52 protein-coding genes and 3 tRNA genes (1 of these 55 running past the window's edge) are annotated in these 57,342 nt (G+C 68.9%); 24 read left to right on the forward strand and 31 right to left on the reverse strand.

Going from position 1 to position 57,342, the window contains the following annotated elements; translation table 11 throughout:
- Positions 1-133, reverse strand: the 5' portion of a protein-coding gene (locus tag AB0K11_RS04945) for a deoxyribonuclease IV (protein ID WP_364972843.1). The gene continues 620 nt to the left of window position 1, outside the view; only the first 133 of its 753 coding nucleotides appear in the window; its start codon is at positions 131-133; the stop codon falls past the left edge of the window.
- Positions 134-212: 79 nt separating this feature from the next.
- Here AB0K11_RS04945 and AB0K11_RS04950 point away from each other — a divergent pair, with 79 nt between their 5' ends.
- Both AB0K11_RS04950 and AB0K11_RS04955 read left to right on the forward strand, forming a co-directional pair.
- On the forward strand, positions 213-599 hold the full coding sequence (locus tag AB0K11_RS04950) for a carboxymuconolactone decarboxylase family protein (protein ID WP_364972846.1): 387 nt from the start codon (positions 213-215) through the stop codon (positions 597-599).
- 6 nt (positions 600-605) lie between these two features.
- Positions 606-1,493, forward strand: a complete 888-nt coding sequence (locus AB0K11_RS04955; protein WP_364972849.1) for an NAD(P)-dependent oxidoreductase — start codon at positions 606-608, stop codon at positions 1,491-1,493.
- Here AB0K11_RS04955 and AB0K11_RS04960 read toward each other — a convergent pair.
- The 12 genes from AB0K11_RS04960 to AB0K11_RS05015 all read right to left on the reverse strand — a co-directional run bounded on the left by AB0K11_RS04960 (position 1,490) and on the right by AB0K11_RS05015 (position 22,118).
- Complete coding sequence (locus AB0K11_RS04960) at positions 1,490-2,239, reverse strand: alpha/beta hydrolase (protein WP_364972852.1); 750 nt, start codon at positions 2,237-2,239, stop codon at positions 1,490-1,492. The two genes, AB0K11_RS04955 and AB0K11_RS04960, sit on opposite strands and share 4 nt — an antisense overlap.
- 103 nt (positions 2,240-2,342) lie before the next feature.
- Positions 2,343-6,293: a DNA-directed RNA polymerase subunit beta' gene (locus tag AB0K11_RS04965; protein ID WP_364972854.1), complete on the reverse strand. Its 3,951-nt coding sequence runs from the start codon at positions 6,291-6,293 to the stop codon at positions 2,343-2,345.
- A gap of 44 nt (positions 6,294-6,337) precedes the next feature.
- A complete protein-coding gene (locus tag AB0K11_RS04970) occupies positions 6,338-9,871 on the reverse strand; it encodes a DNA-directed RNA polymerase subunit beta (protein ID WP_364972856.1) in 3,534 nt (1,177 codons plus the stop codon).
- A 403-nt stretch (positions 9,872-10,274) separates the two neighbouring features.
- Positions 10,275-11,954, reverse strand: a complete 1,680-nt coding sequence (locus tag AB0K11_RS04975; protein WP_364972859.1) for a hypothetical protein — start codon at positions 11,952-11,954, stop codon at positions 10,275-10,277.
- Between the two features lie 123 nt (positions 11,955-12,077).
- Entirely contained in the window at positions 12,078-13,160 is a 1,083-nt protein-coding gene (locus tag AB0K11_RS04980) for an ATP-binding cassette domain-containing protein (RefSeq protein ID WP_364972862.1), read from the reverse strand.
- Between the two features lie 228 nt (positions 13,161-13,388).
- Positions 13,389-13,775: a 50S ribosomal protein L7/L12 gene (rplL, locus tag AB0K11_RS04985; protein WP_264011666.1), complete on the reverse strand. Its 387-nt coding sequence runs from the start codon at positions 13,773-13,775 to the stop codon at positions 13,389-13,391.
- Between the two features lie 44 nt (positions 13,776-13,819).
- A complete protein-coding gene (gene rplJ, locus AB0K11_RS04990; protein ID WP_264011667.1) occupies positions 13,820-14,350 on the reverse strand; it encodes a 50S ribosomal protein L10 in 531 nt (176 codons plus the stop codon).
- A gap of 305 nt (positions 14,351-14,655) precedes the next feature.
- A complete protein-coding gene (locus AB0K11_RS04995) occupies positions 14,656-15,522 on the reverse strand; it encodes an LLM class F420-dependent oxidoreductase (RefSeq protein WP_364972866.1) in 867 nt (288 codons plus the stop codon).
- A gap of 77 nt (positions 15,523-15,599) precedes the next feature.
- Positions 15,600-16,541, reverse strand: a complete 942-nt coding sequence (locus tag AB0K11_RS05000) for an ROK family protein (RefSeq protein ID WP_364972869.1) — start codon at positions 16,539-16,541, stop codon at positions 15,600-15,602.
- Complete coding sequence (locus AB0K11_RS05005) at positions 16,541-17,149, reverse strand: malonyl CoA-ACP transacylase (RefSeq protein WP_364972871.1); 609 nt, start codon at positions 17,147-17,149, stop codon at positions 16,541-16,543. The genes AB0K11_RS05000 and AB0K11_RS05005 overlap by 1 nt, the downstream gene beginning before the upstream one ends.
- Positions 17,146-21,333, reverse strand: coding sequence for an NEW3 domain-containing protein (locus tag AB0K11_RS05010; protein WP_364972874.1), 4,188 nt, complete (start codon positions 21,331-21,333; stop codon positions 17,146-17,148). The genes AB0K11_RS05005 and AB0K11_RS05010 overlap by 4 nt, the downstream gene beginning before the upstream one ends.
- Positions 21,334-21,350: 17 nt before the next feature.
- A complete protein-coding gene (locus tag AB0K11_RS05015; protein ID WP_364972877.1) occupies positions 21,351-22,118 on the reverse strand; it encodes an endonuclease/exonuclease/phosphatase family protein in 768 nt (255 codons plus the stop codon).
- A gap of 51 nt (positions 22,119-22,169) precedes the next feature.
- Here AB0K11_RS05015 and AB0K11_RS05020 point away from each other — a divergent pair, with 51 nt between their 5' ends.
- Entirely contained in the window at positions 22,170-22,718 is a 549-nt protein-coding gene (locus tag AB0K11_RS05020) for a hypothetical protein (protein ID WP_364972880.1), read from the forward strand.
- On the opposite strand, the gene AB0K11_RS05025 is transcribed toward AB0K11_RS05020, so the two are convergent.
- Entirely contained in the window at positions 22,711-23,673 is a 963-nt protein-coding gene (locus AB0K11_RS05025) for a YafY family protein (RefSeq protein WP_364972882.1), read from the reverse strand. The two genes, AB0K11_RS05020 and AB0K11_RS05025, sit on opposite strands and share 8 nt — an antisense overlap.
- 62 nt (positions 23,674-23,735) lie before the next feature.
- Here AB0K11_RS05025 and AB0K11_RS05030 point away from each other — a divergent pair, with 62 nt between their 5' ends.
- The gene (locus tag AB0K11_RS05030; RefSeq protein WP_364972884.1) at positions 23,736-24,275 is read left to right on the forward strand and encodes a DinB family protein; all 540 of its coding nucleotides are present in this window, start codon (positions 23,736-23,738) and stop codon (positions 24,273-24,275) included.
- Positions 24,276-24,279: 4 nt separating this feature from the next.
- Entirely contained in the window at positions 24,280-24,882 is a 603-nt protein-coding gene (locus tag AB0K11_RS05035) for a DinB family protein (RefSeq protein ID WP_364972886.1), read from the forward strand.
- Positions 24,883-24,885: 3 nt separating this feature from the next.
- Here AB0K11_RS05035 and AB0K11_RS05040 read toward each other — a convergent pair whose 3' ends face one another.
- A complete protein-coding gene (locus AB0K11_RS05040; RefSeq protein WP_364972888.1) occupies positions 24,886-25,485 on the reverse strand; it encodes a TetR/AcrR family transcriptional regulator in 600 nt (199 codons plus the stop codon).
- Between the two features lie 93 nt (positions 25,486-25,578).
- Here AB0K11_RS05040 and AB0K11_RS05045 point away from each other — a divergent pair, with 93 nt between their 5' ends.
- From AB0K11_RS05045 to AB0K11_RS05080, 8 genes are all read left to right on the forward strand, one after another.
- Positions 25,579-26,580 carry an oxygenase MpaB family protein gene (locus AB0K11_RS05045; RefSeq protein ID WP_364972891.1) on the forward strand — a complete coding sequence of 334 codons (1,002 nt, stop codon included), beginning with the start codon at positions 25,579-25,581 and terminating at the stop codon, positions 26,578-26,580.
- A 158-nt stretch (positions 26,581-26,738) separates the two neighbouring features.
- Entirely contained in the window at positions 26,739-28,136 is a 1,398-nt protein-coding gene (locus tag AB0K11_RS05050; protein ID WP_364972894.1) for an AarF/ABC1/UbiB kinase family protein, read from the forward strand.
- 92 nt (positions 28,137-28,228) lie between these two features.
- Positions 28,229-29,077: an alpha/beta hydrolase gene (locus tag AB0K11_RS05055; RefSeq protein ID WP_364973742.1), complete on the forward strand. Its 849-nt coding sequence runs from the start codon at positions 28,229-28,231 to the stop codon at positions 29,075-29,077.
- A 129-nt stretch (positions 29,078-29,206) separates the two neighbouring features.
- A complete protein-coding gene (locus tag AB0K11_RS05060; RefSeq protein WP_364973744.1) occupies positions 29,207-30,076 on the forward strand; it encodes a cyclopropane mycolic acid synthase family methyltransferase in 870 nt (289 codons plus the stop codon).
- Positions 30,077-30,263: 187 nt separating this feature from the next.
- The gene (locus AB0K11_RS05065) at positions 30,264-31,160 is read left to right on the forward strand and encodes a cyclopropane mycolic acid synthase family methyltransferase (protein ID WP_364972897.1); all 897 of its coding nucleotides are present in this window, start codon (positions 30,264-30,266) and stop codon (positions 31,158-31,160) included.
- A gap of 141 nt (positions 31,161-31,301) precedes the next feature.
- Positions 31,302-32,003: a YciI family protein gene (locus AB0K11_RS05070; protein WP_364972899.1), complete on the forward strand. Its 702-nt coding sequence runs from the start codon at positions 31,302-31,304 to the stop codon at positions 32,001-32,003.
- Between the two features lie 9 nt (positions 32,004-32,012).
- Positions 32,013-33,227, forward strand: coding sequence for a sigma-70 family RNA polymerase sigma factor (locus tag AB0K11_RS05075; RefSeq protein WP_364972902.1), 1,215 nt, complete (start codon positions 32,013-32,015; stop codon positions 33,225-33,227).
- A gap of 69 nt (positions 33,228-33,296) precedes the next feature.
- Positions 33,297-34,184: a UTP--glucose-1-phosphate uridylyltransferase gene (locus tag AB0K11_RS05080; protein WP_364972904.1), complete on the forward strand. Its 888-nt coding sequence runs from the start codon at positions 33,297-33,299 to the stop codon at positions 34,182-34,184.
- An 87-nt stretch (positions 34,185-34,271) separates the two neighbouring features.
- On the opposite strand, the gene rplA is transcribed toward AB0K11_RS05080, so the two are convergent.
- From rplA to AB0K11_RS05135, 11 genes are all read right to left on the reverse strand, one after another.
- A complete protein-coding gene (gene rplA, locus AB0K11_RS05085) occupies positions 34,272-34,979 on the reverse strand; it encodes a 50S ribosomal protein L1 (protein ID WP_364972906.1) in 708 nt (235 codons plus the stop codon).
- Positions 34,980-35,052: 73 nt separating this feature from the next.
- Positions 35,053-35,481, reverse strand: a complete 429-nt coding sequence (gene rplK / locus AB0K11_RS05090) for a 50S ribosomal protein L11 (RefSeq protein ID WP_264011688.1) — start codon at positions 35,479-35,481, stop codon at positions 35,053-35,055.
- 37 nt (positions 35,482-35,518) lie between these two features.
- On the reverse strand, positions 35,519-36,337 hold the full coding sequence (gene nusG, locus AB0K11_RS05095; RefSeq protein WP_364973746.1) for a transcription termination/antitermination protein NusG: 819 nt from the start codon (positions 36,335-36,337) through the stop codon (positions 35,519-35,521).
- Between the two features lie 52 nt (positions 36,338-36,389).
- Positions 36,390-36,851 (reverse strand): preprotein translocase subunit SecE, encoded by a 462-nt coding sequence (gene secE, locus AB0K11_RS05100; protein WP_364972908.1) that lies wholly within the window; start codon positions 36,849-36,851, stop codon positions 36,390-36,392.
- A gap of 76 nt (positions 36,852-36,927) precedes the next feature.
- Positions 36,928-37,000: transfer RNA gene (locus tag AB0K11_RS05105), tRNA-Trp, on the reverse strand.
- A gap of 157 nt (positions 37,001-37,157) precedes the next feature.
- Positions 37,158-37,688, reverse strand: coding sequence for a (3R)-hydroxyacyl-ACP dehydratase subunit HadC (gene hadC, locus AB0K11_RS05110; RefSeq protein WP_364972910.1), 531 nt, complete (start codon positions 37,686-37,688; stop codon positions 37,158-37,160).
- Positions 37,689-37,697: 9 nt separating this feature from the next.
- Positions 37,698-38,126 (reverse strand): (3R)-hydroxyacyl-ACP dehydratase subunit HadB, encoded by a 429-nt coding sequence (gene hadB, locus AB0K11_RS05115; RefSeq protein WP_364972912.1) that lies wholly within the window; start codon positions 38,124-38,126, stop codon positions 37,698-37,700.
- Positions 38,113-38,592, reverse strand: coding sequence for a (3R)-hydroxyacyl-ACP dehydratase subunit HadA (gene hadA / locus AB0K11_RS05120; protein ID WP_364972914.1), 480 nt, complete (start codon positions 38,590-38,592; stop codon positions 38,113-38,115). Before hadA ends, hadB begins: the two co-directional genes overlap by 14 nt.
- 51 nt (positions 38,593-38,643) lie before the next feature.
- A complete protein-coding gene (rpmG, locus tag AB0K11_RS05125; RefSeq protein ID WP_163733413.1) occupies positions 38,644-38,811 on the reverse strand; it encodes a 50S ribosomal protein L33 in 168 nt (55 codons plus the stop codon).
- Positions 38,812-38,844: 33 nt separating this feature from the next.
- Positions 38,845-38,918, reverse strand: a tRNA-Met gene (locus AB0K11_RS05130).
- Between the two features lie 44 nt (positions 38,919-38,962).
- Positions 38,963-39,035: transfer RNA gene (locus tag AB0K11_RS05135), tRNA-Thr, on the reverse strand.
- Between the two features lie 128 nt (positions 39,036-39,163).
- Here AB0K11_RS05135 and AB0K11_RS05140 point away from each other — a divergent pair.
- From AB0K11_RS05140 to AB0K11_RS05150, 3 genes are all read left to right on the forward strand, one after another.
- A complete protein-coding gene (locus tag AB0K11_RS05140) occupies positions 39,164-39,877 on the forward strand; it encodes an MBL fold metallo-hydrolase (protein ID WP_364972918.1) in 714 nt (237 codons plus the stop codon).
- 281 nt (positions 39,878-40,158) lie between these two features.
- Positions 40,159-41,211 (forward strand): DUF2235 domain-containing protein, encoded by a 1,053-nt coding sequence (locus AB0K11_RS05145; protein WP_364972920.1) that lies wholly within the window; start codon positions 40,159-40,161, stop codon positions 41,209-41,211.
- A gap of 170 nt (positions 41,212-41,381) precedes the next feature.
- Positions 41,382-42,287: a hypothetical protein gene (locus AB0K11_RS05150; RefSeq protein ID WP_364972922.1), complete on the forward strand. Its 906-nt coding sequence runs from the start codon at positions 41,382-41,384 to the stop codon at positions 42,285-42,287.
- A 5-nt stretch (positions 42,288-42,292) separates the two neighbouring features.
- On the opposite strand, the gene AB0K11_RS05155 is transcribed toward AB0K11_RS05150, so the two are convergent.
- Positions 42,293-42,427 (reverse strand): hypothetical protein, encoded by a 135-nt coding sequence (locus AB0K11_RS05155; protein WP_364972924.1) that lies wholly within the window; start codon positions 42,425-42,427, stop codon positions 42,293-42,295.
- A gap of 108 nt (positions 42,428-42,535) precedes the next feature.
- Here AB0K11_RS05155 and AB0K11_RS05160 point away from each other — a divergent pair, with 108 nt between their 5' ends.
- On the forward strand, positions 42,536-43,231 hold the full coding sequence (locus AB0K11_RS05160) for a crotonase/enoyl-CoA hydratase family protein (RefSeq protein ID WP_364972927.1): 696 nt from the start codon (positions 42,536-42,538) through the stop codon (positions 43,229-43,231).
- Positions 43,232-43,234: 3 nt separating this feature from the next.
- The gene (locus tag AB0K11_RS05165) at positions 43,235-43,822 is read left to right on the forward strand and encodes a TetR/AcrR family transcriptional regulator (protein ID WP_364972930.1); all 588 of its coding nucleotides are present in this window, start codon (positions 43,235-43,237) and stop codon (positions 43,820-43,822) included.
- Positions 43,823-43,830: 8 nt separating this feature from the next.
- Here the strand turns inward: AB0K11_RS05165 and AB0K11_RS05170 are convergent, their stop codons facing one another.
- Positions 43,831-44,226 (reverse strand): PPOX class F420-dependent oxidoreductase, encoded by a 396-nt coding sequence (locus tag AB0K11_RS05170; RefSeq protein ID WP_364972933.1) that lies wholly within the window; start codon positions 44,224-44,226, stop codon positions 43,831-43,833.
- Positions 44,227-44,331: 105 nt separating this feature from the next.
- Positions 44,332-44,640, reverse strand: a complete 309-nt coding sequence (gene usfY / locus AB0K11_RS05175) for a protein UsfY (protein WP_364972935.1) — start codon at positions 44,638-44,640, stop codon at positions 44,332-44,334.
- 103 nt (positions 44,641-44,743) lie between these two features.
- Here usfY and AB0K11_RS05180 point away from each other — a divergent pair, with 103 nt between their 5' ends.
- Complete coding sequence (locus AB0K11_RS05180; protein ID WP_364972937.1) at positions 44,744-45,730, forward strand: magnesium transporter CorA family protein; 987 nt, start codon at positions 44,744-44,746, stop codon at positions 45,728-45,730.
- Between the two features lie 4 nt (positions 45,731-45,734).
- Here AB0K11_RS05180 and AB0K11_RS05185 read toward each other — a convergent pair whose 3' ends face one another.
- On the reverse strand, positions 45,735-46,883 hold the full coding sequence (locus tag AB0K11_RS05185) for an FAD/NAD(P)-binding oxidoreductase (protein WP_364972940.1): 1,149 nt from the start codon (positions 46,881-46,883) through the stop codon (positions 45,735-45,737).
- A gap of 133 nt (positions 46,884-47,016) precedes the next feature.
- On the opposite strand from AB0K11_RS05185, the gene AB0K11_RS05190 reads away from it, so the two are divergent.
- The 3 genes from AB0K11_RS05190 to AB0K11_RS05200 are packed head-to-tail and all read left to right on the forward strand — an operon-like array spanning position 47,017 to position 49,706.
- Positions 47,017-47,937, forward strand: coding sequence for a TIGR03619 family F420-dependent LLM class oxidoreductase (locus tag AB0K11_RS05190; RefSeq protein WP_364972943.1), 921 nt, complete (start codon positions 47,017-47,019; stop codon positions 47,935-47,937).
- 39 nt (positions 47,938-47,976) lie between these two features.
- On the forward strand, positions 47,977-48,456 hold the full coding sequence (locus AB0K11_RS05195; protein WP_364972945.1) for a MarR family winged helix-turn-helix transcriptional regulator: 480 nt from the start codon (positions 47,977-47,979) through the stop codon (positions 48,454-48,456).
- Positions 48,453-49,706, forward strand: a complete 1,254-nt coding sequence (locus AB0K11_RS05200; RefSeq protein WP_364972947.1) for an MFS transporter — start codon at positions 48,453-48,455, stop codon at positions 49,704-49,706. The genes AB0K11_RS05195 and AB0K11_RS05200 overlap by 4 nt, the downstream gene beginning before the upstream one ends.
- A gap of 2 nt (positions 49,707-49,708) precedes the next feature.
- On the opposite strand, the gene AB0K11_RS05205 is transcribed toward AB0K11_RS05200, so the two are convergent.
- The gene (locus AB0K11_RS05205; RefSeq protein WP_364972950.1) at positions 49,709-50,320 is read right to left on the reverse strand and encodes an HD domain-containing protein; all 612 of its coding nucleotides are present in this window, start codon (positions 50,318-50,320) and stop codon (positions 49,709-49,711) included.
- Positions 50,321-50,429: 109 nt separating this feature from the next.
- Between AB0K11_RS05205 and recC the strand changes: the two genes are divergently transcribed.
- Complete coding sequence (gene recC, locus AB0K11_RS05210) at positions 50,430-53,717, forward strand: exodeoxyribonuclease V subunit gamma (protein WP_364972952.1); 3,288 nt, start codon at positions 50,430-50,432, stop codon at positions 53,715-53,717.
- Positions 53,714-57,064, forward strand: coding sequence for an exodeoxyribonuclease V subunit beta (recB, locus tag AB0K11_RS05215; protein ID WP_364972955.1), 3,351 nt, complete (start codon positions 53,714-53,716; stop codon positions 57,062-57,064). The genes recC and recB overlap by 4 nt, the downstream gene beginning before the upstream one ends.
- Positions 57,065-57,342 lie beyond the last annotated feature (278 nt).

The following is a 57,342-nucleotide window of genomic DNA, read 5'->3' on the forward strand; positions in this document are numbered from 1 at the left end:
CGTCGGCGTCCTCGCGCGGCTTCGGCTTCTTCCAGCTCTGCGGGTTGCCGAGAAAGAACTGCACCGCGTCGGCGCCGTCGGCCTGAGCGTCTGCGAGGGGATCGTCACCGTGGACATGGGAACCGATAAGCACGGTGGCCAGTCTAGGCGCGGGGTCCGACGCCGCCGCGGCGCCGGGATACCGTCCGATGAGGCGACGCGATGGAGGAGACATGGACCAGCAGACCTATGACCGTGGACTGGAGATCCGCACGGCCGTGCTCGGTGAGGCCTACGTGCAGAAAGCCACGGCCGGCGCCGACGAATTCAGCAAGCCCATGCAAGATCTCGTCACCGAGTACTGCTGGGGCGCGGTATGGGGTCGCGACGGTCTGTCGCCCAAGACGCGCAGCATGCTGAACATCGCGATGATCTCCGTGCTCAACCGGCCTCAGGAGTTGCGCACCCACGTGAAGGGCGCGCTCACCAACGGCGTCACCCGCGAAGAGATCCGCGAGGTGCTCATGCAGGTGGGCATCTACGCGGGCGTCCCGGCCGCGATGGACAGCTTCCGGATCGCCCGTGAGGCGTTCGCCGAACTCGACGCCGAAAGCGCATAGCCGACCGTGGACGTCGGATTCGTCGGCTTGGGCAACATGGGCTTTCCGATCTGTGCCCGCATCCTCGGCGCGGGCCACCGGGTGATCGCTTACGACACACGAGTCGACGCCGTCGACCGGGCGGTCGCCATCGGTGCCGTCGCGGCCACGTCGGTCACCGATGTCGCCGATCGCGCCGAAACGATGCTGGCCAGCCTGCCGACCCCGGCCGTCTCCCGGGAAGTGGCGGCTCGCGTGGTCGACGGCGCACGGGTCCGCCGCTTCGTGGACCTGTCGACCGTCGGAAGCGAGGTCGCCGAGGTCAACCACGACCTGCTCGCGCAGAAGAACATCGCTGCTCTCGACGGTCCGGTCAGTGGTGGTGTGGCCGGTGCCGAGAGAGGAGCGCTGGCCGTCATGGTGTCGGGGCCGCGCGACCAGTTCGACATCGTGGCTCCGGTGTTGGAATCGTTCGGCCGGCCCATCTTCGTCGGAGCCACGCCCGGCGCAGCTCAGACCATGAAGCTGGTCAACAACCTCATGGCGGCGACGACGCTGGCCGCCACTGCGGAGGTGATGGTGATGGGGGTGAAGGCCGGGCTGGATCCCCACGTGATGATCGACGTGTTGAACGCCGGCTCCGGCGGCACCCATGCCAGCCGCGACAAGTTCCCGCGCGCGGTACTGCCCCGGACCTTCGACTACGGGTTCGCGACGGGGCTCATGGTCAAGGACATCCGGCTGTACCTCGACGAGGCCGAGGCGCTCAGCATTGCGACACCCATCGCCGGCGCCGTGCGCGCGGTGTGGGAAACGGTGCTGTCACAGCAAGGACCGGATTCCGATTTCACCACCGTGGTCAAGCCGTACGAGGAGGAGGCCGGCGTCGCCGTCGACGGCCGCCCCGCGCCCTAGCCGAGCCGTGCCGTCACCGCCGACAGCACCTGCTCCGCCGCGCCGTAGAACGCGCTCAGGTGCGTCTGCCCCGGGATCTCGTCGAGCGTCGCGCCCAGCGCGTCGACGTCGGCGCGCACGTTCGGCACGATCCAATCCCGCGACCCTACGTAATAGATCGCCGGACAGGTGACCGACGCAGGGTCGACGTAGCGGGTAGGCGCCATCGATCCCGTGACCGCCGCCGCGACCGCCTGCGGGTCGTTGTCCGCCTCCATCATCGCCGCGAAGGCGGTGTCGGACACCCCGAAGGCCTGCCACACCGCGGCCCAGTCGCCCACGCGCAGGTTCTGCGCCAGCGGGGTCAGCGTGCGGGCGACCTCGTCCCGGTAGGCGTGCATCGCGAATCCGCCGACCACCAGCTGCTCCACCCGTTGGGGATGGCGGCTCGCCATGCTGCAGGCCAGCCAGCCGCCGCGCGAATACCCCCAGACCGTGGCCCGCTCGATGCCTTCGGCGTCCAGCACCGCGACCAGATCCGCCGTCACGCCGTCCGCTCGGTAGGCGTCAGGATCGTGTGGCCGGTCGCTGCCGCCGTGTCCGAGCGGGTCGACGTTGATCACCCGCCGGCTGCCTGCCACCGCGTCCACGTAACCGGTGTCCGCCCAGTGCCGGGCCGCCATCATCGTCCCCGCCACGAGCATCATCGGCGGCCCGTCGCCGGTCACCGTGTAGTGGATCCCGAATCCGCGCGACGTGGTCCGCATACCGTCGAGTGTCACCGCGTCGCCGCCGATCCGGGGCCGGACACGCACACGAAAAAGCCCCCGCCGATGGCGGGGGCTTCTCCGTGTGGAACTAGCGGTAGTCCTACCGGTAGTCGCTGTATCCGTAATCGTCCAGCGGCACCGCGGCGCCGGTGGCCTGGCCGAAGTCCGGGCTGTAGTACTGATCCTCGTAGGACGGGATCGTGTACGCGGCAGCCCGCGCCTCCTCGGTCGGCTGAACCTGGATGTTGCGGTACCGGTTGATGCCGGTACCCGCCGGGATCAGCTTGCCGATGATCACGTTCTCCTTCAGACCCTGCAGCTTGTCGCTGCGGCAGTTGATCGCCGCATCGGTCAGCACGCGGGTGGTCTCCTGGAACGACGCCGCCGACAGCCACGAGTCCGTGGCCAGCGATGCCTTCGTGATACCCATCAGCACCGGACGGCCCGCCGCGGGCTCAGCGCCCTCGGCCACCACCCGACGGTTCGCCGACTCGAACTCGGCACGCTCGGTGAGCGAACCGGGCAGGAACTCCGTGGCTCCCGAGTCGATGATGGTCACGCGACGCAGCATCTGGCGCACGATCACCTCGATGTGCTTGTCGTGGATCGACACACCCTGTGCGCGGTACACCTCCTGCACCTCGTTGACGAGGTGGACCTGCACCGCACGCGGGCCTTCGACACGAAGCACCTCGTGCGGATCGGCCGAACCCTCCATCAGCTGCTGGCCGACCTCGACGTGGTCGCCGTCGGACAGCGGACGCTCGGAGCCGTCCTCGTGCTTGAACACCCGCAGGCGCTGGCGACGCGGCAACTTCTCGTAGACCACTTCCTCGCTGCCGTCGTCCGGCACGACCGTGATCTTGTAGAACTTGTCGGTCTCCTCGAGCTGCACCCGGCCGGTGACGTCCGCGATCGGCGCCTTGTTGCGCGGCACGCGGGCCTCGAACAGCTCCTGGACACGCGGCAGACCACCGGTGATGTCGCCACCGACACCACCCTGGTGGAACGTGCGCATCGTCAGCTGCGTGCCGGGCTCACCGATGGATTGCGCGGCCACGATGCCGACGGCCTCGCCGATGTCCACCAGCTTGCCGGTGGCCATGGAGCGGCCGTAGCAGGTCGCACACACACCGGTGCCGGTGCCACAGGTCAGCACGGAGCGGACCTTGACGTCGGTGATGCCCGCCGCGAGCAGCGCGTCGATCGCCGGATCGCCCAGATCGTGCCCACGCTCGACGACCACGTTGCCGTTCTCGTCGACCGCGTCGGTCGCCAGCGTCCGTGCGAAGGCACTGGTCTCGACGTGCGCGTCGCGCACCAGCGAGCCGTCGGCCAGCCGCTCGGCGATCGTGACGTTGATGCCACGCTCCGTGCCGCAGTCCTCCTCACGCACGATGACGTCCTGGCTCACGTCCACCAGACGACGGGTCAGGTAACCCGAGTCAGCGGTACGAAGAGCGGTGTCCGCCAGACCCTTACGGGCGCCGTGGGTGTTGATGAAGTACTCCAGCACCGTCAGGCCCTCGCGGAACGAGGACTTGATCGGACGCGGGATGAACTCACCCTTCGGGTTGGTCACCAGACCCTTCATGCCGGCCAGGTTGCGCACCTGCGTCATGTTGCCGGTGGCACCCGACTTGGGCAGCAGCGTGATGGGGTTGTCGTCTGGATAGTGCTCCTCCAGCGCCTTACCCACCTCATCGGTGGCCTCCTGCCAGATGCGCACCAGCGATTCGCGCCGCTCCTCGGGGTTGAGCGCGCCGCGCTGGTACTTCTTCTCGATCCCGTCGGCTTCCTTCTCGTACCGGTCGAGGATCTCGGCCTTCTGCGGCGGGACCAGCACGTCGGCCATCGACACGGTGACACCCGAACGGGTGGCCCAGTAGAAGCCGGCGTCCTTGAGCTTGTCGACGGTCTGCGCGACCACGATCATCGGGTAGCGCTCGGCCAGATCGTTGACGATGCGGGCCTGGACCTTCTTGTGCATCTGCTCGTTGACGAACGGATAGCCAAGCGGCAGCAGCTCGTTGAACAGCACCCGGCCCAGCGTGGTCTCGGCCGTCCAGGCGTCACCGGGCTTCCACCCGGCGTCGCCGAACAGCTCGGCCTCGACCTCGGCCGCCGGACGCTGCTGCGTCAGCCGGACGCGGATCTTGGCCCGCACGCTCAGCGCACCACGGTCGAGCGCCATGATGGCCTCGGCCGGCGAGCTGTACACACCGAACTCCGGCTGATCCTTGGCGGCCGCGACGTATTCGCCGGTGTCGCCGGGGATCTCGGTGGTCAGGAAGTACAGACCGGTCACCATGTCCAGACGCGGCATGGCCAGCGGCCGTCCCGACGCAGGCGACAGGATGTTGTTCGAGGACAGCATCAGGATGCGGGCCTCGGCCTGCGCCTCCGCCGACAGCGGAAGGTGCACGGCCATCTGGTCGCCGTCGAAGTCGGCGTTGAACGCCTCACAGACCAGCGGGTGCAGCTGGATGGCCTTGCCCTCCACCAGCTGCGGCTCGAAGGCCTGGATACCGAGGCGGTGCAGCGTCGGTGCGCGGTTCAGCAGCACCGGGTGCTCTCCGATGACCTCTTCGAGGACATCCCACACCTGGGGACGCTGACGCTCGACCATGCGCTTGGCGCTCTTGATGTTCTGCGCGTGGTTCAGGTCGACCAGACGCTTCATCACGAACGGCTTGAACAGCTCGAGTGCCATCAGCTTCGGCAGACCGCACTGGTGCAGCTTGAGCTGCGGGCCGACCACGATGACCGAACGGCCCGAGTAGTCGACGCGCTTGCCGAGCAGGTTCTGACGGAACCGGCCCTGCTTGCCCTTGAGCAGATCGGACAGCGACTTGAGCGGACGGTTGCCCGGCCCGGTGACCGGACGGCCACGCCGACCGTTGTCGAACAGCGCGTCCACCGACTCCTGGAGCATCCGCTTCTCGTTGTTGACGATGATCTCGGGGGCGCCGAGGTCGATCAGTCGCTTCAACCGGTTGTTGCGGTTGATCACGCGGCGGTACAGGTCGTTGAGGTCCGAGGTGGCGAAGCGGCCACCGTCGAGCTGCACCATCGGGCGCAGCTCCGGCGGGATCACCGGGACGGCGTCGAGCACCATGCCCAGCGGCGAGTTCCGGTTGGACTGGAACGCCGCCACCACCTTGAGCCGCTTGAGGGCGCGGAGCTTCTTCTGCCCCTTGCCGTTCTTGATGGTGTCGCGCAGCGAGTCGGCCTCGGCGTCGATGTCGAAGTTCTCGATGAGCTTCTTGATCGACTCCGCACCCATGGCGCCCTGGAAGTACTCGCCGTAGCGGTCGACGATCTCGCGGTAGAGGTTCTCGTCGACGATCAGCTGCTTGGGCGCCAGCTTGGTGAAGGTGGTCCAGATCTCGTCGAGCCGGTCCAGCTCACGCTGGGCCCGGTCGCGCAGCTGACGCATCTCGCGCTCGCCGCCGTCGCGCACCTTGCGGCGCACGTCGGACTTGGCACCTTCCTTCTCCAGCTCGGCCAGGTCGGCTTCGAGCTTCTGCGCCCGGGCCTCCAGGTCGGCGTCACGCTGATCCTCGACGGACTTCTTCTCGACGACCATCTCGGCCTCGAGCGTCGAGAGCTCGTTGTGGCGCATCTCGGTGTCCACCGCGGTGATGACGTAGGCCGCGAAGTAGATGATCTTCTCGAGATCCTTCGGGGCCAGGTCCAGCAGGTAGCCCAAGCGCGACGGAACGCCCTTGAAGTACCAGATGTGCGTGACCGGTGCGGCCAGCTCGATGTGGCCCATCCGCTCACGGCGCACCTTGGCACGGGTCACCTCGACACCGCACCGCTCACAGATGATGCCCTTGAAGCGGACGCGCTTGTACTTACCGCAGTAGCACTCCCAGTCGCGAGTAGGTCCGAAGATCTTCTCGCAGAACAGGCCGTCCTTCTCAGGCTTCAGCGTGCGGTAGTTGATGGTCTCCGGCTTCTTGACCTCGCCGTAGGACCACTGACGGATGTCGTCGGCGGTGGCAAGGCCGATGCGGAGCTCATCGAAGAAGTTGACGTCTAGCACGTAACTCCCTTTCCCCTTTCGGGACTAGAAAAAATGACCAGCTGTTAAGCGAGATCCTCGACGGAGGCGGATTCGTTGCGCGACAGGTTGATTCCCAGATTCGCCGCAGCGCGTTCCAGATCCTCGTCGTCGCTGTCGCGCATCTCGATCGCAGTGCCCTCGCTGGAGAGCACCTCGACGTTGAGGCACAGCGACTGCAGTTCCTTGAGAAGCACCTTGAACGACTCCGGAATGCCCGGCTCGGGGATGTTCTCGCCCTTGACGATCGCCTCGTAGACCTTGACCCGGCCGACGGTGTCGTCGGACTTGATGGTCAAGAGCTCCTGCAGCGTGTACGCCGCGCCGTAGGCCTGCATGGCCCAGCACTCCATCTCGCCGAACCGCTGCCCACCGAACTGCGCCTTACCACCCAGCGGCTGCTGGGTGATCATCGAGTACGGACCGGTGGAACGTGCGTGGATCTTGTCGTCCACGAGGTGGTGCAGCTTGAGGATGTACATGTAGCCGACCGTGACCGGATACGGGAACGGCTCGCCGCTGCGGCCGTCGTACAGCACGGCCTTGCCCTGTCCGTCGACCATCACGTCGCCGTCCCGGTTGGGCAGCGTCGAGGCCAGCAGACCCTCGAGCTCGTTCTCGCGGGCACCGTCGAACACCGGGGTGGCGACGATGCTGTCCGCGGGAGCCGAGTGCAGCTCCTCGGGCAACTTGCTCGCCCAGTCCGGCACCGTGCCGCCGGAGCCGTCGGCGACCTGGATGTTCCAGCCCGCCTTGGCGACCCAGCCAAGGTGCGTCTCGAGGATCTGGCCGATGTTCATCCGTCGCGGCACACCGTGCGTGTTCAGGATGATGTCGACCGGCGTGCCGTCCGGGAGGAACGGCATGTCCTCGATCGGCAGGATCTTGCCGATGACGCCCTTGTTGCCGTGGCGTCCGGCGAGCTTGTCGCCGTCGGAGATCTTGCGCTTCTGGGCCACGTAGACGCGGACCAGCTCGTTGACGCCGGCGGGCAGCTCGTCATCGTCCTCGCGCGAGAACACGCGGATACCGATGACCTTGCCGGACTCGCCGTGCGGCACCTTGAGCGACGTGTCGCGGACCTCGCGCGCCTTCTCACCGAAGATCGCGCGGAGCAGCCGCTCCTCCGGGGTCAGCTCGGTCTCGCCCTTCGGCGTGACCTTGCCGACCAGGATGTCGCCGTCACGGACCTCGGCGCCGATGCGGACGATGCCGCGCTCGTCGAGATCGGCCAGCACCTCGTCGGAGACGTTCGGGATGTCCCGGGTGATCTCCTCGGCGCCCAGCTTGGTGTCGCGGGCGTCGATCTCGTGCTCTTCGATGTGAATCGAGGTGAGCACGTCCTCTTCGACCAGACGGTTCGAGAGGATGATCGCGTCCTCGTAGTTGTGGCCCTCCCACGGCATGACGGCGACGAGCAGGTTCTTGCCCAGCGCCATCTCACCGTTCTGGGTGCAGGGACCGTCGGCGACCACCTGGCCGGACTCGACCCGCTGCCCGGCGTCCACGATCGGACGCTGGTTGGCGCACGTGCCGTGGTTGGACCGCGCGAACTTGCGCATCCGGTAGGTCTTGCGGCTGCCGTCGTCCGCCATCACGGTGATGTAGTCGGCCGACACCTCCTCGACCACGCCCGCCTTCTCGCTGACGACCACGTCGCCGGCATCGATGGCGGCACGCAACTCCATACCGGTGCCCACCAGCGGTGCCTCGCTGCGCACCAGCGGAACCGCCTGGCGCTGCATGTTGGCACCCATCAGGGCACGGTTGGCGTCGTCGTGCTCGAGGAACGGGATCATGGCCGTGGCCACCGACACCATCTGGCGCGGCGAGACGTCCATGTAGTCGACCTCGGTCGCCGAGACGAACTCGACCTCGCCGCCCTTACGGCGGACCAGGACGCGCTCCTCGGTGAAGCGGCCGCCGTCGTCGGTCGGCGAGTTGGCCTGCGCCACGACGTGGCGGTCCTCCTCGTCGGCGGTCAGGTAGTCGATCTGGTCGGTGACCACACCGTCGGAGACCTTGCGGTACGGCGTCTCGATGAAGCCGAACGGGTTGACCCGCGCGTACACCGACAGCGAACCGATCAGGCCGATGTTCGGACCCTCAGGAGTCTCGATCGGGCACATCCGGCCGTAGTGGCTGGAGTGCACGTCGCGGACCTCGAGGCCGGCGCGCTCACGGGACAGACCACCCGGGCCCAGCGCCGAGAGGCGGCGCTTGTGGGTCAGACCCGACAGCGGGTTGTTCTGGTCCATGAACTGCGACAGCTGCGACGTTCCGAAGAACTCCTTGATCGCCGCCACGACCGGGCGGATGTTGATCAGGGTCTGCGGCGTGATCGCCTCGACGTCCTGCGTGGTCATCCGCTCGCGGACGACACGCTCCATGCGGGACAGGCCGACCCGGATCTGGTTCTGGATCAGCTCGCCCACGGTGCGCAGCCTGCGGTTGCCGAAGTGGTCGATGTCGTCGACCTCGACGGGCACCTCGACGCCACCGGGCACCGTCATCGTGGTCTGGCCCTCGTGCAGCCGGACCAGGTACTCGATGGTGGCGACGACGTCTTCTTCGGTCAGCGTCGTCGACGACGGCGCACTCGGATTCGCCGTGATCCCGAGCTTCTTGTTGACCTTGTAGCGGCCGACGCGGGCCAGGTCGTAGCGCTTCTCCTTGAAGAACAGGTTCTCCAGCAGGGTCTGCGCGGACTCCTTGGTGGGCGGCTCGCCCGGGCGCAGCTTCCGGTAGATGTCGAGCAGCGCCTCGTCGGTGCCTGCGGTGTTGTCCTTCTCCAGCGTGCTCATCATGATCTCGCTGAAGCCGAACCGCTCGGTGATCTGCTCGTTGGTCCAGCCCAGTGCCTTGAGCAGCACGGTGACGGGCTGACGGCGCTTGCGGTCGATGCGGACGCCGACGGTGTCGCGCTTGTCGACGTCGAACTCCAGCCACGCGCCGCGGCCGGGGATCACCTTGACGCTGTGCAGCGTCTTCTCGGTGGACTTGTCGATGGTGTCGTCGAAGTAGACACCCGGCGAGCGGACCAGCTGGCTCACCACGACACGCTCGGTGCCGTTGATGATGAAGGTGCCCTTCTCCGTCATCATCGGGAAGTCACCCATGAACACCGTCTGGCTCTTGATCTCGCCGGTGTTGTTGTTGATGAACTCGGCCGTGACGAACAGCGGGGCCGCGTACGTCATGTCCTTGTCTTTGCACTCGTCGACCGGCGCCTTGACCTCGTCGAAGCGCGGGTCGGAGAACGACAGCGACATGGAGCCGGAGAAGTCCTCGATCGGTGAGAGTTCGGTCAGCACCTCTTCGAGGCCGCCGGACGGATTGGCGTCGCCACGCGCCTTGGCGGTCTCCCGCCACCGGTCGGACCCGATAAGCCATTCGAAGGAGTCCGTCTGCACGTCGAGCAGCCCCGGAACCTCGAGAGGCTCGCGGAGCTTGGCGAAGGAAATGCGGTTTGGGGCTCCGGGAACGGAGTTATTGGTGATAGCTTCTGCTGACTTGCTCTGGCTAGAGACTGCCAAGATGCATTCCTTCCAGCACCTCATGCGACGCCCGAGAGCCGGTGTGCCGGTTCTGTTGGCCGCGATATCTGCGTTGGTCCGGCTGACTTCAGCCTGTCCGTGCCCCTGAAGGGCACTCTCCGACGCAGGGCACGCGACTAGATCACTGAGCTAAACGGGGCTCAGGCCAGGCGGGTGTCAGGTGCAGGTGAGGTGGGCAGGATGCAGCCAGCGCAACGTCCAACAATAGCGCAGGACGGCGCATTCCTCAACAGGCCCATATCCGTCGCACGCTGGGGCTGGCTGGGCGCTGGCTGGCGTCCTCGACCCGTACAACATGCTGCCCAACACATTGGCCCGTCGGGGCCGTTCCGTCAAGGGTTCACACGCCGTTTCCTGCGACGAATCCGGTGGTGAGCAGCGAACCGGCGGCCGACGACCCGGCGGGTCAGGCCTCGACCGCCGCGCCTGACCCGAGCACGACGACCCTGGCACCGCCGACGGGGCCGGACACCCCGACGACCGGAGCGGGCCCGTAGAGCGTGTTCGCCCATTCGGCGGCGATGACCTGCACCGCCCGCACGTTCTCGGGGCGCGGGACGCCGATCAGCAGCCGTGCGAGCAGGTCGGAACTGCGGCCCTCGGCGTCGATGTGCGATCCGCCGGCGATGCGGACCCCGACGAACTCACCGGGCCGGGCGGCTACCAGGTCCGCGGTACTGGCGCCGAAGTTGTTCCACACTCCGTCGGGCGAGGCGATCTGGAGCACCTGGACGTCGGTGCCCGCCAGGGCGGCCAGTGCGCGGGTCATGTCGTCGCCCGCCGAGACGCCGTCGAACAGGATGACGCCGGCGAGGTTCTCGTCATCTCTGGCGTAGCCCGCCGCCGCGACAGCGAGGCCGCCGCCCGCCGAATGCCCGGCCAGGATGTACTGCTCGGGCAGCGCGCCGACCCAGCCCGCCGCCTGGGCGCTGGCGGTCAGCGCGGTGCGGTCGGCGAACAGGTCGGCGACCGCGTGCTGCATCGGTTCCCCGTTGATCCAGCAGCCGTCACCGGCGAAGAAGTTGGAGGTGATCGTGGGCGTCACCACCACACTGTTGGTCTGCTCGGCGAGCGCGATCGCGAGCGCGGACACCGCCCGGTCGTTGCGGAAGAAGCCGTGCTGCAGATAGATGACGCCACGGGGTGGCTCGGCGCCCGGTTCAGGATTCTCGGGGTCGTGCGGGAAGTACCACGTCGCGTCGACGGTCTGACCGCAGCCGCACGGCATCTCCAGCGTCGAGCGACCCATAGTGACGCTGCTTCCTGCCGGGATGGACGGCGCCGGGATCAGGGCCTGGCCGACGAAGGCGACCAGGTTGAAGAGGAACGTCCCGATCGCCTCGATCGGCGAGATCATCCTGTGCGTCGACGGCGCGGCGGTGACGGCGACGGCCAGCTCGGCGGTCCCGACGGCCGGAGCGTCCTCGACGACCGGCACCTCGTCGACGACAGCCGGCGCCACGGCGTCGTCGATCGTCGACGGCGCGACGAGGGCCGCCGTGATGACCGGTGCGGTGCCGACCGCCGTCTGCGCCTCGAGGGGCGGGGCGACGCCGCGGACCGCACTGATGCGGGTGGGCGGCGGGCCGGCGTCCCCGACCGCCGTGGCACCGGCCGCATCGCGTCGGGTGTGTCCGGTCAGGCCCGCAGGTGTCTGCTCGACGACGGGCTGCTCGTCGGCGGGCTGCTTGTCGGGCTCGTCGGGCGGCGGCGTCGCTTCGTCCGATGGGTCCGGCGACGCCTCCCCATCGACACCCCCGTCGGCCTCGTCGTCACGCGCCGGACGGTCGGCGTCGTCGTCGTCACGCGCCGGACGGTCGGCGTCGTCGTCGCGGGCGGTGCCTGCGGCGGTTTCCGATACCTTCGCCCTAGGGATGCCACGCCGCCGGTCCCGTACGCCGGCTGTCTTCTTTTTCTTGTCCGCGCTGGGTGTCGAATCCGCTTCTGCCTCAGACGACTTCGATGACTCCGAGGACGTCGTCGAGCCGGATCCCGGGTTCGCGGCGGCCACGGCGGTGGTGCCCAGCAGGAGTCCCACGCTCAGCGCTCCGGCGCCCAGCCAGGCCGCGCAGCGATCGAGCCTCATCGGCTCCCCCTCTCCCGGGCGAACGCGGCAACGGTATCCGAGCGCGGGGTCCGGCGACGGGGTTCACACAATGCAATCGCCGCGCGGTCCGACGGACCGCGCGGCGACTGCGTGAAACAGGTTCTAGCGCTCCCGGGCGACCGGGATGGAGGCGGTCGGGGCGTCGTCCTCGTGGCTGCGATGATGGCGCGACGTCGGTTCGTCGCCGAACTCGCTCCGGCCCTGGTTCGTGCCCTCGAGATCCTCGCGGATGGCCTCCTGCGCGGCCTCGGGCAGCGACCCCATGATCTCGCGCACCCGTGCCTGACGCCGGCCGACGGCCTTGCGCTCGGGCATACCCGGAGTCGCGGACACCTGCGGCGGGACGCCGACGATCTCCTCGACACCACCGTCGTGGTGACCGGCATCGACCATGGCCTGCTCCTCGGCCATCGTCGACTCGTCCTTCTCCTCCGACATGCCGATCGGGCCGAGGCGACGACCGTTGAGGAACTGCCGCACCACCGGCTCGTCACTGGTCAGCAGCACCTCACGCGGGCCGAACATGACCAGCTTGCGGCGGAACAGCATGCCGATGTTGTCGGGCACCGTGCGGGCGATGTTGATGTTGTGCGTCACGATCAGGATCGTGCAGTCGATCTGGGCGTTGATGTCGATCAGCAACTGGCTCAGGTAGGCCGTACGCACCGGGTCCAGACCGGAGTCCGGCTCGTCGCACAGGATGATCTGCGGGTCGAGCACCAGCGAGCGGGCCAGCCCGGCGCGCTTGCGCATACCACCGGAGATCTCGCCGGGGAACTTGGTCTCGTCACCGGCCAGACCGACCAGCTCCAGCTTCTCCATGACGATGTTGCGGATCTCGCTCTCCTTCTTCTTCGTGTGCTCACGAAGCGGGAAAGCGGTGTTGTCGTAGAGGCTCATCGAGCCGAAGAGCGCGCCGTCCTGGAACATCACGCCGAACAGCGTGCGGATCTCGTAGAGCTCCTTGGAGGTGCACTCGATGATGTTCGTGCCGTCGACGATGATCCTGCCGCGCTCGGGCCGCAGCAGCCCGATCAGCGACTTCAGGAACACCGACTTACCGGTACCCGACGGGCCGAGCAGCACGCTCACCTCACCGGGCGGGAGGTCGAACGTGACGTCCTCCCAGATTCGCTGGGGCCCGAAGGACTTCGTCAGTCCCTCAACCTGAATGCCAATGCCCACCTGCGATCCTTCCGCCAGACCTAGTCATCGCCACGCGCTCCCCGCCTGTGGCTTGAGTCACTGTAGCGCACGCCGGAGCAGCCTACCGCGTTTGTATCCGCACAGTTACCGGCACCGACAACGCCCTCCCAGCGACATTCGCGGAGTTCGCACCGGCGGGTCGACCGGCCGTGGAAACGACTGCGGGGCCGCCCCGAAAATCGGGACGGCCCCACAGACGAAACGGTCTTACTTGACGGTGACCGAAGCGCCGGCGGCCTCGAGCTTGCCCTTGGCTTCCTCGGCGGCCTCCTTGGTGACCTTCTCGAGCAGCGGCTTGGGAGCGCTGTCGACCAGATCCTTGGCCTCCTTGAGGCCAAGGCCGGACACGATCTCGCGGACGACCTTGATGACGCCGATCTTCTTCTCGCCGGCACCCTCGAGGATGACGTCGAACTCCGACTGCTCCTCGGCGGCCTCGGCCGGCGCGGCAGCGCCACCCGCGGCGGCGACGGCGACCGGGGCGGCCGCGGTGACCTCGAAGGTCTCTTCGAACTGCTTGACGAACTCCGAGAGCTCCAGCAGCGTCATTTCCTTGAACGCGTCGAGCAACTCGTCGGTGGAGAGCTTGGCCATGGTGGTTCCTTCCTGATTTCTTTACTGGCTGGTGGGGTTGGTGGTCAGGCGGCGGACTCTTCGGCCGCTTTCTTCTCTTGTAGTGCTGCGGCGAGCCGGGCGACCTGCGATGCGGGCGCATTGAACAGGCCGGCGGCCTTGGCGAGGTTGCCCTTCATCGCGCCGGCCAGCTTGGCCAGCAGCACCTCGCGCGACTCGAGGTCCGCGATGCGGTTGACCTCGTCGACGGAAAGCGCGCGGCCTTCCATGTAGCCGCCCTTGATGACCAACGCCTTGTGATCCTTGGCGAAGTTCTTGATCGCCTTGGCGGCATCGACCGGTTCGCCCTTGACGAACGCGATCGCCGTCGGCCCGGCGAACAGCTCGTCGAGACCGGCGACACCGGCTTCGCTCGCGGCGCGCTTGACCAGGGTGTTCTTCGCGACGGTGTAGGTGGCGGACTCCCCGAGCGAGCGACGCAGCTCGGCGAGGTGGGCCACCGTGAGGCCGCGGTACTCGGTGACGACGGTGGCCGTCGCCTCCTTGAACTGCTCGGCGATGTCGGCAACCGCCGTGGCCTTCTCAGCCTTGGCCATGCATGCCTCCTTGTGGTGGGTGTCGGGTGTTCACCCGCATACCGCCGGAGGGCCGGAAACGACGAACGCCCCGACGCAGACAGGTCGGGGCGCAGAAAGTACTGGTGCCTCGTCCTCCTGCGTGGGCCGCCGGGGGTCTGATGAACCGCTTGCGCGAGGCCAACAGATCCCTCCGGACCTTCAACCGATTGCTCGGTGACCGACGGTCTTCGGTGGAACGCCGCCAAGAATAGCGCGCCGCCCGCCGATCAGCCAAAACGCCGTCTCCGCTCCCCGGCGAGGGCCCCGGACGAGTGGCGCGTGCCTCAGGCCGGGGCGTGCAGCGTCGCGAACTCGGCCAGCACCGCCAGGTGGTCGTCGACGGTGCGCAGACCGGCGCCCATGGTGTTCACCGACAGATGGCTGGCGCCCGCCTCGGCCCATGCCGCCAACTGCGCGCCGGCCCGGTCGGCGTCGCCGGTCCAGTTGACCCGTCCCTCCATCCCGATCGTCGAGGGGTCGCGGCCTGCCGCGATGGCGGCGTCGACGACGATGCCGCGCGCCTCGTCGAGCCGCGGCCCCGGCGCGACCATCGGGAACCAGCCGTCGGCGATGCGGCCGGCCCGTTCGTAGCCGCGCTCGGACGCCGTTCCGATCCACACCGGGATCGGTTGCTGCACCGGCAGCGGCGCCAGCCCGGCGCCCGTCACCCGGTGGTGTCGGCCGTCGAAGGTGACGCTGCGTTCGGTCCACAGCCGGCGCATCAGCTCGATCTGCTCCTCGGAACGCTTGCCGCGGTTGCCGAAGTCCTCGCCGAGGGCCTCGTACTCGACGGCGTTCCAGCCGATGCCGACGCCGAGCCGGAACTTCCCCTGCGTCAGGAGGTCGACCTCGGCGGCCTGCTTGGCGACGAGCGCGGTCTGTCGCTGCGGAACGATGATCACGCCGGTGACGAGTTCCAGAGCGGGCGCGACGCCGGCCAGGAACCCGAACATCACGAAGGGTTCGTGGAACGTGGTGTCGATGTCGTACGGGCCGTTCCAGTCGGTGTGCACGGCGGGATCGGCGCCGACCACGTGGTCGTACACCAGTAGGTGTCTGTACCCGAGTTCCTCGACCGCCTGCCCGTAGGCGCGCACCGCGCCGACGTCCCCGCCCAGTTCCGTCTGGGGAAACACCACTCCGACACGCATGTGAGCCCTTTCGCCGCCGCCTCTATGACACCCGCGGGCGCGGCACTATTCCGTGCGAGGCCGGGGTGGCAGGCATTTCAGGCGTCCCGCAACAGTGCGGCCGCGCCGACCAGCCCCGCGTCGCCGCCCAGCTGCGCGGGCAGCACGCGGACTGCGCGCAGGAAGTCCAGGCCGGCGTAGTGGGTCAGCGCCTCGCGGACCGGGTCGAAGAGCAGCGGACCAGACTTGGCGACGCCGCCGCCGATGACGACGAGGTCGAGATCGCACACCGCGGCCACCGACGCGATCATCGCCGCGACGGCGGTCGCGCCGCGTCGGAAGGCCCGTTGGGCCACGGGATCGCCCGCGACGACGGCGTCGGCGAGTTCCTTCGCGTCGGCTTCGGCCGGCGCATCCCAGCCGTGTTCGCGGGCCCACCTGGCCATCCGCGGACCGGCGGCGACGGTCTCCACGCAGCCGTGTCCCCCGCACGAGCACAGCGCGCCCTCAGGGTCGACGACCACGTGTCCGACGTGCCCGGCGTTGCCGCTGCGACCGTCGTAGGGCGCCCCGTCCAGTACGAGCCCGCCGCCCACCCCGGTCGACACCACCATGCCGAGCAGGAATTGTGCGCCCTGGCCCGCGCCGCGCCACCGTTCCCCCATCGCCATGCAGAGGCCGTCCCCTCCGAGACGCACCGGGGCGCCGGTGACGGCGGCGACCCGCTCGACGATCGGAAAGCGTTGCCACAGAGTGATGTTGATGGGGCTGACGGTGCCGGCAGGCAGGTCGATGGGACCGGCCGAGGCGACGCCCACGCCGCGGACACCGCCGCCCGCCGCGGCGAGTGCGCCGTCGATCAGTTCGTCCACCACGTTCCAGATCGCCTCGGCGTCGGTGCGTGGCGTCGGCAGCTTCGCCTGGTGCACCAGCGTCCCCTCGTCGTCGACCAGGCCCGCGGCGATTTTCGTGCCGCCGATGTCGAGCGCCATCGTGAGCCGGCGGGCAGGAGCGACGCGACCGGGGGATGTCGAAGCCATCAGTGGCGGTGGGTGTTGTCGGGTTGGCGGGGATCACCGGGGTGCTCGTATCCCGGTGCGAGCCGGACGAGTTCGGCGCGCCGGGCGTCGAGCCAGTGCCGGAACGCCCTGCGCCGGGCGGCGGCCAGCAGATGGGCCTCGATCGCCGGCCTGACCGCGGACAGCGCCGGCGCCGCCGCGGGACGGGAACGCCAGCCGGGCCCGCCTGCGGAGTCCGCGAAGCGCATCGGGTTGCGCGCGTGGTACTCAGCCACCTCCGCGGGCGAGACGACGATTGCGGCGGTGACGTCGGCGAACACCGCCCGCGCCAGCGGGTCGGCAAGCACGGCCGCGGCCACGCTACCGATGTCGAGGCGAGCCGCGTTGTCCGGCAACACATCCGCCTCACCGGGGGCACGGTCTGCGGTCAGCCCGCGCGCCTGCGCCTCGGCCGCCACCACCCGCTCGGTCACCAGCAGCTGGGTGAGCCAGCGGCGCAGCTGGCGGCCTTCACTCGTGCCGGGCCTCGGCAGGGCCGACGCGGGCGTGCGGCCGCGCAGCAGAGATTCGCGCTCGTCGATCTCCTCGGTGCGCACGGTGCTGCCACCGACGGTCGCGGCGACGCTCATCGGACCACCACCTTCACCGCGGGTGTGTAGAGCAGCCGGCCTGCACCCGCGACGCGGATCAGTGCCCACCACTCGCCCGGGTCGACCCAGACCGGAGGTTGCACGTCGAAGGACAGCTCCGCCGAGCCCGACGCCGGCACGTCGGCGCCCAGCGCGGCGGGCCCCATCCACTCCCACGTCCCCCACGGACTGATCAGGTGCGCCTCGACGGACAGCCCGGCGAGCGCATTCGACGCCACGGTCGCCGACAACGTCGCCGACTCCCCCGCGACGATGTCGACCGGCGAGGGTTCGACGACCAGCCGCAGCAGACCGGTGTCCGAGGCCGGGCCGATTTCGATGATGCAGACGTCTTCGACTGTCTGGCGCCATGATTCGGGGATGTGACCGACGTCCGCACCGGTGACGGCCAGCTCGGCGCGCACCGGGTACAGACCGGGCCCGGCATCGGTGGGCACACGCACGACGACGTCGGCGGCCAGGTGCTCGCCCGGCGGGAGCACGAACGGCAGCTCGGCGGGTTCGGCCGTCCAGCCGGTGGGCATGACGAGCCGGACGTGGCCGTGCAGAGCTGCGTCGGTGCAGTCGCTGGCGGCGGTGAGCCGTAGCCGCACCGCGGCGCCCGGTTCGCCGGTGGCGCGGTCGGGGTGCAGGTGGGCGACGGCGGGCAGCCCGCCGAGCGGGGCGGGCCCGCGGTTGTGCAACCAGTACCTGGCGAACAGCGGCTGGGCGGCCTCGGCTTCCGACACCAGCGCCGTCGGCTCGCCGTCCAGCACCCGCGGCAGGTTGAGCCGCGTCGAGACCGTCGCGATCTCGAATCCGTGCAGCCGCAGCCGGTCGCTGTCGGTCGACGGGCCGAGGGGCTCTTCGAGCAGGTCGACGCGGGCGGGGTCCGACACCGTGCGCAGCCCGGAGTGCAACACCACATCTGCGGTGCCGCCGCGTGTTTCGACGAGCCGGAGCACCACACCCGTCGACGGGTCGGCCGGCCGCACGCTGCCTGCGGCAAGCGGGTTGCCCGCCGCCTTGACCGCCCCGAGCGTCACCGAGGCTGCGGGTTCGACCGTCAGCAGCGACCCCCAAGGCGGCAGTCCGCCGTCGGGCTCGCCGTGACCGGCGACGGCGAGCAGCGGGTGCGAGAACGCGGCGCTGCGCGCGGGTATGCCGGCATCACGCCAGTCGCCGGGTCCGGATACAAAGGCGTAGTCGAATGTGTGCGTCCAGTGCTGCAGTTGGAAGTTCGAGCCGTCGGGCGCGGTGCGCCGCGGCGGGTCGATCCAGGTGCCCGACGGCCAGCCGGTGCACGACCGCATCAGTGAGGTGTGCAGGGTGCCGTCGGGGTCGACGGCGAAGCCGGGAACACCGCGATTGAGCACCGCCACGGTGTGCGACTCGAAGGGCGCCGCGGTGACGGCGGCCTGTTGGTCGACGGTGATCTCGGCGTCGAACAGGTCGTCGACCAGTGCGGCGACGGCGCCCGGGCCTGCGACGACCAGCACCGGTAGCGCCTGCACGGCGCGCAGGTCGGCGCCGGGCACCCAGGCGGTCGTCAGCGGTTCGGCGGCGGGCACCCACACGCGCGCCGCGCCCGTCGCCCGCAGCTGTCGCTCGAACTCCTCGCTGTAGGAGGGGTCGGCGGCGTTGAGAACCGTTGCAGTGAAGGCATTGTCGTCCGGGCCACCGAGTGCGATCCGGGTGTCGGGCAGATTCGAGTCGACGGCGAGGTCGCCGTAGCGGGGTTTGTCGGCGCTGCTGCAGGTCGCGGTCACACCGGCGCGGGCGAGCGCGACGATCAGGTCGCGGGCGGTCCGGCCGCTGACGGACTCGGCCGGGGTGACCACTTCTGCGACCCCGACCGGGCACACCTGTGCACCGATCCGCACCCTTACCGCCGACGACAGGCCGAACCAGCCGTATGCCGGGTTGTCCAGCGTCCACGGATGCTGTGCGGAGTCGACGGCGGTGTCGGCACCGCGGTCGTGCATCAGTCCGAAGCCGCGCCCGATCACCGCGTCGGCCACCTCGCTGACCGGCAGCGCTCCGGGCACCGGGCACGGCCAGCGCAACCGCAGCAGCTTGTCGGCACCGGTGAACTCGTCGATCGTCGTGCGGCAGTCCAGCCGGTCGACACCGCGCCACAGGGTCAGCGTCTGGGTGTAGCGGAGAATACCGGCCACGTTGCCGCGCACCACGATCCGCTCACCCAGGGCGCTGCGCAGCGCTGTCACCTCGGCGGCCGCCGCCGACGACCCGGCCACCGCTCCACTGGGCAGCAGATGCCACGGTCCCTCACCCGACTTCGGATGCGCGGGATACTCGTCGTAGACGGCGAGTTCGTTGCCGACCGCGCCCGCCGCGATCAGTTCCCGCCCCGATTCCGCCTCGACGAGGGAGTTCACCCCTCCGCCGCGCGCGGGGTCGACCCGCAACCGGTAGTGCTCGTTGCTGATGATGTTGCCCAGCAGCCGTTCCCACGCCGCGGTGTGTGCCGCATCCGCCAGCCGGTAGGACCGCCATCCCAGTGACGGCATGTCCCGGGCGAGCCAGCTGACGGTGTGGCCGCCGTCCTCGACGAGTGCCTGCACGTCGGCGCCGTCGGTGTCCAGCACGCGCACACCCGCACCGACCGGCTCCGCAAGTCGCACCGTGACCACGTCATCCCGGTTGTGGGTCAACGTGTTCCACACCACGACCGACCGGCCGTCCGGTCCGGTGTGGTCGCTCACGGCTCGCGAGAGCAGCATCAGCGCGTTGTCACGCACAGTGGTACCGAGTTGCCACGCATCGCGCCAGCCCGTCAGCAGGTCGAGGTAGACCTGGTCGGATTCCGAGCCGGTGATGGCGTCGTGGTGGGCGCCGTACGCCAGCTGCACCCAGGCCTTGGCCAGCGCCGCCTCGGGATAGGTGGCGCCGCCCACCAGGCCGGCGAACACCGCGAAGCGTTCGGCGTCGAGCACGGCGTCCTCGGCGGCGCGGTTGGCCTGCTTCGTGTCGATGTACGACACGTCCTTGCCGGTGTAGATCGGATTCATGTCGCGGGTCTGCGGCGACGGTTCGACCCCGCGATCGCTCAGTTCGGCACGGACGGCGGCGAAGAACTCGCTGGGCAGGGCGCAGACGAACCGCGGCCAGCAGTAGCGGGCCGCCCAGTCGCGGTGGATCTGGGTGACCCACTTGTTGGGTGGGGTGTAGTCGGTGCCGACGGGCAGTAACACGTTGCGGGTCAACGCGACCCGTTTCAGCTTCGTGAACAGGTCGAGGGTGGCGGCCTCCGCCTCGGCCAGCGACGGAGCGGAGTCCATCCACCAGCCCGCCGCGTAGTGGGCCGGCATGTAGTGCGTGAGGAGTCCCCGCCCGGACGGCGCGATCCATTCGAACTCACTGCTGAACTGCATGCGTTCGGGATCGCCGTCGTCGGCCATCGGACCCCACTGGTGGTGCGGGCCGCGCGCCCAGGAACTCGACGTCAGGCCGGCGTCGGCGGCCATGCCGGGGAACTGCGGGTCATGGCCGAACGCGTCGAGCTGCCATGCGGTCGCGGGGCCGGCACCGACCACATCGCGCTGGAAACCGTTACCGCACACGAAGTTACGGATTGTCGTCTCGGCGCTGGTGAGATTGGTGTTCGGCTCGTTGTACGTGCCGCCCATCACCTCGACGCGGCCGTCGGCGATCATGGCGCGAAGGTCGGCGCGGTCCTCGGGGTGGGTGTCCCAGTACGGCTTGAGGTAGTCGACCTCCGCGAGCACGAACTTGTACTCCGGTTCACGACGCGCCACCTCCAGGTGGGCGGCCACCAGATCGAAACTGTGCGTCTGCCTGCATCGCCCCGGCGGGTCCTCGGTCCACTGACTGGTGTAGGCGGCCTGGGTGTTCCACCACACCGGGTCGTAGTGGAAGTGGCTGATCATGTACATCGTCCAGCCGGGTTCGGCGACGGTGAAGACGAATTCGGTGTCCCCCGCCTTCGCGGCACGCTGCTCGCCGGGCACCGGATCCTCGACCGCGACCGGTACCTCGGCGGTGCCGTCGGTGGACGCGACGTGCACCTCGCCGGCCAACCGGTCGCCCTCGACGGCGATCAGTCCGGCGCCGCCGCCGGTGTAGCTCACACGGACGATCTGCAGCGGCGCGCCGGGCGGCCCGACGAACAGCTCCGTCGACTCCGCGGAGGTGACGTGCACCACCGCACCCTACGGCGTCACCCTCGGGAAATGTCGACGACGAGCGCGCGGTGGTCCGATATCGGCAGTGCGACATCGAAGGCGCGGTCGACGCGCAGTGTGTGGTCGTCGGTCAGGATGTGGTCGAGCTGGCGGTCGGGCTGGTCCACCGGGAATGTCAGCGCCGAGCCGAGCGGCCGGAATCCCGACCAGCGGCTCGGCGTGGGCGGGGTCATGTTGAGGTCGCCCATCAGCACCCGCGGCCCGTCGAACCCGCGCAGGTCGCGCACCAGCCGCCGCATCTGCGCCCGGTTCCAGCCCGGCACGAACGACAGGTGGGTGTTGGCGACGGTGAGCGGTCCGAGCGGCGTGTCGAGCCTGCCGATCATCGCCGCGCGCGGTTCCTCGTTGACGATCTGCACGCGGTTGGGGCCGGGCAGGTACATCGGGAACCGCACCGGGATCCGCGGCAGCCGGACCACCTGCCACGTCTCGGCCGGAAACCGGGACAGCAGCGCGATGCCGTAGGCGGCCGTGCCGGGCTGTTCGCGGCCGGTGGCCGCCATCCAGGTCGCGCCGGGGGTACCGGCGATGGCGGCGACGAACCGGTGGCTGACCGCACGCATCGCCTCGGCGGCGACGGCGGTCAGGTCGGCCTTGCCCGACCGCGGCTGGTCGAAATCCACCTCCTGCAGCGCGAGGATGTCGGGGTCGAGTTCCCGCACGGCATCGGCCAGCCGTCCAAGGTCGACGTCGCCGTGACGCAAACTGCGTCCGTGCAGAATGTTGAAGGTGGCCATCCGCATGGGTACTTGTTACCCGCACCGGCCTGACCGCAGACACCCGAAAGTAGATCCTTGGCTGCACGAAACGACGACCTACGCGACGCGCTCCGGCGCGCCGCGTCCGCGCTGCGGGCGGACGGACCCGACTTCGCGCTGGCAGGCAGCTATGCGCTCTGGGCGTACGGCGGGCCCGAACCCGTCCACGATGTGGACTTCGTGGTCGCCGAACCGGACACCGAGGCCGCGGCGTCCACACTGGAGAAGGCCGGATTCCGGATCGAACGCACGCCCGAGGACTGGTTGTTCAAGGCCTGCGTCGGCAGCGACTTCGTCATCGACGTGTTGCACGCGCTCAACGGCGTCCCGATCAAGCACCACACCGTCGAGGCCGGAGAGGAACTCGACGTGCTCGCGATCAGGATGCGCGTGCTGCCACCCACGCATGTGCTGACCGAGAAACTCAACTCGCTCAACGAACACCGCTGCGACTTCGCGGCGTTGCTGCCCGCGGTGCGTGCGGTCCGCGAACAGGTCGACTGGGACCGCGTGCGCGCCGACACCGCCGACAGCCCGTTCGCCGCCTCGTTCCTGTATCTGATCGAGCGGCTGGACCTCATCTGACTCCTCCGGCGGCGCGGCGCAACCGGTCGGCGACCACCGCCGCCGCCTCGGCCACCTCCGGCGGATCCAGCACCTCGAAGTCGACGCCCACCATCGCGAAGTACACCGCCATGCGCGCGGGGTCGTCGGCGCCGGCCGTGACGATGCAGGCGTCCGGCCCGTCGGCCTCGACGACCGCTGATACATCCGAGAAGTGTTGCCGCAGAGTTGCTTCGGATGCCGCGAAGCGGATCCGGGCGACGTAGCGGTAGGGCGATGAGCTGATCGCCCGTCGCACGTAGTCGGCGGCGTCGGGCGCATCACGCGCAGCGAACGTGCTGCCGAGCGCGCGGACGTCGGCCATCCGGTCCAGCCGCAGGCTGCGCCAGTCCTGCCGGTCGCGGTCGAAGGCGAGCAGGTACCAGCGCCGCCCGGTGGTGACCAGTTGGTACGGCTCGAGCCTGCGGGAGGTGGCGGTGCCCGCCCGGTCGACGTAGCCGGCGGTGACGTGCTCGCGGTCCCGGCAGGCCCGCGCGAGCGTCATCAGCACGTCGGGTTCGACCGGGGTGTCCGAGGTTCCCGACGTCAGCGTCACCGTCGTCTCGTGCACCGCCGACACCTGTGAGCGCAGCCGCGCCGGCATCACCTGATCCAGCTTGCTCAGCGCGCGCAGCGCCGACTCGCCGACACCGGCGACACTGCCGCCCGCGGCCAATCGCAGGCAGACCGCCATCGCGACGGCTTCTTCGGGATCGAGCAGCAGCGGCGGCAACGCCGCCCCGGCGCCCAGTTGGTATCCGCCGCCGTGGCCCTTGCTGGCGTGCACCGGGTAGCCGAGCTCACGCAGCCGGTCGATGTCGCGGCGCACGCACCGGGCGGTCACCCCCAGCCGGTCGGCGAGCTCGTCGCCGGTCCACACCCGCCGGCCCTGCAGCAGGCCCAGGAGTTGGAGCACACGGCTCGTCGTTTCCGCCATGTTCACCATCGTGCCGCACTCTTAGGACCGAAACAGTCCTATAACGCTGCGAGGCTGATGCCATGGATACCCGAACCAGCCTGAACTCGGTCCTGACCGATCAGCTCGAATACCACTGGACCACTGCACTGCGCCCGCGCCTGGACGGACTCACCGACGACGAGTACTTCTGGGAGCCGGTACCCGGCTGCTGGACGGTGCACCGCGACGGCGGCATCGACTTCAGCTATCCGCCCCCGCAGCCGGAGCCGTTCACCACGATCGCCTGGCGGCTGGCCCACGTCATCGTCGGTGTGTTCGCCGTGCGCAACCACAATCACTTCGGCGGTCCGCCCGCCGACTACGCATCGTGGACCTACGCCACAGATGCCGCCACGGCGCTGCGGCAACTCGACGAGGCCTACCGGAATTGGATCGACGGGGTGCGCACACTCGGCGAAGATGGCCTCGACCGGCCGTGCGGTCCCGCCGAAGGGCCCTACGCTGAACGCTCGATGGCGGAATTGGTGTTGCACATCAACCGGGAGGTTATCCACCACGGCGCCGAAATCGCCTGCATCCGCGACCTTTACGCACACTCCACCCACACGAAAGAGGCCTGACCCGATGCCCGGAATGCCACCGCCCGTTGCCGACGAACGTCAGGCTCTGATCGAATTCCTTGCGTTCCAGCAGAACGCCTTCCTGTCCGCGGCGTACGGCCTGACCGACGAGCAGGCCCGCGCCACGCCGTCGGTCAGTGCGCTGTCGATCGGCGGGCTGGTCAAACACGCCGCCGGGGTGCAGAAGGGCTGGACCGAGCGCGCCACCCATGCTCCCGATTTCCCGCCGCCCGACCCGCGGCCGATGGAGGAGCAGATGGCCGATTACCAGGATCAGTACGTGATGCGTGAGGACGAGACACTGGAGGAACTTCTCGAGGAGTTGAAGGCGCAGAACGCCGAGATCCTGCGGGTGTTCGGGGAGATGGACCTCGACGCCCTCGTGCCCGTACCGCGCAATGTCCCGTGGTTCCCGCAGGACATCGATCACTGGTCGGTGCGCTGGGTGGCGATGCACCTCATCGAGGAACTCGCCCGGCACGCGGGCCACGCCGACATCATCCGTGAATCTGTAGACGGCGCAACGATGTACGAGTTGATGGCCGCTCGCGAAGAGTGGCCGGAGACCGACTGGGCGCCGCGGTGGCGCCCGCCGACGGTGGCCTGACCCCTACCGGTCGAGGACCAGGCGCAACGCCTGGTCCACCACGGCGTCGAGGTCGTCGCCGAGGCGGCCGGTCAGCCACTGCTGGGCGAGCTCGGCCATCGCCCCGGTGTACATCGCCGCACCGACGCGCGCGGCCACCGGGTCGGTGCCGGGCTGCAGCCGCCAACCCTCGGTCAGCACGAGTTCGAGGAGCAGGTCGACGGCCGCCTCCCGTCGGGCGGCCAGTACCGGATTGGCCCGCGCATCGGTGAACAGCACCCGGCCCCGGCGCGGGTCGGCCGAACCGAAACCCAGCACCGCGGCGATGCCGGCGCGGGTGCGGTCGCGCAGCGAGTCACCGGCGCGCGCCATCGCGGCTTCGACGTCAGCGGTGAGCTGTTCACTCACCTTGTCGTAGACGGCACCGAGCAGGTCGTCGACGTCGGCGAAGCTCTCGTAGAAGTAGCGGGTGTTCAGCCCGCACTCCCGGCACACCGACCGCACCGACACAGCCGTTTCACCGCCGTCGCCGAACAGCCGGAACGCCGCGTCGACCAGCAGGCCGCGGCGCTCGACGCGCCGGTCGGTGAGCGGCACACCGGCCCAGCGGGTGGGGCTCGACATCGGACCAGCCTACGGCCGATCGGGCAAATCTGGTCACAACCGTGCCCAGACGTTAATCTGGTCACACACGTAACCAGACCCGGAGGGCCGACCATGGACCTGCTGCCCCAACAGATCGTCGAGAACCGGCTCAAGCGCCAGTTCAACCAGGATGTCCGCAGGCACTTCTTCCGCGGGATGGAATTCGCGGGGCCTGCGGGCGATCCCGGCTGGTTCGGGCCCGGCAGCGCCGTGTGGCACGTGCACTCCCACCTCGAGGCGATGATCTTCGGTCTGCAGTGCGCGGCCTACATGGAGCGGCTCGACCCGTCGATCTACTGGATGGGGATGCACCATTCCCGTCTGGTGAAGCGCGACGCCGACGGGGTGGCGCGGCCCGAGATCGACCCGAAGGGCGCCTCGGTGCGGCTCGGCCACTCGGTGGCCTTCTTCATCGGCACCGCCTACGGCTCCACCGACACCGCAGAACGGCTGGCCACCACGGTGCGGTCCATGCACCACACCATCAAAGGCGTGCGGCCCGACGGTCTCCGCTACGACGCCGACGACCCCGACTGGCTGCGCTGGAACTACGCGACGGTGGTCTGGGGCATCGCCACCGCACACCAGCTCTACCATCCGAACCCGTTGCGCGGCACAGAGATCGACCGCTACTACGGCGAGTTCGTCCGCGTCGGGCACGCACTCGGCGGCACCGACCTGCCGTCGACGAAGGCCGACACACTCGAGTGCCTGAAGTCCTATCTGCCCCGGCTCGCGGTCACCCACGGCGCGGCACTGGCCACCGGCCCGAACCTGCCGATGCCGCAGAGCGCGCTGAACTGGGCGGTGCGCGACACCATGCCGCGCTGGGGGAAAGAGCTGATCCAGCACCGCAACCCCCACCCCGTCGAACGGGCCGCGCGGCGCGCGATGGTGTGGACGGCGATCAACGGCCTGCACACCGCCGCCGGTCCGGCGCCGGAATTCGAGCAGGCCAAGGCGCGGGTCGCCGGCGGCGTTGACCCCTCGCTGGCGCCGCACACCGAGCCGGCCTACGTGCCGGGCAGCGACCCGCAGCGCAGCCGAGCCGAGGTCGAGCGCACCTTCGCCTGAGCTCCCCGAGTTCCGCCGGAACTGCATTCCCGGCGCTCAAGGTCGACCCTTGAGCGCCGGGAATGCAGTTCCGCGCACGAGGGGCGGCTACTTGTCAGCCCTGTGACCCGCTGCACACGCTTTTTCGCCTGCTCGCCGATTTTGAGACACTGGCGGTTATGAGTGTCACGCGAAAGACCCAGCACCGCGAGGTCGCCAAGCTGGACCGGGTGCCGCTGCCCATGGAGGCCGCCCGCGTCGGCGTCACCGGTTGGCAGATCACCCGCACCGGGGCACGCGTCGTCAGCAAGCTGGCGGGCCGCGGATCCCTGCAGGAGAAGGTCGTCAAGCAGATCCCCCAGACGTTCGCCGACCTCGGGCCCACCTACGTCAAGTTCGGCCAGATCATCGCGTCGAGCCCCGGCGCCTTCGGCGAACCGCTGTCGCGGGAGTTCCGCAGCCTGCTCGACCGGGTGCCTCCGGCGAACGCCGACGAGGTGGCCAAGCTGCTGCGCGAGGAACTCGGCGGCGATCCGGCCACGCTGTTCAAGTCCTTCGACACCACGCCCTTCGCCTCCGCATCGATCGCTCAGGTGCACTACGCGACGCTGCACACCGGCGAGGAGGTCGTGGTGAAGGTGCAGCGGCCCGGAATCCGCCGCCGCGTCGCCGCCGATCTGCAGATCCTCAAGCGCGGCGCCCGCCTGGTCGAGTTCGCCAAGCTCGGCCAACGACTCAGCGCCCAGGACGTGGTCGCCGACTTCGCCGACAACCTCGCCGAGGAGCTCGACTTCCGGCTCGAGGCGCAGTCGATGGACGCGTGGGTGTCGCACATGCACACCTCCCCGCTCGGCGAGAACATCCGGGTGCCGCAGGTGTACTGGGACCTGACCAGCGAGCGGGTGCTCACCATGGAGCGCGTGACGGGCGTGCGCATCGACGACGCCGCCGCGATCCGCAAGCAGGGCTTCGACGGCACGGAGCTGGTCAAGGCCCTGCTGTTCAGCGTCTTCGAGGGCGGCCTCAAGCACGGGCTGTTCCACGGCGACCTGCACGCAGGCAATCTCTTCGTCGACGACGACGGCAAGATCGTGTTCCTCGACTTCGGCATCATGGGCCGCATCGACCCGCGGACCCGCTGGCTGCTGCGCGAGCTCGTCTACGCGCTGCTGGTCACGAAGGACCACGCCGCGGCGGGCAAGATCGTCGTGCTGATGGGCGCCGTCGGCACCATGAAGCCGGAGGCCGAGGCCGCCAAGGACCTGGAGAAGTTCGCCACGCCGCTGACGATGAAGTCACTCGGCGACATGAGCTATGCCGAGATCGGCAAGCAGCTCTCCACCCTCGCCGACGCCTACGACGTCAAGCTGCCCCGTGAGCTGGTGCTGATCGGCAAGCAGTTCCTCTACGTCGAGCGCTACATGAAGCTGCTCGCACCGAAGTGGCAGATGATGAGCGATCCGCAGCTGACCGGGTATTTCGCCAACTTCATGGTGGACATCAGCCGTGAGCACAAAGAGAAGACGGCCGTTGAGCGCTCGCGCGAGGAGCAGACAACAGAAGAGGTCGAGGCGTGATGGAGATCCGATCCGGTAAAGCTGCGGTCGGCGGGCAGGAACGCAGTGACTCGGGAATCAGCCCAGGTGAGGTCGAGATCTTCTACGAGGACATGGGCGACCCGAACGATCCGGCAGTCCTGCTGGTCATGGGCCTGGGCGCGCAGCTGACCTTCTGGCGCGAGGGTTTCTGCCAGAAGCTCGTCGACCAGGGCCTCCGGGTGATCCGGTTCGACAACCGCGACGTCGGGCTGTCCACCCACCTCGACGGCCGGCGGACCAAGGGTTCGCAGGTCGGCAACCTGGTGCGGTCCTTCCTGGGGCTCCGCAGCCCGTCGGTCTACACGCTCGAGGACATGGCCGATGACGCCGCCGCGCTTTTGGACCACCTGGGCATCGACCGGGCACACATCGTGGGCGCCTCGATGGGCGGCATGATCGCGCAGATCTTCGCCGCCCGCCACGCGGAGCGCACCAAGACGTTGGCCGTCATCTTCTCCAGCAACAACCAAGCGTGCCTGCCGCCACCGGGTCCGCGGCAGCTGCTCGCGGTGATCACGGGCCCGTCGCCGAACTCTCCGCGCGACGTCATCATCGAGAACTCGATCCGGGTGAGCAAGATCATAGGCAGCCCCGGCTACCGCTCCTCCGACGAGGATCTGCGCGCCGACGCCGTCGCGTTCTACGATCGCGCGTTCTATCCGCAGGGCATCGCCCGGCAGTTCAATGCGATCACCGGAAGCGGCAGCCTGCGCCACTACGACCGGCAGATCACCGCGCCGACAGTGGTCATGCACGGTAAGGCCGACAAATTGATGCGCCCCTCCGGCGGACGGATCATCGCGCGGACCATTCCGGGGGCGCGTCTGGTGCTGTTCGACGGAATGGGACACGAGCTCCCCAAAGAACTCTGGGACGACGTGGTCGGCGAGTTGAAGACCACCTTCGCCGAGCGTGCCTGAGCAGCGGCGGCACTTCTCGATTCGGCCCGCGACGGGCGAATCGGATACGATCCGCTGTCGAGCGCAGGGGCTTGCTGCAGCGTCATCGAAGACGCCGGCGAAGCCCAGAACGGCCAGAAAGGCATGACCATGGCCCCTTCGGGCAAACTGAAGCCGCACTTCGAGGACGTCCAGGCACACTACGACCTGTCCGACGACTTCTTCCGGCTTTTCCTCGACCCGTCGCAGACCTACAGCTGCGCGTACTTCGAGCGTGACGACATGACGCTCGAGGAGGCCCAGCGGGCCAAAGTCGATCTGGCACTGGGCAAGCTGGGCCTGCAGCCCGGGATGACGCTGCTCGACGTCGGCTGCGGCTGGGGCGCGACGATGATGCGCGCGGTCGAGAAGTACGACGTCAACGTCATCGGCCTCACCCTGAGCAAGAACCAGCACGCACACGTCGAGCGGGTGTTCGCCGAGTCCGACAGCTCACGGTCGAAAACCGTGCTGCTGCAGGGCTGGGAGGAGTTCGACCAGCCGGTGGACCGCATCGTGTCGATCGGCGCGTTCGAGCACTTCGGCAAGGACCGCTGGAACGACTTCTTCACCATGGCTTACCGGGCGCTGCCCGACGACGGCGTGCTGCTGCTGCACACGATCACCGCGCTGACCATTCCGCAGATGGTGGAACGCAAGATCCCGCTGACGTTCTCGGTCGCGCGGTTCATCAAGTTCATCATCACCGAGATCTTCCCGGGCGGTTACCTGCCGACCATCGAACTCGTCGGCGAGCACGGCGCGAAGGCCGGCTTCAACCTCACCCGCACCCAGTCGTTGCAGCCGCACTACGCCAAGACGCTGGACTGCTGGGCCGACGCGCTCGAGGCCCGCCGGGACGAGGCGATCGCCATCCAGTCCGAAGAGGTCTACGACCGCTACATGCACTATCTGACCGGCTGCGCGGACGCGTTCCGGAAGGGTTACGTCGACGTTTGCCAGTTCACGCTGGAGAAGTGATCTTCAACAACCAGCAAACTCCCGATTACTAGCTGGTCGACGACTCAAGACACCGGGTCGTCGCCGGGTGTGCGACACGCTGTAGGTTCGCAGGTCGACGCCCAGAAACGGGGGTAGCGTGCGGTCACAACACGACCGACGCGGGAGCACTGCAGACGACCTGTCGCGAGGAAGGCCACCCACGAACATGCCTGAGAAAACGAATACCGAAACCGAGTTGCGGCCGCACTTCGAGGACATCCAGGCCCACTACGACCTGTCCGACGACTTCTTCGGCGTCTTCCAGGACCCCACACGCAAGTACAGCTGTGCGTACTTCACGGGTCCTGAGGTGTCGCTGTCCGAGGCGCAGATCGCCAACGTCGACCAGCACCTGGACCGGCTGGACCTCAAGCCGGGGATGACCCTGCTCGAGGTGGGCTGCGGCTGGGGCCTGACGCTGCAGCGGGCGATGGAGAAGTACGACGTCAACGTCATCGGCCTGACGCTGAGCAAGAACCAGCAGGTCTACTGCGACCAGCTGCTGAGCAAGCTCGACACCAGCCGCACCTACGACGTCCGCCTGCAGGGCTGGGAGCAGTTCCACAGCCCCGTCGACCGCATCGTGTCGATCGAGGCCTTCGAGCACTTCGGCTTCGAGCGCTATGACGACTTCTTCAAGACGTGTTTCGACATCCTGCCCGACGACGGCCGGATGACGATCCAGAGCAGCGTCGGGTACCACCCCGACGACCTGCAGGCGCGCGGCAAGAAGCTGACGTTCGAGTTGGCCCGGTACGTGAAGTTCATCCTCACCGAGATCTTCCCGGGCGGCCGGCTCCCCAGCACCCCGATGATGGTCGAGCGCGGCGAGAAGGCCGGCTTCGTCGTGCCCGAGACGTTGTCGCTGCGCAACCACTACATCAAGACGCTCGGCATCTGGGCCGCCAAGCTGGAGCAGCACAAGGACGAGGCGATCGCCGCGACCGACGAAGAGAACTACCACCGTTACATGAAGTACCTGCGCGGCGCGCAGTACTACTTCGTCGACGAGAGCATCGACGTCAGCCTGGTCACCTACCTCAAGCCCGGCGCCGCGGCCTAGTCAGGCCCGTCACCGCGAAATCCCCCGACGAGAGTCGGGGGATTTCTGCGTCTTGTGTCGGATCCCGGCGCCGGCGTTCGTCGACACAGTAGAGAGTGGAACCAGAAGGGGTTGCACTCGCTACCGGGAAGGTCGTCACCGATGCATTACTTCGCCCTGCTGCTGGGACCAGAGGCCACCGAGGAACCCGACGCCGAGACCCAGGCCGCCATCATGACCGCGTACACGGAGTTCCACACGAGCGCCGGCGCGGCGATCAGGGCGGGCGACGCGCTCGCCGGGTCGGCCACCGCGGTCGGCATCACCGGCGGCCCCGACCACCCGGTGATCACCGACGGCCCGTTCGCCGAGGGCGCCGAGGTCGCCGGCGGCTACTACGTGTTCGAGGCCGACAACCTCGACGACGCGCTGGGCATCGCCCGCCGGATACCGGCCTGCCAGGAAGGAGCCGTCGAGGTGTGGCCGATGGTCGGGTGGGAGGCGCCCACCGAGCAGATCGGCGACGACTGGTTCGCCCTGCTGCTCGAACCCGCCGACCAGCCGTGCACGCCCGGCACCGACGAATGGGAGAGCGGCGAATGCAAGCACGCGGAGTTCGGCCGGGCCGCCGGTGAGCACATCCTCGGCGGAGCGCCGCTGCACCCGCCGAGCACGGCGACCACGGTGCGCGTGCGCAACGGCGAGGTGTTGCTCACCGATGGCCCGTTCGCCGAGGGCGCCGAGGTGGCCAGCGGGTTCTACCTGCTGCGGGCCACCGACCGCGACGAGGCCGTCAAGATCGCCTCGATGATCCCCGCCACCACCGTCCATCTGCACCGCCTGGTCGGCGTCTCCGGCCTCTGACCACGCTGCATGACCGAACTGGACGGCGTCTTCCGGCGGGAATGGGGTCCGGCCGTCGCCGCACTCGCGCGGTGGTCGGGCGACCTCGGCATCGCCGAGGACGCCGTCCAGGAGGCGTGCGCCGAGGCACTGCGCACGTGGCCGCGCGACGGCGCGCCCGACAACGCCGGGGCGTGGCTGACGACCGTGGCCCGCAACCGGGTGCTCGACCGGCTCCGCCGCGAATCGGCCCGTTCCGGGAAGGAGTTCGCCGCGGTGGTCGACGAGATGAACGCCCGGACGGACGCGCTCCCGCACCGGGTGCGCGACGACGAACTGCGGATGATGTTCACCTGCGCGCATCCGGCGCTGGACCGGCTGTCACAACTGGCGCTGACGCTGCGGCTCATCTCGGGCCTCACGGTCGCCGAGATCGCGCGTGCGCTGCTGCAGTCCGAGGCCGCCGTCGGTCAGCGAATCACGCGCGCCAAGAACAAGATTCGCAGTGCGAACATCCCGCTGCGGGTGCCGCCGGCCGAACTGCTGGCCGAGCGCACGCCCCACGTGCTGAGCTGCATCTACTCGGTGTTCACCGAGGGCTACTGGTCCACGGCGGGGCCGTCGGCGATCAGGGACGAACTGTGCAATGAGGGGGTCCGCCTGGCCATTGAGCTGTGCGACCTGATGCCCGCCGAGCGCGAGGCCCAGGCGCTCGCCGCGCTGACACTGCTGCACGATTCGCGCCGCCGCACCCGGGTGGACGCCGCGGGCGCGGTGGTGCCGCTCGAGGAGCAGGATCGCAGCCGATGGGACCGCGGCCAGATCGCGGCGGGTCTGGAGCGGCTGCGCCGGGCGGCGGGTTCGGATGGGCAGTATCTGCCGCAGGCGGTGATCGCGGGCCTGCACGCGACGGCGCCGACATGGGAGCAGACCGACTGGGTGACGATCTGCGCCGCGTACGACCGGTTGCTGTCGATCGGCGACTCGCCGGTGGTGCGGGCCAACCGTGCGCTGGCCGTCGGCTTCCGCGACGGCTTCGCCGCGGGCCTCGCCGAGCTCGACGCGGTGGCCGCCGATCCCCGGTGGGCCCGGTCGAACACCCACGCCGTGATCCGCGCCGACCTGCTGCGCCGGTGCGGGCGGACCGACGAGGCGCTGCACTGGTATCGCGCCGCACTCGCCGCGAACGGCTCCGAGCCGGCGCGGGCATTCCTGCGCCGCCGGGTCGCCGAGTGCGGCGGCTGACACGCTCGGCTTGACCAGCACGCCGGGGTGACGGACGGTATGAGGGCGTACTCGTCGAGAAGGAGACACATGGGCAGCACCATCCGCAAGGCGGTGATCCCCGCCGCCGGGCTCGGATCCCGGCTGCTTCCGCTGACCAAGGCGATCCCCAAGGAGATGCTGCCGGTCGGCGACAAGCCGGTCATCGAGCACACGGTCCGCGAGCTCGTCAGTTCCGGCATCACCGACATCACGATCGTGGTGTCAGGTGGAAAGTCGTTGATCCAGGACCACTTCCGGCCCAACCCGGCGCTGGTGGAGCAGTTGCGCAACGACGGAAAGACGGCCTACGCCGACGCGGTCGAAGAGGTCGGCCAGCTGTCCGCCGCAGGCCACATCACCTACCTCGACCAGCACGGGCCCTACGGCAACGGCACCCCGGTGCTCAACGCCGCGCGTGCGTTCGGCGACGAGCCGATCCTGGTGCTGTGGCCCGACGACGTGTTCGTCGCCGAGGTGCCGCGCGCCCAGCAGCTCATGCGGGCCTACGCCCAGACGTCGTGTCCGGTGCTAGCGTTGCTGCCGATGGCCGCCGAGGATTCCCAGCGCTACGGCGTCCCGATCGTCAAGGAGGACCTCGACGACGGTCTGCTGCGGATCACCGGCCTGGTCGAGAAGCCCAAGCCCGAGGATGCGCCGTCGGAGTACGCGGCCATCGGCGGGTACGTCATCACCCCCGGCGTCATCGACGAACTGCGCCAGCAGACCAAACGCTGGTACGAGCACCGCACCGGCGAGGTGTACCTGACCGACGCGATCAACGCCTACGCCAAGGACCGCGCGGTCTACGGGCAGGTCATCCAGGGCAGCTGGTATGACACCGGCAATCCGGGTGACTATCTGGTGGCCCAGTTCGCCTCCGCGCTCGCGCACCCGACCTACGGGCCGCTGCTGCGCGGGCTCGCCGAGCGCGACTGATCAGTTCTCCGCCGAACAGACGCAAATTGCCCCGACACGCCGTGCGTGCGGGGCAATTTGCGTCTTGTCGCGAGCTAGGGGTTGTGCCTACGCCTCCGCGAAATTGCGGGTGACGCCCGGGTCGACCAGGATGCCGGGTCCGGTCGTCGTCGAGACGACGATCTTCTTCAGGTAGCGGCCCTTGGACGCCGACGGCTTGGCGCGCAGGATCTCGTCGAGCGCGGCGCCGTAGTTCTCGGCCAGCGACTTCTCGTCGAAGGACGCCTTGCCGATGACGAAGTGCAGGTTGGCCTGCTTGTCGACGCGGAAGTTGATCTTGCCGCCCTTGATGTCCTGCACGGCCTTGGTGACGTCGGGGGTCACGGTGCCGGTCTTGGGGTTGGGCATCAGACCACGCGGGCCGAGCACGCGGGCGATGCGGCCGACCTTGGCCATCTGGTCGGGGGTGGCGATCGCCGCGTCGAAGTCGAGGAAGCCGCCCTGGATCTTCTCGATCAGGTCGTCACTGCCCACCACGTCGGCGCCGGCGGCGATGGCCTGCTCGGCCTTCTCGCCGACCGCGAACACCGCGACGCGGGCGGTCTTGCCGGTGCCGTGCGGCAGGTTGACGGTGCCGCGCACCATCTGGTCGGCCTTACGCGGGTCGACGCCCAAGCGGATGGCCACCTCGACGGTGGCGTCCTGCTTCTTCGACGACGTCTCCTTGGCCAGCTTCGCGGCCTCGATCGGCGAATACAGCTTGTCGCGGTCGATCTTCTCGGCGGCTTCGCGGTATGCCTTGCTGTTCTTGCTCATTGGGGTCTCCTTGTATCAGAGGTCGTGGTTCACGAGCCGATGCCAGCTCTCCCACGGTGTTGCACAACGTCGATTATTCGACGGTGATTCCCATCGACCGGGCGGTGCCGGCGATGATCTTGGCGGCCTGGTCGACGTCGTTGGCGTTGAGGTCGGCCTTCTTCGTCTCGGCGATCTCGCGCACCTGATCCCAGGTCACCTTGGCGACCTTGGTCTTGTGCGGCTCGGCCGAGCCCTTCTGCACGCCGGCGGCCTTGAGCAGCAGCTTGGCGGCGGGCGGGGTCTTCAGCGCGAACGTGAAGCTGCGGTCCTCGTAGACGGTGATCTCCACGGGGATGACGTTGCCGCGCTGGCTCTCCGTCGCGGCGTTGTACGCCTTGCAGAACTCCATGATGTTGACGCCGTGCTGGCCGAGCGCAGGACCGACGGGCGGGGCGGGGTTGGCCTGCCCGGCCTGGATCTGCAGCTTGATCAGCCCGGTGACCTTCTTCTTCGGGGGCATGACTGTGCTGTCCTTTTCTTCTTCTACTGTGTGGTTCTTAGATCTTGGCGACCTGGGTGAAGGTCAGTTCGACGGGTGTCTCGCGGCCGAAGATGGACACCAGCACCTTGAGCTTCTGCTGTTCGGCGTTGACCTCGCTGATCGACGCGGGCAGCGTCGCGAACGGGCCGTCCATCACGGTGACCGATTCGCCGACCTCGAAGTCGACCAGGATCTCGGGCCGCTCCATCGAGGCCTCCGACGAGGACGCACCCGCACCTGCGGTGGCCTTGCCGGGCTTCTTGGCCGCGGCGGGCGGCAGCAGGAACTTCACCACGTCGTTGAGCGACAGCGGCGAGGGCCGCGAGGTGGCGCCGACGAAGCCGGTGACGCCGGGGGTGTTGCGCACCGCGCCCCACGACTCGTCGTTGAGCTCCATGCGCACCAGGATGTAGCCCGGCAGCACCTTGCGGTTGACCTGCTTGCGCTGGCCGTTCTTGATCTCGGTGACCTCTTCGGTGGGCACCTCGACCTGGAAGATGTAGTCGCCGACGTCGAGGTTCTGCACGCGCGTCTCGAGGTTGGCCTTCACCTTGTTCTCGTAGCCGGCGTAGGAGTGGATGACGTACCAGTCGCCCGGCTGCAGCCGAAGTTCCTTCTTCAGCGCGACGGCGGGGTCCTCGTCCTCCTCGGGCTCCGCGGCGGGAGCCTCTTCGGCGGCGGGGACCTCTTCGACGGTCGTGTCCTCTACAGCCTCGGCGGCGGTGGTCTGCTCGAGAGACTCGGCGGCCTCGTCTGCGATCACGGTCGCCGGGTCCGCAGCTTCGACGCGCGCCTCGGACACAGCCGAGGGCGTATCGCCTTCGAAGCTCGTCACGGTTGTCATTCCTCTCTCGTACTTCAGTTCTTCGTGCCGGCGCGCGGCCGGGTCAGTTGGCGCCGAACACCAGTCCGATCAGCCGGCCGAGGCCGTAGTCCGCGCCGGAGATCAGCGCGACCATGAACACCAGGAAGACCAGCACCACCGAGGTGTAGCTGACCATCTGCTTGCGGTTGGGCCAGATGACCTTGCGCAGCTCGGCGACGACCTGCTTCAGGTAGTTCAGGACATACAGGAACGGGTTGCGTGAGCCGCCCGGTTCCTTCTTCTTCTTGACGGTCTTCTTGCCGGGGCCGTTGCCGTCCTTGCTGTCGCCGGCGTCGGTCTCCGGAGCAGTGTCGGTGTCGGCGCCGTCGGTGTCGCCGACCACGCGCCGTGAACGCTTCCCGGTGGGCCGCAGCGGCCGGGTGGCCACCGCCGTCTGGCCGCGGGTGTCTGCGCTCTTCCCGTCGCCGGTGCCGGCGTCCGCGCCGTCGTCAGGGGAGCCGGCACTGTCGCGCTCGTCGCTCACCGCTCGCTCCTCTTGTCCGGGTTGTCATCGGGGTGCACACCTACCAGTGTCCACACTTGTCGAGTATTCAGTTGAGCAGGGGCGACAGGACTTGAACCTGCAACCTGCGGTTTTGGAGACCGCTGCTCTGCCAGTTGAGCTACGCCCCTTCAGGCGACGACAGGGTTGACGTCGTCATCACCGTCCTGACCTGCGGGGCTCACACAATTTGCGCGCTCCCCGTTCGGTCGATCTGATACCGACGGACAGCGCGCTGGACTGGGAAAACCCCGAAGTCCGAGTGTAGCGTGCCGCCGGTCGCACTGACTAATCCGCCGGGCCGCCGGAGTCGACCGCATCGGCGGTGCGAACCACCTGGCCGGTCTCCGGATCCCACTTCACCGAGATCGAGTTGTCGCCCTCGTGGCCCATCAGCGTGGTGAACGACTCCTGCACCACGGCGCCGGTGGGATCGGTCAGCACGTTGCGGGTCGTGACGATGTCGGCGCCGAACCGCTCGTCCACCGACACGACGTACAGCTTGCCGCGCAGCGCGTCGCCGGCCACGATCGGCCGGTGGAACAGGAATTTCTGGTCCACCTGGACGATCTGCATGGTCTCCATGCCGAGGTCGTTGTTCTGGAAGAAGTGCCGCTGGATCATCACCGCGAAGATCGACATGAAGGTCGGCGGCGCGATGAGCGCATCGTGGCCGAGTTCGGCGGCCGCGGCCTCATCGAGGGAGGCCGGATCGTCGGCCTTCACGGCGCCTGCGTACTGCCGGATCTGTTCGCGGCCGACCACGAAGGTGTCCGGGTACTCCCAGATCACTCCGCGGATGTCCATCTTGAGCGCCATGTCGTGCCCCTACGCCAGCGTCGCCGTGGCGATGGCGCGGCCGAAGATCTTCTTGCCGCCGGAGGTGGCCGAGAGTGCGATCGTCACCGATTTCGACTCGGGCTCAACGGATTTCACCCGACCGCTGAAGGTGATCTCGGCGCCCTTGCCGTCGTTCGGCACCGGCACCACGGCGGTGAAGCGGACGTTGTACTCCTTGACGGCGGCGGGGTCGCCGACCCAGGAGGTGACGTAGCCGCCGCCGAGGCCCATCGTCAGCATGCCGTGCGCGATCGCGACGTCCAGGCCGACCTGCTTGGCGATGTCGTCGTCCCAGTGGATCGGGTTCAGGTCACCGGACACGCCCGCGTAGTTGACCAGGTCTCCGCGGGTCAGCGGGATCACCTTCTCCGGAAGTTGGTCCCCGACGCTGACCGAACTGAACTCACGCAGTGCCATTGCTGAAGCCACTCTCTCCGTCTTCTTCGCTACGCCCCGCCAGGGTGGTGTAGCTCTCCTGAACGATGTCACCGTTGTCGTTGGTGATGATGTTCCTGGTGGTGATGATGTCGGTGCCGTGCGCCTTGCGGATCGAGTCGATGTAGACGTCGCAGAACAGCGTGTCGCCGGCCATGATGGGCCTGACGAACTTGAGCACCTGGTCGACCTGGACGATCTGGGCGTCGGTGATCCCGATCCCCGCGGCGGCGAACATGGCCGACTGCGCCTGGTACCCGAACACCGAGATGAACGTCAGCGGCGCGGGCAGGGTGTCGTGGCCGAGGTCCGCGGCGGCCTTCTCGTCGAAGAAGGCGGGGTCCTCGTTCTTGACCGCGACGGCGTACTCGCGGATCTTCTCCCGACCGACGACGTAGCTGTCGGGGTACCGGAAATGGGTCCCGACGTAGTCGTCCAAGAAAGACACGAGTATTGAACCTACCTACTGCGCCTCACCAATGACGAATTGGTGAGTCGGTCAGCGCGATTCCTTGTGTGCACGGTGCGTGCCACAGTTCGGGCAGAACTTCTTGATCTCCAGCCGATCGGGATCGTTGCGGCGGTTCTTCTTGGTGATGTAGTTGCGGTGCTTGCACACCTCGCAGGCCAAGGTGATCTTGGGCCGTACGTCGGTACTTGAGGCCACGTCCGTTGTCCTTCGTCTTCTCGTACTTGCTTGTAGCGGTGGGGGGGCTCGATCCCCCGACCTCACGATTATGAGTCGTGCGCTCTAACCAGCTGAGCTACACCGCCATCCGGCGAACCGGTCGACTGTTTGGCTCGCCCGGTGTCCACCGAGCCCCCTAACGGAATCGAACCGTTGACCTTTTCCTTACCATGGAAACGCTCTACCGACTGAGCTAAGGGGGCCTGTCCCCGGCAGTGAACAGCGTCGTGCCGCGGGCCTTAAAGAGAGTACAGTCTGGCCCCTGTCGCCGCCAAACCGCTGGTCACCGCCCGTCGGAAGGTCGGCTTCCCGACCACCCTAATCTTGAGCGATGGGATCCGACCGGCTCTACTTCCGCCAGCTGCTGTCCGGGCGTGACTTCGCCGAGGGCGACATGATCGCGACGCAGATGCGCAACTTCGCCTACCTGATCGGCGACCGGGAGACCGGCGACTGCGTGGTCGTCGACCCCGCGTATGCCGCCGGCGACCTCGTCGACGCGCTGGAGGCCGACGGCATGCACCTGTCCGGGGTGCTGGTCACCCACCACCACCCCGACCATGTCGGCGGCACGATGATGGGCTTCACGCTCAAGGGCCTTGCCGAACTGATGGAGCGGGTCAGCGTGCCGGTGCACGTCAACACCCACGAAGCGGACTGGGTCTCGCGCGTCACCGGTATCCCGATGTCGGACCTGACCGCACACGAGCACGGGGACAAGGTCGGCGTCGGGGCCATCGAGATCGAACTGCTGCACACCCCGGGTCACACACCGGGCAGCCAGTGCTTCCTGCTCGACGGCCGCCTGGTGGCCGGTGACACGCTGTTCCTCGACGGCTGCGGTCGCACCGACTTCCCCGGAGGCAACGTCGACGACATGTTCCGCAGCCTGCAGGCGCTGGCCGGGCTGTCCGGCGACCCGGTGGTGTTCCCCGGCCACTGGTACTCCGCGGAGGCCAGCGCGCCGCTGTCGGACGTCAAGCGGAGCAACTACGTCTACCGGGCGAGCGACCTGGACCAGTGGCACATGCTGATGGGCGGCTGACGGCCTCTGCCCGGGCGCACCGCAGCGGTGCCCTCCACGATTCGGCAGCGAACTATGTGGAGCGCTCGCAAATGTTCGGTGCCGACGGCCGCTTTCTCGGGAGATCAGCGCCGATTTCGTGAATATTTCCGTGATTTGACGTCGATACCGTGGTCACGAGACTTGCCTTCTCAAGAATCCGCAGACGAAATCGAAGAAGTAGTGCAATACACGTGACACGGCGTGCTCGATCGGGGCAAACTTGTCGTCAGCAATGAAGACGCTAGGTCCGGGGGATCGACGTGAAGAACATCGTGCTGTGCTTCGACCACGCTCAGGAGCAGCTCCAACTGCGTGACGCCAGCAACGCCCGGGCGCTGTTCCGGCTGCTCGACGCGACGAGCGGGCAGCTCAACTGGTACCACCCGGGCACCGTCGCCGCGCCGGCGCGCATCGGCGAACGGATCAGCCCCCGGCAGCGGCGCCGCCACATCGCCGAGCAGGCCCGGGCAACCGTCGTGGAGGCCTACGAATTCCTGGCGGGCACCTACGAGCCGGGCGACGACATCTACCTCTTCGGCGCGGGTCGCGGCGCATCGTGCGCCCGCGAACTGGTCCGGCTGCTGGGCGTGCTCGGTCTGCCCGCCGACCACCACGATGATCTGCTCGACTACCTGCTGGCCGCCTTCGCGTTGCCGCGCACCCGGCGCACCGGTGAGGACTGGCAGCGGGTGGGCGCGCTGGCCGCCGGGCTCGCCGGCGGGTCGGAGATCGCGGTGCCGGTGCGGTTCGTCGGACTCTTCGACATGGTCCGGGTGCCCGGGGTGGCGACGACGACCGGCCCGCTGGCCAACGTGGCCGAGGGCAGGCACGCCGTCGCGATCGACGGCGGGCCGTTCGGCGAGCGCGTCGACTCCCCCACGGTGGACGAGGTGTGGTTCCGCGGCGCGCACTGCGACGTCGCGGGCGTGCAGGGCGCCTGCTGGCCGCTGGCCGACATCGCGCTCGACTGGGTGCTCGACGGCGCCGTGCACGCCGGACTGGCGGTCCGGGACGGCGGGCGAAACCGGGTGCCTGCACCATGCGTCGCCGATCCCCTTGCGGGCAGCGCCCACATGCTCTCGCTGCGGCGGGTGCCGCTCGACGCGGCCGTGCACGCAAGCGTCGAGGTCTACCTGCGGTCGCATCCGCAGTACTGGCGCCGCCTGCCCGCACGCTTCGGCTGGGCCGACCGCGAGTGGCTGGCGCGCGGCGAACGACTCGTGCCGCCGGCGGCACCGGCAACACCGGCGGCCGCCACACCGGCGGAGGCCACGGCGTCGCAGCCGGTCGACGCCGAACTCCTCACCGCCTGAGCCGAACCAGGCGACGGCCGCCGGCTCGCCGAACCTCACATCCTGGCGTGCACCGGGGTAACGTGATCATGACTTTCGGACGTCATCCAGCAACGGTCTGACCGGTTGCTGTGTTCGCGGCAGCGAAGCGGTAGGGTCCGGGGCGTCGATGACGAACACCTGGGGGCACGGTGGAATGGATTGAGAACCGCTGGCGGGACCTCACCGGTCTCGGGTCCGCGGGCTGGCTGACGATCGCCGCGTGGGCCGCACTGGTGCTCGGCGTCGCCGCGCTGATCTACCTGCACCGCCAGCTCCGGCAATTCCATCAGCGCAAGGCCGACCAGGTCAGGCCCCATGTCGCGGTGTTCATGGAACAGCACCCCGCGGACTGGCACATCATCGAGCTCGTGGTGCGCAACTTCGGTCAGACCGCCGCGCACGACGTCCGGTTCTCCTTCACCCACCCGCCGACCGTCGCCAAGTACGAGGAACGCTACGACGAATCGCTGCCGGAAATCGTCGAACTCCAGCTGCCCAGCGAACTGACGGTTCTCGCACCAGGCCAGGAATGGCGAACGGTGTGGGACTCGGCGCGCGACCGGGCGGAGTTCGGCGGCTCGATCCGCTCCCGTTTCGACGGTGTGGTCACCTACCACGACCGCGCACGGCCGGAGGGCTCCGACAAGGGCCGCGCCTGGCGCCGCAGGCGCGAATTCCAGAACCGGGTGGTGCTGGACTGGGCGACGCTGCAGCCGGTGCCGCGGCTGGAACTGATGACGACGCACGACCTGGCCCGCCAGGAACGGCAGAAGCTCGAACTGCTGCGCAGCGTGCTCAACTACCTGCACTACGCGTCGAAGGAGACCCGGGCCGACGTGCTGCGCGCCGAGATCGAGCGCGTCAACGGCGCCGCGCAGGAGAACCAGGACCGGTGGCGCAACAAGCAACTCGACGAGACCACGGTGCTGGACTTCCCGTGGATCGACCGGGCCCATGTGAACGACGCGGCACAACACGACGGGACACCGGCGCACGACGGCGTGATGGTGCCCGCGCGTGATGCGGCCGGTCGCCACCACCGCAACGGCGGTTGAGCCGGCTACTTCCAGACGGCGCCGATGCCGACTTCCCACAGGCTCAGCGCGGGCACTCCGCGCCGATTGCGTGGATTGCGGCGCTTGGTCGTCTCGCGCTCGGTCGGCTCGGCCTGACTGCGCTTCCGGTGTGTTCGCATGCTCGGACGCTATGACCGCGAGCGCCGACCGCTCACGCGTAACGAGCTACCCCACCGCGGGAAGGGCCGCTCTCGCGTTTCGTAACATCGTTACGTAACATGCTTCCGATGACTACCGTGAACTACGACCTCAGCGATTCGGTGTCGACGATCGTCATGGACGACGGCAAGGCGAACGTGCTGTCTCCCGCGATGCAGCACAACCTGAACGAGGCATTCGACCGCGCCGAGCAGGACGACTCGAAGGCCGTCGTGCTCGCAGGCAACCAGAAGCTGTTCAGCGGCGGCTTCGACCTCGCCGTCTTCGCCTCCGGCGACGCGCAGGCGGCGCTGGACATGCTGGCCGGTGGCTTCGAACTGGCGCTGCGCTGCCTCACCTTCCCCAAGCCGGTGATCATGGCGGCGACCGGGCCAGCCATCGCGATGGGCTCGTTCCTGCTGCTGTCCGGCGACCACCGGATCGGATCGCCACGCACGCGGTGCCAGGCCAACGAGGTGGCGATCGGCATGGTCTTGCCGATCGCCGCGATCGAACTGATGCGGCTGCGGCTGACCCGCGCGGCCTTCCAGCGTGGCATCTCGATGGCCGCGACCTTCGCAGGCGACGCGGCGATCGCGGGCGGCTGGCTCGACGAGATCGTCGAACAGGACGACGTGTTGCCCCGCGCGCGGGAGGTCGCGACCGAGGCGGCGGCGACGCTGCACCTCAAGGCCCACCTGGCCAGCAAGCTCAAGGCCCGCGAGGACGCGCTCGCCGCGGTCCGGGCCGGTATCGACGGGTTGGCCGCCGAGTTCGGCGGGTGAGCCGTGCCGAGGGCGAAGCAGCGCACGCCCGAACTGCGTGAGCACCTGCTGGCGGTCGCCGTCGCGACCCTGAACGAGGAGGGCTTCACGCGGTTCACCACCCGCCGCGTCGCCGAACGCGCAGGCACGTCGGTGCCCGCGGTGTACGAGCTCTTCACGGACAAGGCGGGACTCGTCCGGGCAATGTTCTTCGAGGGCTTCCGAGTGCTGGGCGCCGAACTGGCGAAGGTCCCGTCGAGCGTCGAACCACTGGCCGACATCGAGCGGCTGGTGCCGGTGTTCCGGTTGTTCTGCCGGGCCTATCCGCGGCTGGCGCAGGTGATGTTCTCCCGGCCGATCGCCGACTTCGAACCCGGGCCCGACGAACTCGCCGCGGGTGCGTCGGTGCGCCACGAGTTCATCGGCCGGATCCAGCGGGCGGTCGACGCCGGTCTGCTCGCCGGCGACCCGACCGACATCGCGCACATCCTGCTCGCCCTCGCGCAGGGTCTCGCCGTCCAGGAGGCCGGCCGGTGGCTCGGCCCGGCACCGTCGATCGAACGGCGGTGGCGGCTCGGGGTGCGCTCCCTGCTGGCGGGCTTCGCGACGTGACCGGGGCGTCAGCCGTCGAGGTTCACCCGGATGAGCACCCGCCGGGTGTGACCGCGCCGGATCAGCCGCTCGATCGCTGTCACCACGCGGTACCCGAGCCCGTACTTGCGACGGAACAGCCCTTCGACGCGCCGAACCTCGCCGGCGTCCTCGACCACCTCACCGCGTCCGGCGACGGCCTGCTCGCCCGGATCGACCTTGCCGCTACGGCTGCAGGCCGCCATGGTGACGCGGGCGTCGCGGCTGACCCGCTTGACCTTCCACGAGTCGGCCGGGGTCCAGAAAACCAGCGCCCCGCCGTCGGAAACGAGCCACAGCGGTGTCGCCACCACGTCGCCGTTGCGCTTGAACGTCGTCAGCGAGACGAACTTCTCCGCGCCGAGGCGGTCGAGGTGTGAGGCCATGGCGGCCATCGTAGGTGCGCCGTGTGCGGCTTCCCTGCCGTCGATACTGCGCACAGGGTCGTCGGACGCGCGGCTTCACAGCCCTACGCGCAGTTTCGCGCTCGGTCAGGCGGCGTGCCGGTGGTCGGCGTCGGCGTGGTTCGACAGCCAGTGCCGCTCGACGCGCAGCACCCGGCGGTGCTCGAGCGCGATGAGTCCACCACCCGCCGTCACCACCGCCCCCGTGACGAGCGCGAGCGGCAGCACCCACTGGGTGTTGCCGTAGGCGGCCGACGCCACGATCGCCGCCAGGCCGACGACGCCGAAAGCGATGAGCACCAGTCCGGGGAACCAGAGGGTGTCGATCATGGATTCGCCGGCATGGGGCTGACAGGTACGGGAATGATCCGCAGGATCCTGATGCGCATTTTTCATCGCATCTCCCTTCCAGAGGTGTGATCCAGGTTACACCCGTATTCGGTGGAGCCGGATGCCCGCGGCGCGCGCTGACCATCGGACCGGCTGACATGATGAACCCGTGACCGACATCCGCGGCCGGTTGTGGCGGGAGGGGAAACCGCAGGACGGTTTCGAGTTCTCCAGCCTCTCGGACTACCTCGCCGACGAGGACACGTTGGTGTGGGCGGACATCTACGATCCCGACCACGACGACCTCACCAATCTGGCCACCGAGCTCGGACTCAACACCTGGGCGGTGGAGGACGCCGTCGCCGAAGCCGAGCGCACCAAGGCCAACGTCTACCCCAGCCACACCTTCTTCACGGTGTACGCGGTGTCGTGCACCGAGCCGGCCGACGAGAGCGCCTCGACACTGCAGACCCATCGCATCTCGGGTTTCGTGCTGCCGCGCGCGATGATCACCGTTCGGCTGTCCCCCGAGATCGACATCGACGCCGTCTCACAGCGGTTCGACGAGCTCGGCGGGCAGCAGCACGGCGTCGGCGCGCTGGTGCACGGACTGCTCGACGTCGTCGTCGACGGGCACTTCGCCGCGGTGCAGTCGCTCGACGACGGCATCGAATCCCTCGAGGACGAGCTGTTCGACGAGGACGGGCCGCGCCGCGGACTGCAGCGGCGGTCGTTCCGGCTGCGCAAGGACCTGGTGGAGTTGCGCCGCGTCGTGCTGCCCATGCGCGAGGTCGTCAACTCGATCCAGCATCGCAGGCTCGACGCGAAGACCAGCCCCGAACTCGACCCGCTCTACGCCGACCTCTACGACCACGTGCTGCGGGTGTCGGAATGGACGGAGTCGTTGCGCGACATGGTCACCACGGTGTTCGAGACGAACCTGTCCCTGCAGGACGCCCGCCTCAACACGGTGATGAAGAAGCTGACCGGCTGGGCGGCGATCATCGCGGTGCCGACCGCCATCACCGGCTTCTACGGGCAGAACGTGCACTATCCGGGCATCGAGACGGTGCAGGGATTCATCGTCAGTTCGGCGTCCATCGTGCTGCTGGTGGGCCTGCTGTACCTGATGTTCAAACGGCGGGACTGGTTGTAGTCCACTACCCGTCGATGTGGGCGTGGGCACGGACCAGCCCGGCGGCCTGCCTGAAGTCGTCGTCGGCGTTGAGGCTGAGCACGCCGACCGCCTCGCCGCCGGACTCGTACCAGACGGTGAACCCGTCACGGTGGTCGATCAGCCGGCTGTGCTCGAAACCAGTCCCCCACCCGCGGTACTTCAGCGTGGAACCACCGATGGTGCAGGAGAATTCGGGTACATCGCGCCACGAGCGGGGGTGACCGGCGGCGGTCTCGCCGGCGATCACACCCTGCCTGGCGGCGTCTCGCCAGTGCTCGGCGGCGACGTGCCTGCGGGCGTCGACGTTGTAGGCGAGCGCGACGTCGCCTGCGGCGTACACGCCCGACGCCGAGGTGTGCATGTGCTCGTCGGTGACGATCCGGCCGGACTCGGTGCGCAGGCCCGCGTCGACGGCAAGGGTGATGTCGGGGCGCACCCCGGTGGCCGCGACCACGACGTCGCCGTCGACGGCCTCACCGGTCTCCAGCGTGACGCCGCGGTCGTCGATCTCGGCCACCTCGGCGGAGCCAATGAAGCGAACGCCGTTGTCGGACAGGATCTTCGCGACGCGTTCGCCGGCGTCCAGGCCGAACCGACGCAACAGCGGCACCGGCTCACCGGCGACGAGCGTGGTGGCGATGCCGTCGCTCGCCAGGCAAGCCGCGGCCTCGCATCCGATCAGCCCACCGCCGATCACCACCGCCGATGTCGCGCTCAGTGCCGCCATCCGCAGCGCCACGGCGTCGGCGAACGACCGCAGATGCAGGGCGAAGCGGGCACCGGGCACGGCGAGCGGCACCGGCTTCGAGCCGCAGGCGAGCACGCAGTGCCAATAGGGATAGCGCCGGCCACCGCGGGTGATCACCTCGCGGTTGGCGACGTCGAGACGCTCTACGGAGATGCCGAGCACCAGGTCCAGATCGTGGCGGGCGAACCAGTCGGCCGACCGCAGGTCGACGTCCGAGCGGCGTCCGCAGAGGAACTCCTTGCTCAGTGGCGGCTTCTCGTAGGGCATTGCCGGGTCGGCGGCGAGGATCGTGACGGGAACGCGGGGATGGCGGGCGCGGAAGGCCGAGGCGGCGTTCAGTCCGGCCGGACCACTGCCGACGGCGATCAACCCTGATGCCCCCACCCTGCCGGAGTACCACGCGCCGCGCTTTGCTACGCACCGAGTTCCGCGATCGTCATTATTCGGTCCGCGGCCGCCGGGGTTCGGGTAGCCGACTACTCACGACAGCGCGTGGACCCGGGACGACACTGGCGCGATGAAGATGATGTTCGCCATGCCGCACGCGATGGAGCTGCTGGCGCTCACACAGCCGTGGGAGTTCGCGGTCACCGGCGCCGACCAGGCGCGCATGGCACGCTGCGCCGAGGAGCTGGGCTTCGACATGATCTCCGTCCCGGAGCACTTCCTGATCCCCCGCGCGCACGTCGAGCTGTCGGGCGCGCACTACCTGCACTCGACCGTGGCGCAGGCGTTCTTCGCAGGCGCGACCACCACGATCCGGCTCAACTCGGCCGCCACCCTGCTGCCGCTGCAGCATCCGGCGGTCATGGCCAAAGCCATCGCGACGGCGGACTGGCTCAGCGGCGGCAGGATGTCGGTGACCTTCGGTGTCGGCTGGCTGAAGGAGGAGTTCGACCTGCTGGGGGTGCCGTTCCACGAGCGCGGACAGATGGCAGACGAGTACCTCGCGGCGATCATCGAACTGTGGACGCAGGAGTCGCCCTCCTTCTCGGGCCGCTACGTGTCCTTCGACGACGTCGCGTTCGAGCCGAAACCGATTCAGCGCCCGCACCCGCCGGTCTGGATCGGCGGCGACGCCGATGCCGCGCTGAAGCGGGCGGCCCGCTTCGCCTCGGGCTGGCTACCGTTCCTCACCCAGCCGGCGGACTTCCCCGCGCGGATCGACCTGATCAAGTCGCAGCCCACCTACGACGGCAGGCCGTTCGAGGTGGCCTACGGGGTCGGAACGTCGCTGATCGGCGAGGGCCATGAGGTCGTCGACGATCCCGGCGGCCGGCCGGGGATGACCGCCGCGCAGCTCGTCGACCAGTTCGGCCATCTGCACGAGCAGGGCGTCACGCTGGCCGGCGTGAGCGTGCCGGACGTGGGCTCGGTCGACGCGTACCTGGACTACTGCCGGTGGCTGATCGAAGAGGTCGCACCGCAGGTGCCGTGACCCTGCAGGCGTCGCCCCACCCGATCCCGATAAGTATGTATGTGCTATGCATATTTAATGGCTCAGTCGCGATACGACCTCCTCGACGAGCTGTTGACGCGCATCCACGTGGTTCGCCAGCGGCCGGAATGGCGCCGCCTGCTGCTCAGCGACGCCGACCCGGTGTCGGTGTCGAGCCTGCGGGTGCTGCGTGCCGTCGAACAGCGCGACCTGGCGGGCCAGCCCGCCTCGATCGGCGACATCGCCGACTACCTGGCCGTCGAGCACTCCACCGCCAGTCGCACCGTCGCATCCGTCGTCGCCGCCGGCCTGCTGACCAAAGCCGTTGCAGCCGAGGACCAACGACGCACGTCACTGGCGCTGACCGACGTCGGCCGTAAGGCCCTGGCACAGGTCACCGACCGCAGGCGCGAGTTGGTCACCGACGTCATCGCGCACTGGCCCGACGACGACGTCGACGCGCTGGTGCAGCTCCTGGACCGGCTCGCGGTCGACTTCGAGGGCCGGGTGCGCCGATGACGGCCGAAGCCACCGCCGCCGCTCCCCCGCAGCCACGCCGTGCCCTGCGGCTGATGTTCGACCCGACGTTCGGGACGCTGTTCTGGGGCAAGATGTTCGCCGTCGTCGCCGTGTACATCCACGGGATGGTGTCGGCGATCGTCATCTACCAGGCGACCGGATCGGCACTGATGGTCGGCCTGGTCGGCGTCGTGCAGTTCGGCCCGCAGCTCATCCTGAGCCCGACCAGCGGCAAGTGGGCCGACCTCGGTGATCCGGCCAAGCAGATCCTGTGGGGCCGGGTGCTGTGTGTGCTCGGTTCCGGGTCGACGGCGCTCTGGTACGCCCTGGATCCCGAGCTGACGGGTACCGCCGCCGCGGTGCCGATCCTGGCGGGCACCCTGCTGGTGGGCATCGGATTCGTGATCGGCGGGCCCGCCATGCAGTCGATCGTGCCGAGGCTCATCCGCGAGGGCGAACTGTCCACCGCGATGGCGCTGAACAGTTTCCCGATGACGGTGGGCCGGGTGTTCGGGCCGGTCTTCGGCGCGTATCTGGCGGCGCATCTCGGCGCGGCGACGGGCTTCGCGGTCAGCGCGGGACTGCACTTCGTCTTCGCCCTGTTCCTGCTCGTGGTGCACTTCCCGGCACCGCCGAAGCGGCTGGCCGGCACCGACTACCGGGTGCGCGCGGCAGTGAAGTACGTGTGGCGGGACCGCCCACTGTTCCTCGCACTGGTGGCCGTCGCAGCCGTCGGATTCGCCGCAGATCCGTCCATCACGCTCACGCCGTCGCTGGCCGCCGAACTCGACGGCGGCACGCAACTCGTCGGGCTGCTGTCGGCGGCCTTCGGCGTCGGCGCCGCGGTCGGGATGGCGGCGCTGGCCATCCTGCAGAACCGCGTCGCGTCGGCGCCCGTGTCGTCGCTCGGTCTCTGGCTGATGGCCGCGGGCACCGCCATGCTCGCGGTCGAGGCCAACACGGCCCTCGCCCTGGCCGGATTCACGATCGCCGGAATCGGCTTCGGGTGCGCGATGACGGGTTTGAGCACAGTGGTGCAGGAACGCGCCCCCGAGGAACTCCGCGGCCGGATCATGGCGCTCTGGCTCGTCGGGTTCATCGGCTCACGTCCGCTGGCCGCGGCGCTGCTCGGCGGGACCGCCGACGGCACGAACGTCTACGTGGCGTTCGCCGTCGCCGCCGTGGTGACCGCGGTCGTCGCGCTGCTGTGCCGGCCGAAGGCCTTGAGCGGGCCGCTGCCCGGACTCTGATCTCAGACCGTCGCCGCGACGGGCGGGCCGATCTCCTCGCCGAGGTCGTGCACCACCCGACCGAGCTCGTCGACCAGCCAGCTGTCGCTGCGCTTGCGGTAGACCTCGAGCAGCGAGCGGTAGTACCAGAGGTGGTCCTGCGGATCGGCGGTGCTGAACCGGTTCCACAGTGCCGGACCGTGCCTGCGGAGGTCGCGCAGGATGGCCCGGGCGTTCTCGAGTTTGTCGGCGACCGACACCAGGACGGTCGAGTCCTTCGCCGCGCCGAGGTGGGCGATGTAGTCCTCTTTGCGCTGCCGCCAGGGCGGTTTCGGCTCGACCATGGCGTCGCTGCACTCCTCGACGATGTCGGCCACGTCGGTGCCGAACCGGTCGCGGATGTCGGCCAGGGTGGCCTCGCCGCCCTGATCCTCGGCGGCGTCGTGCAACAGCGCGGCGATGGCCTCGGTCTCGGTGCCGCCCGCCTCGATCACCAGGCCCGCGGCGGAGAGCAGATGGCCGACGTACGGCACGTCCCCGCCCTTGCGGACCTGCCTGCGGTGCAGCTCGCTCGCGTATCGGAGCGCCTCATCGAACTTCGTCGTCAGCTTCGGTGTCGTCGTCTCTTCCGGCATCACGTCCTCTTTTCGGTCCGCCACACGTATGACACCGATGCGGGGCGGACAAACGTGTCCCCGGGAGAAACCACCTGCCTGTCACACCCACGACCTAGGGTGGCAGTCGATGGCCCTCCATCTCCACCGCGCTGAGCGCACCGACCTGCTGGCCGGAGGTCTCGGCGCCCTGCTCGCCACCCCGCAGGCCGACCCGTTTGCCGAAGAACTGGTCATCGTCCCCGCCAAGGGTGTCGAACGGTGGCTGAGCCAGCGGTTGTCGCACATCCTGGGCCGCGGCACCGGTCAGGACGGCATCTGCGCGGGCGTCTCCTTCCGCAATCCGGGCTCGCTGATCGCCGAGATCGCCGGCACCCGCCACACCGATCCGTGGGCACCCGACGCGATGGTGTGGCCGCTGCTCGACGCCATCGACAGCTCCCTCGACGAGCCGTGGTGCCGCACGCTGGCCACGCACCTCGGCCACTTCGAGGAGGGCGACGAGAAGGAACTGCGGCAGGGCCGCAGATACGCGGTGGCCCGACGCCTGGCGGGTCTGTTCGCCTCCTACGCCAGGCAACGCCCGCAGCTGCTCGTCGACTGGCTCGACGGCGTCACCGACAACGTCGACGACGATCTACGGTGGCAGCCCGCCCTGTGGCGCGCCCTGCTCGACCGTGTCGATGCCGATCCGCCCCACGTCCGGCATGCGACAACCGTTGCCCGACTGCGGGAATCGGCGACCGATCTGCCGCCGAGGCTGTCGTTGTTCGGCCACACCCGGCTGCCCGGCACCGAGATCGAACTGCTCGACGCCCTGTCCACTCACCACGATCTGCATCTGTGGTTGCCGCACCCCAGCGACGAACTGTGGACGGCGCTGACCCCGCGCCACGGCGCCATCCCCCGCAGGCAGGACACCAGCCACCGCGTCGTCGACCACCCGCTGCTGGCGACCCTGGGCCGCGACCTCCGCGAACTGCAGCGCAGCCTGCCCGCGGACCCGCAGACCGACGAGCATCTCGGCGGGGCGACGCATCCCGACACGCTGCTCGGCTGGCTGCAATCCGACATCGCCGCGAACGCGGTCCGTCCCGGCGGCCGGCGCCTGCACCCCGACGACCGGTCCGTCCAGGTGCACAGCAGCCACGGCCCGGCCCGGCAGATCGACGTGCTGCGCGAGGTGCTGCTGGGGCTGCTCGCCGACGATCCGAAGCTGGAACCGCGCGACATCCTGGTGATGTGCCCCGACATCGAGGCCTACGCCCCGCTGATCGTCGCGGGCTTCGGCCTCGGTGACGTCGTCCACGGTGCCCATCCCGCGCATCGGCTGCGGGTCAGGCTCGCCGACCGCGCCCTCATCCAGACGAACGCACTGCTCGGCGTGGCGGCTCAACTGCTGGCGTTGGCCGGTAATCGGGCCACCGCCAGCGAGGTACTCAACCTCGCCGAGGCCGCACCGGTGCGGCAGCGGTTCGGGTTCACCGACGACGACATCGACGCCATCGGGAACTGGGTGCGCGAGGCCAACATCCGCTGGGGTTTCGACTCGGCGCACCGCAGGCCCTACGGCGTCGAATTTATCCAGAACACCTGGCGTTTCGGCGTCGACCGGGTGCTGGCCGGGGTGGCGATGTCAGACGACTCGCATGCCTGGCTGGAGAACACGCTGCCGCTCGACGACGTCGGCAGCAATCGCGTCGAACTGGCAGGCCGGCTCGCCGACTTCGTCGACCGGCTCAGCGCCACCGTCGCATCACTGAGCGGTGCACGACCCCTCGACCGGTGGCTGCAGGCACTCACCGACGGAATCGGTGACCTCACCGCGGTGCCCGATGACGACGCCTGGCAGAGCATTCAGGTGGAGCGCGAGTTCGCGGGGATACTCGCCGACGCGGGTGACCACAGCGGTACCGTGTTGCGCCTGTCCGACGTCCGGGCGCTGCTGGACCGGCACCTCGCAGGCCGACCGACGCGGGCGAACTTCCGGACCGGCACTCTGACGGTCTGCACGATGGTGCCGATGCGTTCGGTGCCGCACCGGGTGGTGTGTTTGATCGGGCTGGACGACGGGGTGTTCCCGCGGCTCGGCGTGGTCGACGGTGACGACGCGCTGGCCCGCGATCCGATGACGGGTGAACGCGACATCCGTTCCGAGGACCGGCAATTGCTGCTCGACGCCATCGGCGCGGCCACCGAGACACTCGTCATCACCTACACCGGCTCCAACGAGTTCTCCGGCCGGCGTCGACCGCCCGCGGTGCCGTTGATGGAGTTGCTCGACACCCTCGACCTCACCACCCCGGCGCCGGCCCGCAGCCAGGTGCTGACCGAGCACCCGTTGCAGCCGTTCGACGTCCGCAACGTCACGCCCGGCCGGCTCAACATGCCGCCGGGCGAGCCGTTCACGTTCGATCAGACCGCGCTGACCGCTGCCGAGGTCGCCGCGTGCGAACGCGAGGAACGGCCGACCCTGCTCGGCAGACCGCTGCCCGCCCCGCCCCCCGATGACATCGCCCTCGACGACCTGATCGGATTCTTCCGTGACCCGGTGAAGGGCTTCTTCCGCGCCCTCGACTTCACGCTGCCCTGGGAGGTCGACGCCATCGACGACGCGATGCCCGTCGAGATCGATGCGTTGCAGGAGTGGAAGATCGGCGCGCGGATGCTCGACGACATGGCGCGGGGTATGCGGCCGGAACTCGCCCAGCAGGCCGAGTGGCGGCGCGGGTCGCTGCCACCGGGCCGCCTGGGCTGGCGCAAGGCTCAGGAGATCCGCGATCAGGCGGCGGCACTGGCGATCGCCGCGCATCAGCACCGCCGGCAGCCGACGCAGGCGTACGACGTCGACATCGACGTGGGTGGTGGCCGGCGGGTCACCGGGACCGTGCCGCACGTGTACGGCGAGCGGTTGGTCTCGGTGACCTATTCGAAGCTCGACGGCCGCCATCTGCTGGCGTCGTGGATCCAGTTGGTGGCGTTGGTCGCCCGCCACCCGGACCGGGAGTGGTCGGCCGTGTGCATCGGCCGACCCAAGCGCAGCGGCCCACCGCGGGAGCGGATCCTCGGGGCGCCCCAGGTGCCTGCGGTCGACGTAGTCAAGGACCTGGTGGCCATCTACGACGCGGGCCGTCGGGAGCCGATCCCGTTGCCGCTGAAGACGTCCTACGCGTGGGCCGAGGCCCGGCACACCCGCGGCCAACCCGAACGCCAGGCCGGCTTCAAGTGGAATACCAGCCAGTTCCCCGGGGAGAACGAGGAACCCGCACACCTGCGCGTGTGGGGGTACTCGAAACTCGGTGTGCTGCTGCAGCCGGTGCGTCCCGGCGAGGAACACGATGGCGAGACCACCCGGCTGGGCGCCTACGCCGCCCGGCTGTGGTCGCCGATGCTGCAGGCGGAGATCCCCGGCTCATGAGGACCTTCGACCTGCTGGGACCACTGCCGCAGAAGAACACCACCACGGTGCTCGAGGCCAGCGCGGGCACGGGCAAGACGTTCGCGCTCGCGGGTCTGGTGACGCGCTACATCGCCGAGGACGTGGCGACACTCGACCAGATGCTGCTCATCACCTTCAGCAAGTCGGCCAGCCAGGAGCTGCGGGAGCGGGTCCGCGGGCAGATCCTGGCCGCCGTGCTCGCGTTCGTCGATCCGTCGACTGTCGGCGACAACCAGTTGGTCGCCCACCTGCTCGACGGCACCGACGAGGAACTGCGCGACCGCGAGCAACGGCTGCGCGACGCGCTGGCCGGTTTCGACGCCGCGACCATCGCGACCACCCATCAGTTCTGCCACCTCGTCCTCAAATCGCTTGGCGTGGCCGGTGACACCGATGCCGGCGTGACGCTGGCCGAGAGCCTCGACGACCTCGTCACCGAAATCGTCGACGATCTCTATCTCGCCCACTTCGGGCAGGACCGTGACGACCCGCCGATGTCCCGCGGCGACGCACTCAAACTCGCCCGCGCCGTCGTCGCCAATCCGAGCGCCGAACTGCGCCCGGTCGATCCGCCCGCAGGGTTCGAGCCGGCCATCCGGGTGGGCTTCGCGCGGGCGGTGTGCGCTGAACTGGAGCGACGGAAACGCAGGCGCGGCGTCCTGGGCTACGACGACCTGCTGAGCAGGCTGGCCGCCGCGCTGGAATCCGACGACTCTGCCGCCCGCGCCCGGATGCACCGACGCTGGTCCATCGTGATGGTCGACGAGTTCCAGGACACGGACCCGGTGCAGTGGCAGGTGATCGACCGGGCCTTCAGCGGACGCTCCACGGTGATTCTCATCGGGGACCCGAAACAGGCCATCTACGCGTTCCGCGGCGGCGACATCAACACCTACCTGCACGCCGCATCGACCGCGGGAGAACGCCAGACGCTGGGTACCAACTGGCGCAGCGACGCCGTGCTCGTCGATGCGCTGCAGGCCGTGTTGCGCGACGCAGAACTCGGTGACAGCGACATCGTCGTGCGCCCGGTCGCGGCGTACCACCAGGGCCACCGGCTGGCGGGCGCCCCGTGCAACGACCCGTTCCGGTTGCGGGTCGTCGCCCGCGACGCGTTCCGCACGCGACAGGACAGGACCATCTCGATCGACCAACTGCGCGAGCACATTCCGGCAGATCTGGCCGCCGACGTCAGCCGCCTCCTCACCAGCGGCGCCACCTACGACGGCCGTCCCGTCCAGCCCGGCGACGTCGCGGTCATCGTCGAGCTCCACAAGGACGGGCGGCGGTGCTTCGACGCGCTCACCGCCGCGGGTGTCCCCGCGGTCTACACCGGCGACTCCGATGTCTTCCGCTCCGACGCCGCCGACGACTGGCTGTGCCTGCTCGAGGCGTTCGACCAGCCGCACCGAAGCGGGCTGGTCCGGTCCGCGGCCACCACGATGTTCTTCGGCTACACCGCCGAGGACCTTGCGACACAGGGCGATGCCCTGACCGACCGCGTCGCAGGCAAGGTCCGCGAGTGGGCAGACCACGTCCGGGAGCGCGGGGTGGCGGCGGTGTTCGAGGCCGCCCAACTCGCCGGGATGGGCCGCCGGGTGCTGTCGTGGACCGACGGCGAGCGGCGCATGACGGACCTCGCGCACGTCACGCAGATCCTGCACGACACGGCCCACCGCGAACACTTCAGCCTGCCCGCCCTGCGCGACTGGCTCCGCACCCAGCGCGAAGAACGAAGCGGCGCAAGCGAACGCAACCGGCGCCTCGACAGCGATGCCGCCGCCGTGCAGATCATGACGGTGTTCGCCGCCAAGGGTCTGCAGTACCCGGTGGTGTACCTGCCCTTCGCGTTCACCCGCAACATCCAGACCGACGAAGCGGTGCTGTTCCACGACGGCGCACAGCGCTGTCTGCACGTCGGCGGTTCCACCAGCCCGGACTGCGCCGAGGTCACGCGGCGCGGGCGCGCGGAGGCGGCCTCTGACGACGTCCGGCGCACCTACGTCGCGCTCACCCGCGCGCAGTCGCAGGTGGTGGCCTGGTGGGCGCCGTCGTGGGATGAGCCCAACGGCGGGTTGTCCCGGCTGCTGCGCGGCCGCAGGCCCGGCGACAACACCGTGCCGGACCGCTGCGACCCCGCGGTCATCGACGACGCCGACGCGATGGCGGCGCTGCGGGCCTGGTCGGACATCGGTGGTCCGGTGCTCGAGGAGTCGGTGGTGACGATCGGTGCGGAGGTCGAGCTGCCGCCGCCGCCATCGGATCTCGCGGTCAGGCACTTCCATCGCCGCATCGACGCGTCGTGGCGGCGCACGTCGTACTCGGGCTTGCTGCGGTCCGCCGAGAACGCCATCGGCGTCTCGTCGGAACCGGAGGTCGTGGAGCTCGACGACGAGGCCGCCGACATCCCGGTCCACGATCCCGTCACTGCAGGCCCACCGCTGCCCGCGGTCGCGTCGCCGATGGCCGATCTCCCGATGGGCGCGAAGTTCGGCACGCTGGTGCACGCGGTGCTCGAGACCGCCGATCCGTTCGCGGCCGACCTCGCCGCCGAACTGGAGCAGCAGATCCGCGAGCACTCCGTGTGGTGGCCGGTCGACGCCGCACCCGGTGATCTGGCCGCCGCGCTGCTGCCCCTGCACGACACCCCGCTGGGCCCGCTCGCCCCCGGCGTCACGCTGCGCCAGATCGGTCTGCCGGACCGGTTGCGCGAGTTGGATTTCGAATTCCCGCTCGCCGGCGGCGACATCCGCGCGGGCCTCGGTGATTTCGGCGCGCTTTCGTTCGCCGAGCGAACGTCGGCGCGCCGAAATCCCACGATCACGCTGGCCGACGTCGGTGCGCTGTTCGCCGCGCACGTCCCGGCCGACGACGCGCTCGCCTCCTACGCGGCGCGGTTGTCCAGCGGCACGCTGGCCGCGCAGCCGCTCAAGGGTTATCTGACCGGATCGGTGGACGCGGTGCTGCGCATTCCCGACGGCCAGGGTCACCGTTACCTGGTGGTCGACTACAAGACGAACTGGCTCGGCGAACCCGACCGGCCACTGACGTCCGCCGACTACACCAGGGCGCGGATGGTCGAGGCGATGCTGCACTCGGACTATCCGCTGCAGGCGCTGCTGTACTGCGTTGTGTTGCATCGCTTCCTGCGCTGGCGTCAGCCCGGCTACGACCCGCAGCAACATCTTGGTGGTGTGCTGTACCTGTTCCTGCGCGGAATGTGCGGCGCCGACACCCCGATCGAGAACGGCCATCCGGCAGGGGTGTTCAGCTGGCAGCCACCTGCGGCCCTCATCCTCGCGGTGTCCGACCTGCTCGGCTCTTAACACGACGTCAATTTCGCGTGGCGGGAATCGACGAATTCGCCGAAAAGAGAGACGGGCCGTCGATTCGGACGCGTGTTCGAGGTAAGCTCAACATCGGTTGAAATCCCAGCCGCAATCCGTCGCAGAATCCGGAGCCTGAAAGTTCCGTGTGCGATGTGCGTCCGACGCCAAGCCGTTACACACCATACGCAGAACTGCGCAGCGACTTTCGGAGTTGATTTCCCATCACCGCTTCCACCGCCCCCATCCGGCACCGAATATTCTCCGCGACCGTCATC

Source organism: Mycobacterium sp. NPDC050551 (genome assembly GCF_040674075.1).
Lineage (GTDB): Bacteria > Actinomycetota > Actinomycetes > Mycobacteriales > Mycobacteriaceae > Mycobacterium.

Excerpts from the sequence above, each read along its gene's own strand:
- AB0K11_RS04950 (WP_364972846.1), top strand. The coding sequence starts at position 213 with ATGGACCAGCAGACCTATGACCGTGGACTGGAGATCCGCACGGCCGTG.
- AB0K11_RS04960 (WP_364972852.1), bottom strand. The coding sequence starts at position 2,239 with ATGCGGACCACGTCGCGCGGATTCGGGATCCACTACACGGTGACCGGC.
- AB0K11_RS04970 (WP_364972856.1), bottom strand. The coding sequence starts at position 9,871 with ATGAGGTGCTGGAAGGAATGCATCTTGGCAGTCTCTAGCCAGAGCAAG.
- AB0K11_RS04975 (WP_364972859.1), bottom strand. The coding sequence starts at position 11,954 with ATGAGGCTCGATCGCTGCGCGGCCTGGCTGGGCGCCGGAGCGCTGAGC.
- rplL (WP_264011666.1), bottom strand. The coding sequence starts at position 13,775 with ATGGCCAAGCTCTCCACCGACGAGTTGCTCGACGCGTTCAAGGAAATG.
- rplJ (WP_264011667.1), bottom strand. The coding sequence starts at position 14,350 with ATGGCCAAGGCTGAGAAGGCCACGGCGGTTGCCGACATCGCCGAGCAG.
- AB0K11_RS04995 (WP_364972866.1), bottom strand. The coding sequence starts at position 15,522 with ATGCGTGTCGGAGTGGTGTTTCCCCAGACGGAACTGGGCGGGGACGTC.
- AB0K11_RS05000 (WP_364972869.1), bottom strand. The coding sequence starts at position 16,541 with ATGGCTTCGACATCCCCCGGTCGCGTCGCTCCTGCCCGCCGGCTCACG.
- AB0K11_RS05005 (WP_364972871.1), bottom strand. The coding sequence starts at position 17,149 with ATGAGCGTCGCCGCGACCGTCGGTGGCAGCACCGTGCGCACCGAGGAG.
- AB0K11_RS05015 (WP_364972877.1), bottom strand. The coding sequence starts at position 22,118 with ATGCGGATGGCCACCTTCAACATTCTGCACGGACGCAGTTTGCGTCAC.
- AB0K11_RS05025 (WP_364972882.1), bottom strand. The coding sequence starts at position 23,673 with ATGGCGGAAACGACGAGCCGTGTGCTCCAACTCCTGGGCCTGCTGCAG.
- AB0K11_RS05030 (WP_364972884.1), top strand. The coding sequence starts at position 23,736 with ATGGATACCCGAACCAGCCTGAACTCGGTCCTGACCGATCAGCTCGAA.
- AB0K11_RS05035 (WP_364972886.1), top strand. The coding sequence starts at position 24,280 with ATGCCCGGAATGCCACCGCCCGTTGCCGACGAACGTCAGGCTCTGATC.
- AB0K11_RS05040 (WP_364972888.1), bottom strand. The coding sequence starts at position 25,485 with ATGTCGAGCCCCACCCGCTGGGCCGGTGTGCCGCTCACCGACCGGCGC.
- AB0K11_RS05045 (WP_364972891.1), top strand. The coding sequence starts at position 25,579 with ATGGACCTGCTGCCCCAACAGATCGTCGAGAACCGGCTCAAGCGCCAG.
- AB0K11_RS05050 (WP_364972894.1), top strand. The coding sequence starts at position 26,739 with ATGAGTGTCACGCGAAAGACCCAGCACCGCGAGGTCGCCAAGCTGGAC.
- AB0K11_RS05055 (WP_364973742.1), top strand. The coding sequence starts at position 28,229 with ATGGGCGACCCGAACGATCCGGCAGTCCTGCTGGTCATGGGCCTGGGC.
- AB0K11_RS05060 (WP_364973744.1), top strand. The coding sequence starts at position 29,207 with ATGGCCCCTTCGGGCAAACTGAAGCCGCACTTCGAGGACGTCCAGGCA.
- AB0K11_RS05065 (WP_364972897.1), top strand. The coding sequence starts at position 30,264 with ATGCCTGAGAAAACGAATACCGAAACCGAGTTGCGGCCGCACTTCGAG.
- AB0K11_RS05070 (WP_364972899.1), top strand. The coding sequence starts at position 31,302 with ATGCATTACTTCGCCCTGCTGCTGGGACCAGAGGCCACCGAGGAACCC.
- AB0K11_RS05075 (WP_364972902.1), top strand. The coding sequence starts at position 32,013 with ATGACCGAACTGGACGGCGTCTTCCGGCGGGAATGGGGTCCGGCCGTC.
- AB0K11_RS05080 (WP_364972904.1), top strand. The coding sequence starts at position 33,297 with ATGGGCAGCACCATCCGCAAGGCGGTGATCCCCGCCGCCGGGCTCGGA.
- rplA (WP_364972906.1), bottom strand. The coding sequence starts at position 34,979 with ATGAGCAAGAACAGCAAGGCATACCGCGAAGCCGCCGAGAAGATCGAC.
- rplK (WP_264011688.1), bottom strand. The coding sequence starts at position 35,481 with ATGCCCCCGAAGAAGAAGGTCACCGGGCTGATCAAGCTGCAGATCCAG.
- hadC (WP_364972910.1), bottom strand. The coding sequence starts at position 37,688 with ATGGCGCTCAAGATGGACATCCGCGGAGTGATCTGGGAGTACCCGGAC.
- hadB (WP_364972912.1), bottom strand. The coding sequence starts at position 38,126 with ATGGCACTGCGTGAGTTCAGTTCGGTCAGCGTCGGGGACCAACTTCCG.
- AB0K11_RS05140 (WP_364972918.1), top strand. The coding sequence starts at position 39,164 with ATGGGATCCGACCGGCTCTACTTCCGCCAGCTGCTGTCCGGGCGTGAC.
- AB0K11_RS05155 (WP_364972924.1), bottom strand. The coding sequence starts at position 42,427 with ATGCGAACACACCGGAAGCGCAGTCAGGCCGAGCCGACCGAGCGCGAG.
- AB0K11_RS05160 (WP_364972927.1), top strand. The coding sequence starts at position 42,536 with ATGACTACCGTGAACTACGACCTCAGCGATTCGGTGTCGACGATCGTC.
- AB0K11_RS05170 (WP_364972933.1), bottom strand. The coding sequence starts at position 44,226 with ATGGCCTCACACCTCGACCGCCTCGGCGCGGAGAAGTTCGTCTCGCTG.
- usfY (WP_364972935.1), bottom strand. The coding sequence starts at position 44,640 with ATGAAAAATGCGCATCAGGATCCTGCGGATCATTCCCGTACCTGTCAG.
- AB0K11_RS05190 (WP_364972943.1), top strand. The coding sequence starts at position 47,017 with ATGAAGATGATGTTCGCCATGCCGCACGCGATGGAGCTGCTGGCGCTC.
- AB0K11_RS05195 (WP_364972945.1), top strand. The coding sequence starts at position 47,977 with ATGTGCTATGCATATTTAATGGCTCAGTCGCGATACGACCTCCTCGAC.
- AB0K11_RS05200 (WP_364972947.1), top strand. The coding sequence starts at position 48,453 with ATGACGGCCGAAGCCACCGCCGCCGCTCCCCCGCAGCCACGCCGTGCC.
- AB0K11_RS05205 (WP_364972950.1), bottom strand. The coding sequence starts at position 50,320 with ATGCCGGAAGAGACGACGACACCGAAGCTGACGACGAAGTTCGATGAG.
- recC (WP_364972952.1), top strand. The coding sequence starts at position 50,430 with ATGGCCCTCCATCTCCACCGCGCTGAGCGCACCGACCTGCTGGCCGGA.
- recB (WP_364972955.1), top strand. The coding sequence starts at position 53,714 with ATGAGGACCTTCGACCTGCTGGGACCACTGCCGCAGAAGAACACCACC.